General features: G+C 42.7%; 40 protein-coding genes and 1 tRNA gene. 26 read left to right on the forward strand and 15 right to left on the reverse strand.

Annotated elements, in window-relative coordinates:
- Positions 1 to 394: 394 nt before the first annotated feature.
- Positions 395 to 796: a hypothetical protein gene (locus BHV72_RS03850; protein WP_286854808.1), complete on the forward strand. Its 402-nt coding sequence runs from the start codon at positions 395 to 397 to the stop codon at positions 794 to 796.
- Between the two features lie 275 nt (positions 797 to 1,071).
- Here BHV72_RS03850 and BHV72_RS03855 read toward each other — a convergent pair whose 3' ends face one another.
- The 7 genes from BHV72_RS03855 to dut form a co-directional block, all read right to left on the reverse strand.
- A complete protein-coding gene (locus BHV72_RS03855) occupies positions 1,072 to 1,872 on the reverse strand; it encodes a hypothetical protein (protein ID WP_022041595.1) in 801 nt (266 codons plus the stop codon).
- Positions 1,873 to 2,047: 175 nt separating this feature from the next.
- Positions 2,048 to 2,623, reverse strand: coding sequence for a DNA-3-methyladenine glycosylase I (locus BHV72_RS03860; protein ID WP_022041596.1), 576 nt, complete (start codon positions 2,621 to 2,623; stop codon positions 2,048 to 2,050).
- 124 nt (positions 2,624 to 2,747) lie between these two features.
- The gene (locus BHV72_RS03865; protein ID WP_005679297.1) at positions 2,748 to 3,878 is read right to left on the reverse strand and encodes an aldose epimerase family protein; all 1,131 of its coding nucleotides are present in this window, start codon (positions 3,876 to 3,878) and stop codon (positions 2,748 to 2,750) included.
- 255 nt (positions 3,879 to 4,133) lie between these two features.
- Positions 4,134 to 5,441, reverse strand: a complete 1,308-nt coding sequence (locus tag BHV72_RS03870) for a murein hydrolase activator EnvC family protein (protein WP_122134432.1) — start codon at positions 5,439 to 5,441, stop codon at positions 4,134 to 4,136.
- Entirely contained in the window at positions 5,438 to 6,004 is a 567-nt protein-coding gene (gene lolB1 / locus BHV72_RS03875; RefSeq protein WP_005679295.1) for a lipoprotein insertase outer membrane protein LolB1, read from the reverse strand. Before lolB1 ends, BHV72_RS03870 begins: the two co-directional genes overlap by 4 nt.
- On the reverse strand, positions 6,001 to 7,845 hold the full coding sequence (locus BHV72_RS03880; protein WP_055170093.1) for a tetratricopeptide repeat protein: 1,845 nt from the start codon (positions 7,843 to 7,845) through the stop codon (positions 6,001 to 6,003). Before BHV72_RS03880 ends, lolB1 begins: the two co-directional genes overlap by 4 nt.
- Positions 7,842 to 8,276, reverse strand: a complete 435-nt coding sequence (gene dut / locus BHV72_RS03885) for a dUTP diphosphatase (protein ID WP_005679292.1) — start codon at positions 8,274 to 8,276, stop codon at positions 7,842 to 7,844. The genes BHV72_RS03880 and dut overlap by 4 nt, the downstream gene beginning before the upstream one ends.
- Positions 8,277 to 8,401: 125 nt before the next feature.
- Between dut and BHV72_RS03890 the strand changes: the two genes are divergently transcribed.
- Positions 8,402 to 9,748: a deoxyguanosinetriphosphate triphosphohydrolase gene (locus BHV72_RS03890; RefSeq protein ID WP_032838457.1), complete on the forward strand. Its 1,347-nt coding sequence runs from the start codon at positions 8,402 to 8,404 to the stop codon at positions 9,746 to 9,748.
- Here the strand turns inward: BHV72_RS03890 and glsB are convergent.
- Positions 9,720 to 10,733 (reverse strand): glycine N(alpha)-acyltransferase GlsB, encoded by a 1,014-nt coding sequence (gene glsB / locus BHV72_RS03895; RefSeq protein ID WP_022041598.1) that lies wholly within the window; start codon positions 10,731 to 10,733, stop codon positions 9,720 to 9,722. The two genes, BHV72_RS03890 and glsB, sit on opposite strands and share 29 nt — an antisense overlap.
- A 26-nt stretch (positions 10,734 to 10,759) precedes the next feature.
- The gene (gene glsA, locus BHV72_RS03900) at positions 10,760 to 11,578 is read right to left on the reverse strand and encodes a lyso-glycine lipid O-acyltransferase GlsA (protein ID WP_286854818.1); all 819 of its coding nucleotides are present in this window, start codon (positions 11,576 to 11,578) and stop codon (positions 10,760 to 10,762) included.
- 260 nt (positions 11,579 to 11,838) lie between these two features.
- On the opposite strand from glsA, the gene BHV72_RS03905 reads away from it, so the two are divergent.
- The 23 genes from BHV72_RS03905 (at position 11,839) to BHV72_RS04015 (ending at position 37,540) form a co-directional block, all read left to right on the forward strand.
- Positions 11,839 to 12,330 (forward strand): RNA polymerase sigma factor, encoded by a 492-nt coding sequence (locus tag BHV72_RS03905; RefSeq protein ID WP_286854820.1) that lies wholly within the window; start codon positions 11,839 to 11,841, stop codon positions 12,328 to 12,330.
- A 351-nt stretch (positions 12,331 to 12,681) separates the two neighbouring features.
- Positions 12,682 to 13,152, forward strand: coding sequence for a division/cell wall cluster transcriptional repressor MraZ (gene mraZ / locus BHV72_RS03910; RefSeq protein WP_286854822.1), 471 nt, complete (start codon positions 12,682 to 12,684; stop codon positions 13,150 to 13,152).
- Positions 13,139 to 14,053, forward strand: a complete 915-nt coding sequence (gene rsmH, locus BHV72_RS03915; protein ID WP_005682296.1) for a 16S rRNA (cytosine(1402)-N(4))-methyltransferase RsmH — start codon at positions 13,139 to 13,141, stop codon at positions 14,051 to 14,053. Before mraZ ends, rsmH begins: the two co-directional genes overlap by 14 nt.
- 11 nt (positions 14,054 to 14,064) lie before the next feature.
- Entirely contained in the window at positions 14,065 to 14,418 is a 354-nt protein-coding gene (locus tag BHV72_RS03920) for an FtsL-like putative cell division protein (RefSeq protein ID WP_005679284.1), read from the forward strand.
- 72 nt (positions 14,419 to 14,490) lie between these two features.
- Positions 14,491 to 16,620, forward strand: a complete 2,130-nt coding sequence (locus tag BHV72_RS03925) for a PASTA domain-containing penicillin-binding protein (protein WP_005682297.1) — start codon at positions 14,491 to 14,493, stop codon at positions 16,618 to 16,620.
- A gap of 30 nt (positions 16,621 to 16,650) precedes the next feature.
- Complete coding sequence (locus tag BHV72_RS03930) at positions 16,651 to 18,099, forward strand: UDP-N-acetylmuramoyl-L-alanyl-D-glutamate--2,6-diaminopimelate ligase (protein ID WP_005679282.1); 1,449 nt, start codon at positions 16,651 to 16,653, stop codon at positions 18,097 to 18,099.
- Positions 18,100 to 18,201: 102 nt separating this feature from the next.
- The gene (gene mraY, locus BHV72_RS03935; RefSeq protein WP_005679280.1) at positions 18,202 to 19,470 is read left to right on the forward strand and encodes a phospho-N-acetylmuramoyl-pentapeptide-transferase; all 1,269 of its coding nucleotides are present in this window, start codon (positions 18,202 to 18,204) and stop codon (positions 19,468 to 19,470) included.
- A gap of 148 nt (positions 19,471 to 19,618) precedes the next feature.
- Positions 19,619 to 20,953 carry a UDP-N-acetylmuramoyl-L-alanine--D-glutamate ligase gene (gene murD, locus BHV72_RS03940; protein ID WP_005679278.1) on the forward strand — a complete coding sequence of 445 codons (1,335 nt, stop codon included), beginning with the start codon at positions 19,619 to 19,621 and terminating at the stop codon, positions 20,951 to 20,953.
- A gap of 47 nt (positions 20,954 to 21,000) precedes the next feature.
- Positions 21,001 to 22,320 carry an FtsW/RodA/SpoVE family cell cycle protein gene (locus tag BHV72_RS03945; protein ID WP_005682298.1) on the forward strand — a complete coding sequence of 440 codons (1,320 nt, stop codon included), beginning with the start codon at positions 21,001 to 21,003 and terminating at the stop codon, positions 22,318 to 22,320.
- Between the two features lie 73 nt (positions 22,321 to 22,393).
- Complete coding sequence (gene murG, locus BHV72_RS03950; RefSeq protein WP_022041986.1) at positions 22,394 to 23,509, forward strand: undecaprenyldiphospho-muramoylpentapeptide beta-N-acetylglucosaminyltransferase; 1,116 nt, start codon at positions 22,394 to 22,396, stop codon at positions 23,507 to 23,509.
- Between the two features lie 11 nt (positions 23,510 to 23,520).
- Positions 23,521 to 24,897, forward strand: a complete 1,377-nt coding sequence (gene murC / locus BHV72_RS03955) for a UDP-N-acetylmuramate--L-alanine ligase (protein WP_005679275.1) — start codon at positions 23,521 to 23,523, stop codon at positions 24,895 to 24,897.
- 5 nt (positions 24,898 to 24,902) lie between these two features.
- Positions 24,903 to 25,649: a cell division protein FtsQ/DivIB gene (locus BHV72_RS03960; RefSeq protein ID WP_286854828.1), complete on the forward strand. Its 747-nt coding sequence runs from the start codon at positions 24,903 to 24,905 to the stop codon at positions 25,647 to 25,649.
- 6 nt (positions 25,650 to 25,655) lie between these two features.
- A complete protein-coding gene (gene ftsA / locus BHV72_RS03965; RefSeq protein ID WP_005679273.1) occupies positions 25,656 to 27,101 on the forward strand; it encodes a cell division protein FtsA in 1,446 nt (481 codons plus the stop codon).
- A gap of 58 nt (positions 27,102 to 27,159) precedes the next feature.
- Positions 27,160 to 28,470 carry a cell division protein FtsZ gene (ftsZ, locus tag BHV72_RS03970; RefSeq protein ID WP_005679272.1) on the forward strand — a complete coding sequence of 437 codons (1,311 nt, stop codon included), beginning with the start codon at positions 27,160 to 27,162 and terminating at the stop codon, positions 28,468 to 28,470.
- Between the two features lie 21 nt (positions 28,471 to 28,491).
- Positions 28,492 to 28,941: a GatB/YqeY domain-containing protein gene (locus BHV72_RS03975; RefSeq protein WP_005679271.1), complete on the forward strand. Its 450-nt coding sequence runs from the start codon at positions 28,492 to 28,494 to the stop codon at positions 28,939 to 28,941.
- A 768-nt stretch (positions 28,942 to 29,709) separates the two neighbouring features.
- A complete protein-coding gene (locus BHV72_RS03980) occupies positions 29,710 to 30,669 on the forward strand; it encodes a tyrosine-type DNA invertase cluster 3b (RefSeq protein WP_286854832.1) in 960 nt (319 codons plus the stop codon).
- A gap of 350 nt (positions 30,670 to 31,019) precedes the next feature.
- Positions 31,020 to 31,691, forward strand: a complete 672-nt coding sequence (locus BHV72_RS03985; RefSeq protein WP_022041982.1) for a DUF3575 domain-containing protein — start codon at positions 31,020 to 31,022, stop codon at positions 31,689 to 31,691.
- Between the two features lie 22 nt (positions 31,692 to 31,713).
- Complete coding sequence (locus BHV72_RS03990) at positions 31,714 to 32,772, forward strand: DUF3868 domain-containing protein (protein ID WP_005682365.1); 1,059 nt, start codon at positions 31,714 to 31,716, stop codon at positions 32,770 to 32,772.
- 12 nt (positions 32,773 to 32,784) lie between these two features.
- The gene (locus BHV72_RS03995; protein WP_005682367.1) at positions 32,785 to 33,348 is read left to right on the forward strand and encodes a DUF3575 domain-containing protein; all 564 of its coding nucleotides are present in this window, start codon (positions 32,785 to 32,787) and stop codon (positions 33,346 to 33,348) included.
- Between the two features lie 13 nt (positions 33,349 to 33,361).
- The gene (locus BHV72_RS04000) at positions 33,362 to 33,553 is read left to right on the forward strand and encodes a hypothetical protein (protein ID WP_005682368.1); all 192 of its coding nucleotides are present in this window, start codon (positions 33,362 to 33,364) and stop codon (positions 33,551 to 33,553) included.
- 41 nt (positions 33,554 to 33,594) lie between these two features.
- The gene (locus BHV72_RS04005; RefSeq protein ID WP_286854837.1) at positions 33,595 to 35,010 is read left to right on the forward strand and encodes a DUF3868 domain-containing protein; all 1,416 of its coding nucleotides are present in this window, start codon (positions 33,595 to 33,597) and stop codon (positions 35,008 to 35,010) included.
- A 24-nt stretch (positions 35,011 to 35,034) separates the two neighbouring features.
- Positions 35,035 to 36,531, forward strand: coding sequence for an Mfa1 family fimbria major subunit (locus BHV72_RS04010; RefSeq protein WP_005682370.1), 1,497 nt, complete (start codon positions 35,035 to 35,037; stop codon positions 36,529 to 36,531).
- A 34-nt stretch (positions 36,532 to 36,565) separates the two neighbouring features.
- Entirely contained in the window at positions 36,566 to 37,540 is a 975-nt protein-coding gene (locus tag BHV72_RS04015) for a FimB/Mfa2 family fimbrial subunit (protein ID WP_005679261.1), read from the forward strand.
- A gap of 294 nt (positions 37,541 to 37,834) precedes the next feature.
- Here BHV72_RS04015 and BHV72_RS04020 read toward each other — a convergent pair whose 3' ends face one another.
- The 6 genes from BHV72_RS04020 to BHV72_RS04045 all read right to left on the reverse strand — a co-directional run bounded on the left by BHV72_RS04020 (position 37,835) and on the right by BHV72_RS04045 (position 42,584).
- Positions 37,835 to 39,028 (reverse strand): acyloxyacyl hydrolase, encoded by a 1,194-nt coding sequence (locus tag BHV72_RS04020; protein ID WP_005679260.1) that lies wholly within the window; start codon positions 39,026 to 39,028, stop codon positions 37,835 to 37,837.
- Entirely contained in the window at positions 39,025 to 39,969 is a 945-nt protein-coding gene (locus tag BHV72_RS04025; protein ID WP_274666228.1) for a hypothetical protein, read from the reverse strand. The genes BHV72_RS04020 and BHV72_RS04025 overlap by 4 nt, the downstream gene beginning before the upstream one ends.
- A 117-nt stretch (positions 39,970 to 40,086) precedes the next feature.
- Positions 40,087 to 40,815 carry a DNA repair protein RecO gene (recO, locus tag BHV72_RS04030; RefSeq protein WP_005679258.1) on the reverse strand — a complete coding sequence of 243 codons (729 nt, stop codon included), beginning with the start codon at positions 40,813 to 40,815 and terminating at the stop codon, positions 40,087 to 40,089.
- A 60-nt stretch (positions 40,816 to 40,875) separates the two neighbouring features.
- A complete protein-coding gene (locus BHV72_RS04035) occupies positions 40,876 to 41,454 on the reverse strand; it encodes a preprotein translocase subunit SecD family protein (RefSeq protein WP_055170079.1) in 579 nt (192 codons plus the stop codon).
- Between the two features lie 62 nt (positions 41,455 to 41,516).
- On the reverse strand, positions 41,517 to 42,098 hold the full coding sequence (locus BHV72_RS04040; RefSeq protein ID WP_005682376.1) for a hypothetical protein: 582 nt from the start codon (positions 42,096 to 42,098) through the stop codon (positions 41,517 to 41,519).
- 12 nt (positions 42,099 to 42,110) lie between these two features.
- Complete coding sequence (locus tag BHV72_RS04045; RefSeq protein WP_005679255.1) at positions 42,111 to 42,584, reverse strand: RNA polymerase sigma factor; 474 nt, start codon at positions 42,582 to 42,584, stop codon at positions 42,111 to 42,113.
- Between the two features lie 418 nt (positions 42,585 to 43,002).
- Here BHV72_RS04045 and BHV72_RS04050 point away from each other — a divergent pair.
- Positions 43,003 to 43,074 (forward strand) — tRNA-Glu (locus tag BHV72_RS04050).
- Positions 43,075 to 43,127: the final 53 nt, after the last annotated feature.

Raw genomic sequence — 43,127 nt, forward strand, 5'->3', positions numbered from 1 at the left:
ATCACAGAAAAGATTAGATAACCCTATATTGTAACATTACAAATATGCATTAAATCAAGACCTAACTAGATAAACTATTTTTTATGCAAATATTATCTTTAAAACAAAACTATTTTTCGTTACTTTGTACCCACAACAAACTAAATCGAACGGATATGATTAACCCAAAGAAAAAAATTAGCCTCCATGTAACAGCCATTGTCTGTGTTGTACTTGCAACAACTTTTTTCAATAGTTGTAATTCGAATGATTATAATGATGAGCAAATGTATGATACAAAACTCCCATAGCAACTTCTGATGAATTTTGGGAATTTGAAAGGAACAGTGAACTTCTATCAGATAAGTTTCAAGCTTACACTTCAACCTTGAGCGCAGAAGAGTATAACAAACTCATGGAAAATTTAAACGATGATGATTATATGGAAGAGTTTATCGGAAAAGCAAATTTAGAAAAAGAACTCCAACAGATGAATGAAGCCAAGGAAAACTTACTTTTGCACACTGGGTTCTCCAAACTAAGCGAGGATGAACGTATGTTACTATTCATGCAGTATGCTGAAAGTCGTGAATTTACAGGAAAAACACTTATAAAGACACGAACAGAAGGTAATGCTAATAGTTGCGAAACAAATAAACAGATAGCGTATGCACAAGCAAAAGCAGATTATGATAATGCTATCATAAAATGTAGACAAGAGTCTTCTACAAATTATTGTTATACACAAGCATTAGCTAAGTATGAAAGGAGTAAAAGAACATCTGACAGAGTATACGAAGAATGTATAAAAAAATAATTATATATATAGTCTTGAATAATGTAATGTGGCTTACCAGCATTGCAATGTGTTATTTAGATTGCTTTATTGACAACTTAAACTACACATTTCAAGATTTCCTAATTATCTTCTTTGAACTTCTCGCACGTATAACACTTGTAATAGGAGCAATCAGTATATTTCCACAAGAACCATACTCTAATAAAAGAATGTGGTTCTATTACATCATCATGGGTGGGAGTTTGACTATTATTGACACATTTATACGATTGGCAGGTACTTTACAAAAGTTATTATTTTAATTCCTTTTGAAGAAAAATGTCCAAATCCTTGTCGTCAAGCCCTAAACGCTTTCGAGCACGAGACCTCATCGTACGATAAGTCCCATCAGTAATACAAAATATGGATAATATTTCCTCTTTCTTCTTATACATCCGAATCAACACACATAATACAATATCTCGCGGTGGAAGTTGGAAATCCTGCTTCTTAAGCCAATTAAAAAACTCAGGATCAACAATTTGGCATCCTTCCACCAGCAAAAGATAGTCTTTGGCCGAGAATTGAGCAATAGATTGATTCTCTACGAGCTTACGCAAGAAAGAAATTCCTTTCTGTTCTGGTGGAGGAGAATCTAGCAATTGCTGTATTTTTTGAGCTTGAAGAATAGCCTGCCGACGTTCGTCCGCCAATTTATGATACAGTGTAATAGAGACTTTTATTGTAGCGGCTACCATTATACCAATAACGGCTAACACAGGAATAGTATACTCAGATAATACCGGTGCTATTTCCATATGGATTTCTCTCGGCATAATCATATAAATTTCATCTGCTGTAATCAAAATAAAAGCTGCAATGAACTGCCAATCTATCACCTCAGAAATGCCAAAGGTTTCTCCCTTCTCATGAAATGTCCACAGTAATGCCCCCACAAAGAGAGTCAACCACATCAATAGATGCATAGAAGATGAGAATGCATCAACATACATTCCAGGAAAAAATGCCTGAAATATATAAGCTGCCAACAGAATCAAACAACAAAGCAAACCTCCTGACAGTAACTGTTTAAAAGAATAAGTCGAAAATTTCATTACTTACTTTATCTTGTGCTCTTGAATTACAAATATAGCGAAAAGAATATTCACATAGTCAATCATCATCAATATTCTTTTTCACAAGATAAAAAAGATGTATTATCAAACGAGATAATTGCACCTTCATCGCTTTTAAAGCATGTTACACATTAGGTTATCCCCTCGCTTTTTTTTATCGAACAGCTTTACAGAAACAATCTTCCAAATGATCATTCACAAAACCGGCAGCCTGCAAAAAAGCATAACAAATAGTTGATCCAAAAAACTTGAAGCCTCGCTTTCTCATGTCTTTGCTCATAGCGTCCGATTCGGGAGATGTAGCCGGAACCTGACTTAAAGTTTTAAAATTATTGACGATAGCCCGTTGTTTGGGGAAGAATGATAAGGTGTATTTGTAGAAACTACCGTACTCTTTCTGAATAGCTATAAATAGTTTTGCATTATTGATTGTACTATTGATCTTCAACCGATTTTTGACGATTCCATCATATTGCATTAACCGTTCGATATCTTCCTGTGTCATTTGTGCTACTTTCTCCACATCAAAATGATGAAAGGCTTCCCGGTATCCTTCACGCTTTCGAAGGATAGTAATCCAGGATAGTCCTGCCTGAGCACTTTCGAGTACCAAGAACTCAAATAGAGTTCTGTCATCAGTAACGGGTTGGCCCCATTCTTCGTCATGGTATTTTAGGTATAATTCATCTGTTCCGGCCCAGCCGCAACGTGCATTTATCAGATCTTCCATACTCTTTTATATTATTATTAAGCAGTCAATATCTAAAACATCAGATATTGACTGCTCACATTTAACGGGATTATTTCTGTTATTACAAATACCCCTATAACGAAACGCTCGGAACTAATCTGTATTACTTGTCCACCGAGAATTTAAAAATGCACTGGCTCATGTATTTCTCGCCCGGACGCAGAACAGCCGAAGGCCATTCAGGCTTGTTCGGAGTATCCGGATATTTCTGTGTTTCAAGACATACGGAAGCACGTTGATTATAGGTAATACCTTTCTTTCCGGTCAGCGAACCATCAAGGAAGTTTCCGGCATATACCTGAACTCCCGGTTCATTGGTATATACATCCAATACAATACCTGTTTTCTGAGATTTCAATGAAGCAGCCCTACGGTTAATATCGCCTTTGGCATTCAATACCCAGTTGTGATCATAACCATTACCGTTCTTCAGTTGCACAAAGTCGAAATCGTTGATACGTTCTCCCACCGGCATTGGTGTACGGAAATCCATTGGAGTATCTTCTACCGGAACTATTTCACCGGTAGTCATAAAGGTGCTGTCCACCGGAGTATAATAATCTGCATCAATAGTCAGCAGATGCTCTGCGTTGCTGCCCGCATCGCCATCCAGATTAAAATAAGAGTGGTTGGTCATATTGACAATAGTCGGTTTATCCGTCTCCGCTTCATACTGAATATCGATTGCATTGTCGTCAGTCAGTTTCATCAGCACTTTACAAGTAATGTTTCCCGGAAAACCTTCTTCACCATCTTTTGCCACATAAGTCAGTTGCAATTCCTGCGGATTCAATTGTACGGCGTCATACACCCGATACTGGAACCCTTGCGGACCTCCGTGCAGGCAATGGCCGTAGTTATTACGGGGAAGCTGATATTCTACACCGTCCAACGTAAACTTACCCTGATTGATACGGTTAGCATAACGTCCGATGCTTGCACCGAAGTCGGAAGGTTTGCTGATATAATCCTGAATGGAATCGAAACCAAGAACTACATCACGCATCTGTCCGTCCTTATCGGGAACCATGACAGAAACAATGCGTCCGCCAAAGTTCGTGATGCAAACTTCCATATTGTTCTTGTTGCGCAGAATGTAGAGATCGGTTTTCTTTCCGTCCACTTCCGTACGGAAATTACTCTGTAATAGACCGGAATCCGTAGCTTTCTCGGCTTTCGGTGTACAAGCTGCCATTAAAAGGGCGGCAACTGCCCATACACATAACTTTTTCATGGTGTTTTATTAATTAATTACTATTAAACAGACTTACCAAAAGAAATCTAAAATTCATTCTACAAAGATGAGAAAAAACTAATTGTTTTTTTAAAACAAATTGTTCAATAAAGGATAAAAATTAATCATTAATTCAACTTTTAGGATAATACATTAGAAAAAAGATGCCAAATACGCCCTTCATTTGCAATAACTTACCTAGAAAAGATTTAGTTTTGACATATTTCTTGTATACGTATGCCTTACATTGTTTGACTATCGGTTCAGCCAAGGTTCCGGATTCAGTTTCTCTTTCTCCCGGCGTAACTGGAAGTGCAATACCGTTCTTCCATTATCAGTGCCGTCAGAGAAAACTTGTCCGATAGATTGCTTGGTCTTCACCATGTCGCCGGACTTTACAGAAGCCGATGATAAGTTACAGTAAACGGAAATATAGTTGCCATGGCGGATTAGTACATTAAATAATCCATTCAACTGGAATACTGCTGCGACTTTTCCGTCAAAGATAGCACGTGCCTGTGCTCCCGGCTTTCCTTGGATATCAATACCTTTATTATCCAGTTTCACATTACGAAGACCTTCCACAGCATATTGTCCATAATGGCTGGTGATAATATAAGCACCGGATATAGGCATAGGAAGTTTTCCCCGATTGGCTGCAAAATTGCCGGACAATTCCCGGTCGGCTTTACTCATTGTATAAGCTTCCAGAGGCTTCGAGTTCGTTTTAACGGTTGTTCCGGTTCCGGCAGTTTGACTTTCTTTACCCTCCGCTTTCTTACGGGCGGCAGCCTCGCGTCGGGCTTCTTCCTCGGCACGCTTGCGGGCACGTTCTATTTCTTCTGCAATCAACTTGTCAATGCGGGCATTCAATTGGTTAGCTTCTCTCCGTTTCTTATTGATCTCACCTTGCAACCCTCTCTGTTTCTTTTGCAGATTGGCCACAAGCGTACGTTTTTCCTTCTCCTGCGCTTCCAGTTTGGTCTTCTCGCCTTCACGCTCTTTCAACAGACTCTCTTTAGCGGCTTTCACCTGTTCCCGTTCCACCTTTTTCTTCCGTATCTGTTCCTGTTTCTTCAGGATTTCCTCACCTTGCAACCGTTGATAAGTAGCATATTCACGAACATAGCGCATACGGCGGTAAGTCTGCCCGAGATTCTTGGCAGAGAAAATAAACATCAGTTTTTCTTCAATCGACTTGTTCTTATACAAGTATTGGACAGAAGCCTCATACTTTTTCTTCTTATCCTTCAAATCCTTTTGCAAACCGTTCAACTGACGTTGCAAGGAAGTCAGTTCACGTTCTATCGCTTCCACGTCATTATTGATAGCAATGATATAACGTTTCCGCTCCTCGATCTGGCCGGTCAATACCGCCAGACTATTCAACTGACTACCCACATCTTTCTTTGTATCCTTCAAGATTGATTCCGTCTCGGAGATCTGCTTTTGCAGCGCACCACGTTTGCTTTCCAACTCACGAATCAGCTTGTTCGACTGAGCGAAAAGAGGAATTGCCAACCATAGACAACCAATCAGAATTACAAAGAAATGTTTCATCATAAGAAAGCTACCAGCATTTTTACTAATTCTTCCAAGGGAACTTGCCGATATTTAGAAGTAAGTTCCGTAGGAGTCATTGAAAATTCTTTTGTCGAGAACTCATAAAGTTGGACTTTAGCCTTTTCCAACGAGGGAATGCCTATATCTTTTCCTGACAATTCCGTCTTCCCACCGGGCAAAGAGGCATCCAACAATATCTTCTCCAGACGGGAAAATTCTGCATTCTTCGGCAGCATGCCCTTCAATTCATCTTTGGTGGCACGGACAAAACGTTTGTTCATCCGGTCTACCAATAGCACACCGTCAGGAGTAACTTCCACACGCGCTACTTCCGTACGCAAGATAGGCATTAATAAGGATATTTGTACCCGCTCATGGGTTTTCATCTTCATAGTTCCCCCAACAGACATACTTCCCCCCTTTTTACCGGGAATAGTCAATTGAAGTTTGGAAGTCAGATAGCTGGACACCTGAACATTCTTCTCCGAAGTCGCCAAATGCTTCGAGCTCTTACACCCGGCCAGCACAACTACAACCAACAATAGAAAAACTATTCTTTTCATTCTGCAATATATTTCTTCTTTTCTATTTTCTCTTTCAGTGTTTTCGATTCACTACCCATTTCCAATGCTTTCTTCCAGTATTTCAGTGCACCTTCCACATCACCGGTCATAAAATAGATATCACCGCAGTGTTCCACAACCACATCACTCTTTTCTTCGTCACTCTTCATTGCATTATCAATGTAGATGCGAGCTTCTGCATAGTTACCCTTCTCAAAAAGAATCCAAGCGTATGTGTCGAGATAAGTGGCATTGTTAGGTTCGGCCTTCACCGTCTTGTAACTCATTTCTTCCGCCTTATCCAGATCGCGGCGTTCCACGGACAAATAATAAGCATAATTATTCAATGTACCAATATTGGACGGATTATACACTAAAGCCGAATCATAGGCTGCGTATGCTTCCTTCATTTGTTTCTTGGTATGATAGATATCCCCCATAATTGAGTAGAAATTCGAGACTATTTCTTTCCGCGTGTCAGTCGTCACACGTTCCAGCGCCTTGGTACAAACGCTCAACACACTGTCCGGCTGTTCTGCCTGATGATAGGCAATGGCTAGATAATAATAGAAATCCAATGCATCCGGAGTAGCCTCAATACCCGGTTCGCAGACTTTTATAATCTGTTTATAGTCTTCCTTCTTTATCGCCGCACTTATCAGCATAAGACGGGCAGCTTTATTAGTCGGATCCAAATCAACAACCTGTTCCAGTACCGGTACCGCCTCCGCTTCCATACTTTTCGACAACAGATATTGTGCATAAAGCATCGGAATCTGCGGATCATCCAAATCTTGTTCCATCATCCGGTCAAACAAGGCGATCACTTCCGTACTATCTTTTACCGATGATTGTTCATTCTCCACAATCACCTGACGCATGACACTGATTTTTGTATCCGGAGTAACTTTCTTATTCAGCAATAACGTATCGAGTTGTTGCTGGTATAGTTCCTTCTGACCCGTCTGTTCATAATAAGATGCCATTGAAAAGAGAGCCATTGGATTATCCGGTTCTACTGACAATACCTTCTGATAAGCCTCATATGCTTCCTCTTTTTTTCCGTTCTGAAGATATACATCCCCCAGTATCACTTGATAACGCATATCTGCCGGATATTCATTGACAAGACTCTCTATTTCCTGAAAAGCCTTCTTGTCATCCTTCATCTGAAGATAAATACGGAATTTCTCCATCGACAACTGTTCATTCTTACCTAAGCGTTTTTCCAGCCGGTTCAGTGTAGAAATTACATCACTGTACTTCTCCTGTCGTCCATAGATGTCGAGAAGATTGAACAGAGGATCTTGCTTGGTCGGGAAACGGGTTACCATTTCTTCAAGCAACGTAACAGCTTTATCCAACTCATTCTGTTGTTGATACAGACTCACCAGCCCTTGACTATACCAGTAATTATCAGGTGCATAAGTCACAGCCTTTTCCAAGGCTGCCTGCCCTTGCGGCACTTGACGGAGAAACATATAATACTGGGATATTTCGTAAAGCGCAGAAGAAGCATTCGGGTGAATGTCCAGACAATGTTCCAACAACCCGAAAGCCGCGTCATACTCTTTCTTTTCTTTCATCCGCATGGCTTCCAGAAAAAAATAGTCATACTTACGCTGTTGCTCCTCTGTTAATTGAGAAGCCAAAACTTCTTCCTTCTGAACTTTTTTCTTTTTATCCTTCTTTTTCTTAACCTTCTTTGTAACTGCATTCGCGCCAAGAGCATACCCCGACACCATAACCGCACCTCCTGCTACACTCCCCACCACTTGCACAGCCATGCAGGAAGTAAGCAGCAAAGTACTTAACAACGAGAATAATAGTATCCTTTTCATTTTTTTCCTGTGTGACCGAAGCCGCCGGCTCCCCGTTCCGTTTCATCCAATACTTCCACTTCCTGCCATACGGCCTGTTCATGTTTTGCTATCACCATTTGTGCAATACGTTCACCGTCTTCAATCACAAAAGTTTCCGATGACAGATTAACTAAAATAATACAAATCTCTCCCCGATAATCTGCATCAATGGTTCCCGGAGAATTGAGAACGGTAATCCCTTTCTTGATAGCCAAACCACTACGCGGACGAATTTGTGCTTCAAATCCCTGTGGGAGAGCAATATATAGTCCGGTAGGCACCAGGCAGCGTTGTAGCGGTTCCAATGTGATAGGTTCGGAAAGATTAGCACGGATATCCATTCCTGCAGACAATTCAGTGGCATAAGCCGGAAGCGAGTGCTTCGATTTATTGATAACTTGAATATTCATAAATACACGTTTACTATATTAACGGGCGAAAATACACATTTTGAACTGAAAAATAGTTAAGTTTGCAGTTAAATAATGTACCGGCAACTAATTTGTGAATGGTAAATAACGAAATAATGATTAAAATGATGAATTGGAACCAATTAATATCTGCAAAACGCTTCGGAATGGAAGAGTTCCATGAAGAACGCCAGGAAAACCGTTCGGAATTTCAACGGGACTATGACCGCCTCATTTTCTCCGCCCCTTTCCGCCGACTGCAAAACAAAACCCAAGTATTCCCTTTACCGGGCAGTATCTTCGTACACAACCGGCTCACACACAGCCTTGAAGTATCCTGTGTCGGACGTTCGTTAGGAAATGACGTCGCAAAAGCGATTCTTGAGCGCCAGCCCGAACTGCAGGAGTCTTTCCTACCGGAAATAGGTTCTATCGTTTCCGCCGCCTGCCTGGCGCACGACTTGGGCAACCCGCCTTTCGGACATTCCGGCGAACGGGCCATATCTACTTTTTTTTCTGAAGGTAAAGGACAATTCTTAAAGGACAAGCAACCGGATGGAGAACAACTTTCTTCGATGGAATGGGAAGATTTGACACATTTTGAAGGAAATGCGAACGCATTCCGACTGCTCACACACCAATTTGAAGGACGCCGGAAAGGAGGATTTGCCATGACTTACACGACATTAGCTTCCATTGTGAAATACCCTTTTTCATCCAGTCTTGCAGGTACGAAATCAAAATTCGGCTTCTTTGTCAGCGAAGAAGAGAGTTTTCACAGAATTGCTACGGAACTGGGGCTTACTTTGCTCAACGAACACCCGCTGAAATATGCACGCCACCCACTGGTATACCTGGTAGAAGCTGCCGATGATATCTGTTATCAGATGATGGACATTGAAGACGCCCATAAATTGAAAATTCTCACAACCGAGGAAACTAAAGAACTGCTAATGGCATACTTCAACGAAGAACGGCAGGCACATATCCAAAAAACATTCCATATCGTAAATGACACCAATGAACAAATCGCTTATCTGCGTTCTTCTGTGATCGGATTATTAATCCGGGAATGTACACGTGTATTTTTGGAACACGAGCAAGAAATACTTTCCGGCACATTTGAAGAAGCACTTATCAAACATATCTCCGAACGTCCGGCAAAGGCTTACAAGCATTGTGCCGAAGTTTCGATCAAGAAGATTTACCGCTCACGAGATGTACTGGACATCGAGTTAGCCGGCTTCCGGGTTATCAGTACCCTACTTGAGTTAATGGTAGATGCGGTGACCTCACCCGGAAAGGCTTACTCCGAACTTCTAATTAACCGGGTCTCCAGCCAGTACAATATAAAAGCACCTGCACTCTATGAAAGAATACAGGCGGTACTTGATTATATATCAGGAATGACCGATGTCTTTGCTCTTGACCTCTACCGCAAGATTAACGGTAACAGTCTGCCTGCGGTGTAACGACTTTAGGAGTAAACGCCTCATCCTCCTCACAAGGCATTTTCAACGCATCCGGATGACTTTCAATAAACGTCTGGATGTGGCGCATGCGCTTGTCCTCCAATATTTCATCTACAGCAATCAGGATTCCGGTTTCTTCTACATCCCCAAACTCATAGTTGATAGCTGTGCCAAACATACGCATAGTGGGACTCAAGCTCATATAAGCATTTACCAACGGTGGAATATTATATCCTAATTTGCGAATCTCACAATTCAGGATCTTATAATCTTCTTTAAACGTATTCTTGCAGAACAACGCTTTCAGTTCTTCTTCGGAAGTTTCCGATTTTAACGGGTCCATTGGAGTCACCAGATGTTCTTTATCACAGAAATGCTTCTTGAGGAAATAAAGAATCATATCGCGACCGCGACGGTGATAACTGGGATACATGGTCACTTTACCAAAGAAGTATTTCACATTCGGCATGACAACAGTCAACGCCCCCAATCCGTCCCAAAGATTATCCAAAGCAAACAGACCTTTGCTTCCGGCACGGGTAGACTGGTATTCAAGCGTCACAAACGAGCGTCCCAATTCGATTGTTTGAGGCAGATATTCTTTAATAAAAGTATCCGAAAAATGGAACATGTGGGAAGTAGCCAGAATCGGCGCCCCTTTTTCATCAAAGCGCACATCTGTCCCGAGCAGATACCGATATCCCCCCAGAATTTCTTCCGCTTCCGGGTTCCATACAATTAACTGCTTGTAAGGATGCTCCATTGTGTCGTATTCATCAATATCCATTGACAAACCTGTCCCTCCACCGGCAGCACGGAAAGCTATCTCACGCAAACGACCGATTTCCCTCATCACATTAGGAGCGTTCAGGTGAGTAATAATATAAATCTGATTATTACTCTTATTCGTCATTCGTAAGCGTTTGTCCTCCGTCAACTCTGCCTTCAGCAGTTCCTTGCTTATCGGTTTAATAATATCTTCCATATTCCTTGTTATAGTTGTTCTATCAGTTACAGTTTATATACAATATCCTTTACGTATTCAGCCCACTGTGCAGGTGTTTTCGACTTATCGAAAGTCTGCCAGGGAATAGGTTTACCAAAGGTGACAGTAAAAGTTTTATGGCGGTTTTTAAACATTTCATCCGCAAGATACAACATAGCGATGTTAAACTTAATCCCCAATGCCTTACAAATATTGGCCAGATTGTAGAAGAAATCAGAATTCCTGCCACCAAAGTGCACAGGTATCACATCACGTTTTGTTTGTACGCTCTTTACCACAAATGTTTTTTTCCATTCCAGATCACGAATCACTCCGTTATAACGACGCGAGCACAGCCCGGCGGGAAACATGATCAGTTGATTATCGGACTGGAATCCGGCTTCCACCATTTTCGGGAAGTCCTTCGCCTGCTTCCCTGTTTTATTAATCGGAATACAAAGCGGAGCAAGTCCGCGCAAGTTCATCAGCAGGTCATTTACCAGATATTTCACTTTTCCGTCATAGTGACGCCCCAGCACATAGCCCAGCGCAACTCCGTCTTGTCCGCCCAGCGGATGATTGGAAACGAAAGTACACAGCCCGTCTTTGGGAAGATTCTCAATGCCTTTCACATCTACTTTTGCGTCCAGAAAGTCCATACACGCTTCTAGAAAGTCCACTCCCACCTTGTCTTTCGATTCATCCAGGAATATGTTTATCTCATCCTGATGAACGATTCTTTTTAAATAAGAAGTCACAAACTTAGGGATGTACTTATAGTGCTTCGAAGCCTTCGTCCGAAGTATCTTATCGACATCAATCAAAAATAAAGAGTCATCAGTCATTCTTTTCAAATAAAAATGATGCCACAAAATTAGCGGTTCTTTTTTATTAATCGCAATAATTTGGTAGAAAATGCAGGAATTAAGTTCACATCGCAAAAAAACAACACCTAAAAACTATCAAATATGACCTAAAATCTATCCGCAGATAGTTTTTCCCCTAAAGAAAGTTGAATCCCCCCCTACCGGACTTCGGGAAATGTTGTAAACTTGCATCATCGAAATTATTACAACGAATACTCACAATTTAAAAAGCAACGTATATGAAAAGTTTAAGCTTCAGAAAAGATTTAGTAGGAGTACAAGATGAACTACTCCGGTTCGCTTATAAACTGACAACCGACCGCGAAGAAGCAAACGATTTGTTGCAGGAAACATCATTGAAAGCATTAGATAACGAAGACAAATATAATTTCAAGGGCTGGATGTACACCATCATGCGTAACATCTTTATCAACAACTACCGCAAAGTAGTTCGTGACCAAACATTTGTAGACCAGACCGATAACCTCTATCATTTGAACCTGCCGCAAGACGGTAGTTTTGAAAGTACGGAAAGAGCTTATGACCTGAAAGAGATGCACCGTGTAGTCAATGCTCTTCCTAAAGAATACAGAGTTCCGTTTGCCATGCACGTTTCCGGTTTCAAATACCGCGAAATTGCAGAGAAACTGAACCTACCGTTAGGCACCGTTAAAAGCCGTATCTTCTTCACCCGACAGAAATTGCAGGAAGAATTGAAAGATTTCCGCTAAACCTTAACTATATAACTTTCAAACTTCAAATTAAATAATTTATTAAATGTAGATTTTTAGTTGTGTCAATGGTTAAAGGCAGAAGTGATTAAAGCACTTCTGCCTTTTTTTTCTTTACTGCTATGAAAAAAAAGATTTGCCGCCTGACAATTCCTTTTTCCCTATACAGACAAAATCTGCTGTTTGACAAAGCATATTTCCCCACTGATAAAGACTTATCAAAGCTACATCATTTTCAAGCAAATAGACATTTAACAATCTGTTGAAAACTTCTCTGAAAGTTTTTTATGGAAAATTGTGGGGAATTGTGGGGAATTTCATACTTTTACGGTCGCTTATTATAATAAGGTAATGATACGTTTTTTAGGGAATATTGAAGCCAAGGCGGACGCCAAAGGAAGGGTATTTATCCCCGCCACCTTCAGGAAGCAGTTGCAAATTGCTTCTGAAGAGAAGCTTATTATGCGTAAAGACGTATTTCAGGACTGTCTGATTCTGTACCCCGAGAGCGTGTGGAACGAGGAATTAAACGAGCTTCGGAGCAGGCTCAATAAATGGAACAGCAAACATCAACTCATTTTCAGGCAGTTTGTGAGCGACGTTGAGGTGGTGACTCCCGACAACAACGGGCGCATACTAATCCCCAAACGGTATTTACAGATATGCAATATCCACGGGGATATACGCTTTATCGGTATCGACAACAAGATAGAGATCTGGGCGAAGGAACGGGCCGAACAACCGTTTATGTCGCCTGAGGAGTTCGGTGCAGCATTAGAAGAAATTATGAACGACGAAAATAGACAAGATGGAGAAAGATGAATTGACATACCACGTGCCTGTATTGCTAAAAGAGAGCGTTGACGGGATGAATATTCGTCCGGACGGAACGTATGTAGACGTTACGTTTGGAGGAGCAGGTCATTCGCGCGAGATTCTTTCGCGACTCGGAGAAGGCGGACGGTTGCTGGGATTTGATCAGGACGAAGATGCCGAACGGAACATTGTCAACGATACTCATTTCACCTTTGTACGCAGTAATTTCCGTTACTTGCACAATTTTCTGCGTTATCACAACATTGAACAGGTAGACGCAATTCTTGCCGACCTCGGCGTCTCCTCTCACCACTTCGATGACAGCGAACGTGGTTTCTCCTTCCGTTTCGACGGAGACTTGGACATGCGCATGAATAAACGGGCGGGACTCACAGCGGCTGATATACTTAATACATATGAGGAAGAACGCCTGGCGGATATTTTTTATCTGTATGGCGAACTGAAAAATAGCCGCAAGCTGGCATCAGTAATCGTAAAGGCCAGAAACGGACAGCAGATTCGGACGATCGGTGAATTTCTGGAAATTATCAAACCGCTCTTCGGCCGTGAACGCGAAAAGAAAGAGCTTGCTAAAGTATTTCAGGCATTGCGGATTGAAGTAAATCAGGAAATGGAAGCGTTGAAAGAAATGTTGCTAGCCGCAACCGAAGCATTGAAACCGGGCGGAAGGCTGGTAGTAATCACCTATCATTCACTGGAAGACCGTATGGTAAAGAATATCATGAAGACGGGTAATGTGGAAGGTAAAGCGGAAAGTGATTTCTTCGGAAACCTGCAAACGCCGTTCCGTCTTGTCAACAACAAAGTTATTGTACCCGACCAGGCGGAGATCGAAAGAAATCCACGGTCGAGAAGTGCCAAATTACGAATTGCAGAGAAAAAATAATAAAAGGAAGTATGGAAGAAGCAGTAAACAAGAAGGCAGACGAAAGCAAGAAGAAGAAACGCACTTCACTGAAAAGTATCTTGGGCGGCGACATTCTGGCTACCGACTTTTTCCGTCGCCAGACGAAGTTGCTGGTACTGATTATGGTATTTATTATCTTCTACATCCACAACCGCTACGCCAGTCAGCAGCAGCAGATCGAGATAGACCGGTTAAAAAAAGAATTGACAGATATTAAATACGATGCGCTGACACGTAGTTCGGAACTAATGGAGAAGAGCCGCCAGTCTCGTATCGAAGAGTATATTTCAAGTAAGGAAAGCGATTTGCAGACTTCTACGAATCCTCCTTACCTTATTAAATAAGTGGAGAGTTGAAAATTGAGAGTTGAGAGTTTTTAAAAGACGAGCACTGTGGCAGTTAATAAAAAAAATATAATGACCCGTTACTTCTTCGTCATCCTTTTGATGGCGTTGATAGGCGTGGCAATTGTCGTAAAGGCTGGTATCACCATGTTTGCCGAACGACAATACTGGCAGGACGTAGCCGATCGTTTCGTTAAAGAGAACGTAACTGTGAAACCCAACCGTGGAAACATTATTTCTTCCGACGGAAAACTTATGGCAAGTTCTCTTCCCGAATACAGAATATACATGGACTTTATGTCCGGTGAAAAGGATGAAAAACGCAGAAAAAAGGATCAGGCACGGCGTGATTCTATTCTTACTGCCAATATGGATTCTATCTGCATCGGACTTCATAAGATATTCCCCGACAAAAGCGCGGCCCAATTCAAGGCGCACCTCAAGAAAGGGCGTCAGGCAAAGAGCCGTAATTACCTAATTTATCCGAAACGTATTTCTTATATACAATATAAAGAGGTAAAGAGATTACCCGTTTTCTGTTTGAACCGATACAAAGGCGGATTCAAAGAGTTGGCTTACAACCAGCGCAAAAAGCCTTTCGGTTCACTGGCTGCCCGCACGTTGGGAGATGTATATGCCGACACGGCAAAAGGAGCAAGAAATGGTATTGAGCTTGCCTTTGATACAATACTGAAAGGACGGGATGGATTGACGCACCGACAGAAGGTGATGAACAAATACCTGAATATCGTGGACGTGCCGCCGGTTGACGGCTGCGACCTGATAAGTACGATTGACGTAGGTATGCAGGATATTTGCGAGAAGGCATTGGTGGACAAGTTGAAAGAGTTGAATGCTTTTGTCGGAGTAGTTGTCTTAATGGAGGTTGCTACCGGAGAAGTGAAAGCAATCGTTAATATGACAAAAGGCAAGGACGGTAATTATTATGAAATGCGTAATAATGCGATCAGCGATATGCTTGAACCGGGTTCAACTTTCAAAACAGCCTCTATTATGGTAGCTCTTGAAGACGGGAAAATCACACCTGATTATGTGGTAGATACCGGCAACGGGCAGATGCCGATGCACGGTCGTGTAATGAAAGACTGGAATTGGCGCCGGGGAGGATATGGCAAGCTTACAGTGACCGAAATCCTGGAGGTTTCTTCTAATGTTGGCACATCTTACATCATCGATCATTTCTACGGTAGCAATCCGCAAAAATATATAGATGGACTGAGGCGAATGAGTATTGACCAACCTCTCCATTTACAGATTGCGGGAGAAGGTAAACCAAACATACGCGGGCCGAAAGAAAGAAGTTATTTCTCAAAAACAGCTCTTCCTTGGATGAGTATCGGCTACGAGACACAGGTTCCGCCCCTCAATATCCTCACATTCTATAATGCAATAGCAAACAATGGAGTAAGTATACGTCCGAAATTTGTGAAAGCAGCCGTAAAAGACGGAGAGATAGTAAAAGAATACCCAACAGAGGTTATTAACCCAAAGATTTGTTCGGACAAGACTTTGGCACAGATACGCGAAATCCTGCAAAAAGTGGTAGGAGAAGGACTCGCCAAACCCGCAGGAAGCAAGCAATTCCATGTATCCGGAAAGACTGGTACGGCACAAATATCACAGGGAGCAGCCGGATATAAAGCAGGAGTTACAAATTACCTTGTCAGTTTCTGCGGATATTTTCCTTCGGAAGCTCCCAAATACAGCATGATTGTCTCTATTCAGAAGCCCGGTCCTACCGCTTCGGGCGGTTTAATGGCCGGTAGCGTATTCAGCAAGATTGCAGAAAGAGTCTATGCAAAAGACCTCCGATTACCGCTTACCAGCGCGATTGACACAAACACCGTTGTCATCCCGCACGTGAAGGCTGGAGAGATGAGACAAACGCAACGGGTCTTGGAAGAACTGAATATCAATATACAAGGCAAGATTGCCGATTCCGGGAAAGAAGTTTGGGGAAGTACACACGCTGCTCCGCAAGCTGTTGTTTTGGAAAGTCGGGGAATCATGCAGAATTTTGTGCCGAGCGTAATCGGTATGGGAGCGAAAGATGCAGTTTATCTGTTGGAAAGCAAAGGATTGAAAGTCAATCTGGTCGGAGTGGGGAAAGTGAAAAGCCAGTCGATAGCCAACGGAACGATTATAAGGAAGGGACAGACAATTACCCTTACCATGAATTAAAAGTAAAAATAAGTATTATATAAAAAGAGTATGTTACTAAACAAGTTACTGAAAGCAATCCAACCGGTACAAGTGACCGGAGAGTCAGACATAGAAATCACCGGAATTAACATTGATTCCCGTTTAGTAGAAGCCGGACAACTGTTCATGGCTATGCGCGGTACGCAAGCTGACGGTCATGCTTATATACCTACCGCTATTGAGAAAGGAGCTGTTGCTGTTCTTTGCGAAGATATGCCGGAGGAACCGGTAGCGGGAATCACTTATATACAGGTGAAAGACAGCGAAGACGCCACAGGAAAGATTGCCACAACTTTCTATGGCGACCCGACTTCCAAAATGGAACTGGTCGGCGTCACGGGAACAAATGGAAAAACGACAATTGCCACCTTATTATATAATACATTCCGCTACTTCGGATATAAAGTGGGACTGATTTCTACCGTTTGCAATTATATCGACGATGAAGCAATTCCAACAGAACATACCACCCCCGACCCTATCACACTGAACCGGTTATTGGGAAAAATGGCGGATGAAGGATGCAAGTATGCCTTTATGGAGGTCAGTTCGCACTCTATCGCACAAAAGCGTATCAGCGGATTGAAGTTCGCAGGAGGTATCTTTACCAATCTGACCCGCGATCACCTCGACTATCACAAAACGGTGGAGAACTATCTGAAAGCCAAGAAGAAGTTCTTTGATGATATGCCGAAGAATGCATTCAGTCTGACCAATCTTGACGATAAGAACGGACTGGTAATGACACAAAATACACGTTCCAAGGTTTACACTTATTCATTAAGAAGCCTCAGCAATTTCAAAGGACGGGTACTGGAATCTCATTTCGAAGGAATGCTGCTCGATTTCAACAATCACGAGCTGGCTGTTCAATTTATCGGCAAGTTCAATGCATCCAATCTGTTGGCTGTATTCGGAGCTGCCGTATTGCTTGGCAAGAAAGAGGAAGACGTACTCGTTGCCCTTAGCACACTTCATCCGGTAGCCGGACGCTTCGATGCTGTCCGTTCACCGAAAGGAGTGACAGCAATCGTAGACTATGCACATACACCGGATGCGCTTATCAATGTATTGAATGCGATACACGGAGTGCTCGAAGGCAAAGGAAAAGTAATCACTGTGGTAGGTGCCGGTGGCAACCGCGACAAGGGCAAACGTCCTATCATGGCAAAAGAAGCAGCCAAAGCCAGTGACCGTGTGATTATCACCTCGGATAATCCCCGTTTTGAAGAGCCGCAGGACATCATCAACGATATGCTGGCAGGACTGGACGCGGAAGATATGAGAAAGACATTAAGCATTGCCGACCGTAAGGAAGCGATTCGTACTGCTTGTATGTTGGCAGAAAAGGGAGATGTAATTCTTGTTGCCGGAAAAGGGCACGAAAATTATCAGGAGATAAAAGGAGTGAAACATCATTTTGATGATAAGGAGATATTAAAGGAGATTTTTAAATAATGAAAACAATGTGCTCATACGCCAATATGCGGTTCGGCTTCGCAAACCGTCCGTAAGGAAACCGGCATATCGACACATTAATAAATTGACAATTTATTTATCATGTTATACTATCTGTTTGAATGGCTGCATAAGCTCAATTTTCCCGGGGCGGGAATGTTCGGTTACACCTCATTCCGTGCCTTAATGGCGGTCCTCATCGCATTGCTTATTTCAAGTATATGGGGTGACAAATTCATCAACCTTCTGAAGAAGAAGCAAATCACGGAGACACAACGTGATGCGAAGATTGACCCGTTCGGTGTCAACAAGGTAGGTGTGCCGAGTATGGGAGGAGTGATTATTATCGTAGCTATTCTCATTCCTTGCCTGTTGCTGGGTAAGTTGCACAATATATATATGATATTAATGTTGATTACAACTGTATGGTTGGGATCACTCGGATTTGCCGACGACTACATCAAGATCTTCCGCAAGAACAAGGAAGGTTTGCATGGTAAGTTTAAAATTATCGGGCAAGTAGGTTTGGGATTAATTGTCGGACTTACCTTGTATTTAAGTCCGGATGTGGTAATCCGTGAAAATATCGAAGTACATACTCCGGGACAGGAGATGGAAGTGATACACGGAACGAATGACTTGAAATCGACTCAAACAACGATTCCTTTCTTCAAGAGCAATAACCTCGACTATGCCGATCTGGTCTCTTTCATGGGTGAACACGCGCAGACAGCCGGGTGGATATTGTTCGTTATCATCACAATCTTCGTGGTGACCGCCGTATCAAACGGTGCCAACCTGAATGACGGAATGGATGGAATGGCCGCAGGTAATTCCGCCATAATCGGCGCCACCCTCGGTATCCTGGCATACGTATCGTCGCACATCGAGTTTGCAAGTTATCTGAACATTATGTATATTCCGGGGTCGGAAGAACTCGTAATTTATATCTGCGCCTTCATCGGTGCATTGATCGGCTTCCTGTGGTATAACGCTTATCCGGCACAAGTATTTATGGGAGATACGGGTAGCCTCACTATCGGTGGTATCATTGCCGTTTTCGCTATCATCATCCACAAAGAATTACTCATACCGATTCTTTGCGGTGTATTCCTGGTAGAGAATTTATCGGCTATCCTGCAACGGGTTTACTACAAGCTGGGAAAACGGAAAGGAGTGAAGCAGCGGTTATTCAAACGGGCACCGATCCACGACCATTTCCGTACTTCCATGAGCCTGATAGAACCGGGATGTACAGTGAAATTTACCAAGCCCGACCAATTGTTTCACGAATCAAAGATTACCGTCCGTTTCTGGATTGTAACGATTGTGCTGGCAGCAATAACAATAATAACGCTTAAGATAAGATAACCTCCGGCCCTTGTCGGTTGTCGGAAGCGGGTTTCCGTTCGGAAATCCAACGATATATAGAGAGTATTAACCCGATTATTAACTTTTAAAAGATGTGCCCAACGAGTAAGCAACTCAGCATATTGGAAACAAGAGCACATTATTGTAGATGAAAAGAATTGTAATATTAGGAGCTGGCGAAAGCGGCGCAGGTGCAGCCGTGCTTGCCAAAGTTAAAGGATTTGAGACATTTGTTTCGGACATGTCCGCTATCAAGGACAAGTATAAGGAACTTCTGGACAGCCACGCTATTGCCTGGGAAGAAGGACACCACACCGAAGAACTCATTCTGAATGCCGATGAGGTTGTCAAAAGCCCCGGTATCCCGAATGACGCTCCACTCATCCTGAAACTGAAAGCTCAAGGAACGCCGGTTATCTCAGAAATTGAGTTTGCCGGACGCTATACTGATGCCAAAATGATTTGCATCACCGGTTCTAACGGAAAAACAACCACCACTTCCCTGATTTACCATATTTTCAAGAGTGCAGGTCTGAATGTAGGTTTGGCAGGCAACATTGGCAAGAGCCTTGCTTTGCAGGTAGCCGAAGATCATCATGACTATTATATCATCGAATTGAGTTCTTTCCAGTTGGACAATATGTATAACTTCCGTGCGAATATCGCCGTATTGATGAATATCACACCGGATCATCTGGACCGCTACGACCACTGTATGCAGAATTACATTGATGCCAAATTCCGCATTACACAAAACCAGACACCGGACGACGCCTTCATCTTCTGGAATGACGACCCTATCATCAGACACGAGCTTGCCAAGCACGGTCTGAAAGCTCATTTGTATCCTTTTGCTGCCGTCAAAGAGGACGGAGCTATTGCCTATGTAGAAGACCATGAGGTAAAAATCACCGAACCGATTGCCTTTAACATGGAACAGGAAGAACTGGCATTGACAGGACAGCATAATTTATATAACTCATTAGCTGCCGGTATCTCGGCAAACCTGGCCGGCATTGCCAAAGAGAACATCCGCAAAGCTCTCTCCGACTTCAGGGGAGTGGAACATCGGTTGGAAAAAGTGGCGCGTGTCCGCGGCATTGATTTTATCAATGACTCAAAAGCGACGAATGTCAACTCCTGCTGGTATGCCCTGCAAAGCATGACTACCAAAACGGTATTGATTCTCGGCGGCAAAGACAAAGGCAACGACTATACTGAGATCGAGGATTTGGTACGTGAAAAGTGCTCTGCCCTGGTATACCTGGGACTCCACAACGAGAAACTCCATGACTTCTTCGACCGCTTCGGTTTGCCCGTAGCTGATGTACAAACCGGAATGAAGGATGCCGTAGAAGCAGCCTACAAACTGGCAAAGAAAGGTGAAACCGTATTATTAAGCCCTTGCTGCGCTTCTTTCGACCTCTTCAACAGTTATGAAGACCGTGGCGACCAGTTCAAGAAATACGTAAGGGAGTTGTAATACGAAGAAAGCCGTAATGTTGTAATCAATAATTCGTAATAGACAAAGTGGATTTATTAAAGAACATATTCAAAGGCGACAAGGTAATCTGGATTATTTTCCTCTGTCTCTGCCTCATCTCAATCATTGAGGTGTTTTCGGCAGCTTCGACACTGACCTACAAAAGTGGTGACCACTGGGGACCGATTACACAGCATTCCATCATCCTAATGGTAGGTGCCGTAGTAGTGGTGTTTCTGCACAATGTCCCCTACAAATGGTTTCAGGTATTTCCGGTATTTCTATATCCGGTTTCCCTTGTTCTATTGGCATTCGTCACGTTAATGGGTATCATTACGGGCGACCGTGTCAACGGAGCAGCCCGCTGGATGACTTTCATGGGATTACAGTTCCAACCGTCGGAACTAGCCAAAATGGCTGTCATCATTGCAGTTTCGTTTATCCTGTCGAAGAAACAGGATGAATATGGCGCCAATCCCAAAGCCTTTAAATACATCATGATTCTTACCGGACTGGTCTTCATACTTATTGCACCGGAAAACCTGTCAACGGCTATGCTGTTATTCGGTGTAGTGTGCATGATGATGTTCATCGGACGGGTATCTGCAAAAAAACTGTTCGGAATGCTGGGATTGCTGGCACTTGTAGGTGGGGTCGCCGTAGGAATACTAATGGCTATCCCTGCCAAGACACTGCACAACACTCCGGGACTCCACCGTTTCGAAACCTGGCAGAACCGTGTTTCCGGCTTCTTCGATAAGGAAGAGGTTCCCGCCGCCAAGTTCGATATTGATAAAGACGCACAGATTGCACATGCACGTATTGCCATTGCCACCAGCCACGTAGTAGGCAAAGGTCCGGGAAACTCCATACAACGCGACTTCCTCAGCCAGGCTTTTTCTGACTTTATCTTCGCTATTGTAGTCGAAGAAATGGGACTGATAGGAGGCATATTCGTGGTCTTCCTTTATCTATGGCTATTGATGCGCGCCGGACGAATCGCACAGAAATGCGAACGGACTTTCCCCGCCTTCCTCGTCATGGGTATTGCCTTACTGCTAGTATCACAGGCCATATTGAACATGATGGTTGCCGTCGGACTATTCCCCGTCACGGGACAGCCGTTGCCTCTGGTCAGCAAGGGAGGAACAAGTACGTTGATTAACTGCGCTTATATCGGAATGATATTAAGCGTGAGCCGATATACCGCTCATCTGGAAGAACAGAAAGAGCATGATGCACAACTTCAACTGCAAATTGAAACAAATGCCGCAGATTCCGAAGCACAGGCGGCTGCCGAACCGACAGCACAGATTCTGAACAGCGACGCCAAGTTTGAAGATGAAAATGATATCAATAAAGGGTGAACAAGATCTGTAAACGATGAATGGTGAATGATGAACGGTAAACGGAGAACAACGGATAGAAGAAAGGATTATTATGGAAAAAGAACTTAGAATCATCATTAGCGGTGGAGGTACAGGAGGACATATTTTCCCGGCTGTTTCCATTGCGAACGCTATAACGGAACTGCGTCCTGACGCAAAGATACTCTTTGTAGGAGCCGAAGGGCGTATGGAGATGCAGCGGGTTCCCGATGCAGGCTACGAAATCATCGGTCTGCCGATAGCGGGATTTGACCGCAAACGCTTATGGAAGAATGTAGCTGTACTCGTGAAGTTGGCACGCAGCCAATGGAAAGCACGAAGCATTATCAAAAACTTCCGCCCGCAAGTGGCAGTCGGTGTAGGCGGATACGCCAGTGGTCCTACATTAAAGACAGCCGGCATGATGGGAGTTCCTACTTTAATCCAAGAACAGAACTCGTATGCAGGAGTTACCAATAAGTTGCTTGCACAGAAAGCGAGAAAGATTTGCGTTGCTTATGACGGAATGGAGAAGTTCTTCCCTGCCGACAAGATTATCATGACGGGAAATCCGGTCCGCCAGAATCTGACGAAGGACATACCTTCTAAAGAGGATGCACTACACTCTTTCCACTTACAGCCGGATAAAAAAACAATCCTGATTGTAGGCGGCAGCTTAGGAGCAGGTACTATCAACAAAACGCTGACCACCGGACTGTCTGCTATCAAAGAGAACAGTGATGTCCAGTTTATCTGGCAAACCGGGAAATACTATTATCCGCAAGTAACGGAAGCCGTAAAAGCGGCGGGAGAAAACCCGAATTTATATGTGACGGATTTCATCAAGGATATGGCAGCAGCGTATGCAGCGGCCGATCTTGTAATCTCCCGTGCCGGAGCCGGTTCTATTTCCGAATTCTGCCTTTTGCACAAGCCGGTTATCCTGGTACCTTCGCCCAACGTAGCAGAAGACCACCAGACCAAAAACGCACTGGCATTGGTAAACAAGCAAGCGGCCATTTATGTAAAAGACAGTGAAGCGGAAACCAATTTATTGGATGTAGCCCTGTCTACAGTCAAAGATGAACAGAAACTGAAAGAACTAAGTGAAAATATTGCCAGATTAGCTTTACCCGATTCTGCAAAAATCATTGCACAGGAGGTTATCAAACTGGCGGAAAAAGAATAATAAAAAAAGCAATGAATATAGAAACGATAAAATCAGTCTATTTCGTAGGTGCCGGCGGCATCGGAATGAGTGCACTTGTACGTTACTTCCTTTTCAAAGGCAAAGTAGTGGCAGGCTACGACCGTACCCCTACTCCACTGACTGAAACCCTGATCGCCGAAGGCGCACAAATACATTACGAAGAAAACATCGACCTGATTCCGGAAGCCTGTAAGGACAAGGAAAGTACGCTCGTCGTATTCACTCCCGCCGTTCCGCAGGAACACGAAGAACTGGTTTATTTCCGTAACAACGGATTCGAAATACAGAAACGCGCCCAAGTGCTGGGAACAATCACTCATTCGAGCAAAGGCTTATGCGTAGCAGGAACTCATGGCAAGACCACCACGTCGACCATGACTGCCCACCTGCTCCACCAGTCGCACGTGGAATGTACCGCCTTCCTCGGAGGAATCTCAAAGAACTACGGCACCAACTTGCTGCTTTCTCAAAAAAGCCCTTACACGGTCATTGAAGCAGACGAGTTCGACCGTTCTTTCCATTGGCTATCCCCTTATATGTCCGTTATCACGGCCACAGATCCCGACCATTTGGATATTTACGGTACAGAACAGGCCTATCTGGAAAGTTTCGAGCATTACACAACTCTCATTCAACCGGGCGGCGCATTGATTATCCGTAAAGGCATCTCCCTACAACCGAAAGTGCAACCCGGCGTCCGTGTCTATAACTATTCACGTGACGAAGGAGACTTCCATGCCGAAAACATCCGCATCGGAAACGGAGAAATATTCATCGACTTCGTAGCCCCGGATACCCGGATCAACGACATCCAGTTAGGAATCCCGGTAAGTATCAACATTGAGAACGGAGTAGCTGCCATGGCATTGGCACACCTGAACGGAGTGACCGATGAAGAAATCAAAAAAGGCATGGCCAGCTTCCGCGGAGTAGACCGCCGGTTCGACTTCAAGATAAAGAACGACCGGGTAGTCTTCCTGAGCGACTATGCACATCATCCCTCTGAAATCAAACAGAGCGTGTTGTCCATGCGCGAACTCTATAAGGACAAGAAGATCACAGCTATCTTCCAGCCACATCTATATACCCGCACACGCGACTTTTATCAAGACTTTGCCGACAGCCTCTCGCTGCTCGACGAAGTAATTCTGGTAGATATCTATCCGGCACGCGAAGCACCGATTCCGGGCATCACCAGCAAACTGATTTATGATAACCTCCGCCCGGGTATCGAAAAAAGTATGTGTAAAAAAGAAGATATACTGAACATTCTGAAAGATAAAAACATTGAAGTATTAATTACTCTGGGAGCAGGAGACATCGACAACTATGTCCCCGAAATATGTAAAATCCTCGAAAACCGATAAAGCTTATGGTAAAGAGAGTCCTTCTATCCATTGTCATGCTGGCGCTCATAGCCTACCTTATCGTAGCTATCACCGCCTTCAACCGCAAGCCTGCCGACCAGACCTGCCGTGACATGGAACTTGTCATCAAGGATACCGCTTACGCCGGCTTCATCACTAAAGACGAGCTGAAAGGGATCCTTCAGCAAAAAGGGATCTACCCTATCGGAAAGAAAATGGAACGTATCTCTACCAAATCATTGGAACGGGAACTGAGCAAGCACCCGCTCATCGACCAGGCAGAGTGTTACAAAACTCCCAGCGGCAAAGTTTGCGTAGAAGTAACCCAACGCATCCCTATCCTCCGGGTGATGAGTTCCAACGGCGAGAATTACTATCTCGACAACAAAGGAACTGTGATGCCGCCGGAGGCAAAATGCGTCGCCCACCGGGTAATTGTCACCGGAAACGTAGAAAAGTCGTTTGCAATGAAGGATTTATATAAGTTTGGTGTATTTTTGCATAACAATAAGTTCTGGGATGCTCTGATAGAACAAATCCACGTGTTGCCCGACCGCAACATCGAACTGGTTCCCCGTGTGGGAGACCACCTCGTCTATCTCGGCAAACTGGACAACTTTGAAGACAAGCTGGCACGTCTGAAAGAGTTTTATAAGAAAGGACTCAATCAGGTAGGCTGGAATAAATATTCACGCATCAACCTCGAGTTCAGCAACCAGATAATTTGTACGAAACGAGAAAATAAAAAATAAAGAGATATGGCAACAACAGAATTTATCGCCGCTATTGAACTTGGTTCATCGAAGATAACCGGTGTGGCCGGAAAAAAGAACAGTGACGGAAGTATGCAGGTATTAGCGTATGCCCAGGAAGACTCTTCTACGTTTATCCGTAAAGGGGTGATCTTCAACCTGGACAAGACGGCGCAAAGCCTGACTTCTATCATTAACCGACTGGAAGGTGAGTTGAAGAACTCAATTGCCAAAGTATATGTAGGCATCGGCGGACAGTCACTCCGCACAGTCCGTAATGTAGTAAGTCGCGATCTGGAAGAAGAAGCTATCATATCGGAAGAACTCGTAAGCGCTATCGGCGACGAGAACATTGCCGTTCCGGTGGTCGACATGGATATATTGGACGTAGCCCCGCAGGAATACAAGGTCGGCAACAACCTGCAAGCCAATCCGGTGGGCCTGGTAGGTAGCCACATCGAGGGACGCTTCCTCAATATCGTAGCCCGCACCTCTGTCCGAAAGAATCTGGAGCACTGCTTCCAACAGGCGAAAATCGACATTGCCGACCAATTGATCGCTCCGTTGGTAACTGCCAATGCCGTACTGACCGAAAGCGAACGTCGTTCAGGTTGTGCGCTCGTTGACTTCGGAGCAGATACAACCACTATCTCTGTATATAAAAACAATATACTCCGCTTCCTGACAGTACTACCGTTGGGAGGAAACAGTATCACCCGTGACATCACTTCCCTGCAAATGGAGGAAGAAGAAGCGGAACGTCTGAAAAAAGCATACGGAGACGCCTTCTACGAGGAGGAGGAAGATCAGGAAGAAGCTACCTGCAAACTGGATGACGACAGCCGCACGATCAAAGTAAGCGACCTCAACAATATCGTCGAAGCCCGTGCAGAAGAAATCATTGCCAATGTTTGGAATCAGGTTCAGCTATCCGGCTACGAAGACAAGCTGCTGGCAGGAATCATCATGACAGGAGGAGCCGCCAACCTGAAGAATCTGGACGAAATGTTGCGCAAACGCAGCAAGATAGAAAAGATCAGAATGGCGAAACTTCCACGTAATACAGTCCATGCTCCAAGCAACGTACTGAAAAAGGATGGTTCGCAGAACACACTGTTCGGCCTCCTGTTCGAAGGAAACCAGAACTGTTGTCTGACGGAAACTGCTGCTCCGCAGTCTCCCGTAACTCCGAAACCGGAACCGGAAGTACACAAAACTGTCGATATGTTTGAGGACGACCAGGAACTGAAAGAACAAGCCCGCATCGCCCGGCTCAAGAAAGAGGAAGAAGAAAGAGAGGCCAAGATAGCAGCTAAGGAAGCAGAAAAACTTCGCAAGCAGAAGGAAAAAGAAGAGAAAGAAAGAAGGAAAAGAGAAGCCGGTCCGAGCTGGATTCAGCGCAAGATCGACTCGTTGACGAAAGAGATATTCTCTGACGACGACATGAAATAACTCTCCGAAACGAAGCTTGTAATTTATAATTAGTAATCAGCAATAACCTATAAGAATTATGGACGAGATAGTACAATTCGATTTCCCGACAGACTCACCGAAGATCATTAAAGTAATTGGTGTAGGTGGTGGTGGCGGTAACGCCGTAAACCACATGTACCGGGAAGGCATACATGACGTGACGTTCGTTCTTTGCAATACGGACAATCAGGCACTGGCGGAATCACCCGTTCCGGTGAAACTGCAACTGGGCCGTAGCATCACCCAAGGGCTTGGAGCCGGCAACCGTCCCGAACGGGCACGCGACGCCGCCGAAGAAAGTATAGAAGACATCCGCAACCAATTGAACGACGGCACCAAAATGGTATTTATCACCGCCGGAATGGGAGGAGGAACCGGAACCGGAGCCGCCCCCGTCATTGCCCGCATCGCGAAGGAAATGGATATTCTAACGGTCGGCATTGTCACCATTCCATTCATCTTCGAAGGAGAAAAGAAAATCATTCAGGCACTGGACGGCGTAGAACGCATTGCCCAACATGTTGATGCCTTACTGGTTATCAACAATGAACGCCTGCGCGAAATATATGCCGACCTTACTTTTATGAATGCTTTCGGCAAAGCTGATGACACACTTTCCATTGCTGCCAAGAGTATCGCCGAGATTATTACGATGCGTGGTACAGTCAACTTGGACTTTGCCGATGTGAAGACTATTTTGAAAGATGGTGGTGTGGCAATTATGAGTACCGGATTCGGCGAAGGTGAGAATCGTGTCACCAAAGCTATCGACGACGCCCTGCACTCTCCGCTGCTCAACAATAACGATATTTTCAATGCCAAGAAGGTAATGCTGAACGTTTCTTTCTGCCCGTCGTCCGAGTTGATGATGGAGGAGATGAACGAAATACACGAGTTCATGAGCAAATTCCGCGAAGGTGTGGAAGTCATCTGGGGGGTTGCTATTGACAATTCATTGGAAACGAAGGTTAAGATTACCGTACTTGCCACCGGATTCGGCGTAGAAGACGTTCCCGGCATGGATAGCTTGCACGCTGCACGCAGCCAGGAAGAGGAAGAACGCCAATTACAACTTGAAGAGGAAAAGGAGAAAAACAAAGAACGTATCCGCAAAGCATACGGAGAAAGCGCCAGCGGCATCGGCAGCAAGAGCTTACGCAAACGCCGCCACATCTACCTCTTTAATACAGAGGACTTGGATAACGATGATATCATCGCCATGGTAGAAGATTCTCCTACTTATCAGCGCGACAAGACGACTCTAACCAAAATCAGGACAAAAGCCGCCCTTGAAGAGGAAGTAGCTACGGAAGAAGCTATGGACGACAACGGAGTTATCACTTTCTAAATTAACTTATAACATAAAGATATGGATTTATTTGATCAGGTCAGCGAAGACATTAAAAACGCAATGAAGGCGAAAGACAAAGTAGCCCTCGAAACTTTGAGAAATATAAAGAAGTTCTTTTTGGAAGCAAAAACCGCTCCGGGTGCCAACGATACATTGACGGACGATGCAGCTCTGAAAATCATCCAGAAACTAGTGAAACAAGGAAAAGACTCTGCCGAAATTTATATAGGACAAGGACGTCAAGACCTTGCAGATACAGAATTGGCACAAGTCGCTGTAATGGAAAAGTTCCTTCCGAAACAAATGACCGCTGAAGAGCTGGAAGCTGCACTGAAGGAAATTATTGCCGAGACAGGTGCTACCAGTGGAAAAGACATGGGCAAAGTTATGGGAGTTGCCTCCAAAAAATTGGCAGGACTTGCGGAAGGACGTGCTATTTCTGCCAAAGTAAAAGAGCTTTTGGGATAAATTCCCACTCTTTACAAGAGATTTTATTGGTTCTTCGTCAAATTTGGTGGTAATTTAACCAGTCGGTGGTATCTCCATTCCCCTCCTTCGGGAAGGAGAATGTTGAATACTATCGATTATCAAATTATTATTTTCCTAATTAATTTTACCACCAAATTTGAAGCAGAACTATTTTATTTCAGTTTTATCTTGCACCTTACACTAATCATGGGTTATCTATTTGATTAATAGCAGCATAATCCAGTGCAAGATACCGTTGCAGATGTGTGCAAGATGTTTTTACCTTACACACATCTGCAACTTTTTTTTATAGTGGGAAAACTACTCCCACACTTACCTTCCCAATAAAGACATACGGATAAAGCATTAGTTCAGAGTGTTGAAACACTTTGTTTCAGCAGCTTGAAACAAAATGTTTAGTGCCTTGAAACAATATATTTATCGGTGTGAAACAAAGTGTTTCTCTACGGGAAACAAATCTTGGCATGGCTGATTAAACAGCCCCAACCGACATTCGCCGTTTCAAAACCCGACAGTAGCAATTATGATCCCTCAAATTAAAACAATCACCAATATAAGGAATCCATTCCTTTTAGTTATGGAGATAATGATAAAAATAATCGAACAAACTTATTTTCCTCATTATCAATCCGGAACAAAATTTCAGAAAAAATGTATGGTATCCGAAGATATTTCATAGGTGTTAACAACAAAAAAGATAACTACTTTGGTTATAGTCTCTGACTAATATGTAAAATAAACAAGCTTATGAAACAAAAAGGTAATAAAAAAGGGTTTACCGGATGTGCCCAAGCCTATATCCGGAAGTTACAAGAAGAAGGTCGCTTTTCGACAGCGCACGTATATAAAAATGCGGTTCTTTCATTCACCAAATTTTGCACTACTCCCAACATTGCATTCGGACAGATCACCCGCGATAATCTGAGACGATACGGACAGTATCTCTATGAACACGGGCTAAAGCCGAACACCGTATCGACATATATGCGTATGTTACGCAGTATATATAATCGTGGCGTAGAAGCAGGTATTGCCCGCTTCATTCCCCGGCTGTTCCGGGATGTGTACACAGGTGTAGATGTACGCCAAAAGAAAGCACTACCTGCCGGCGAATTGCATACGCTTCTCTATAAGCCTCCTCACTCCGAGCACCTGAAGCAGACACAAGCCATCGCACGGCTGATGTTTCAATTTTGCAGCATGCCATTCGCAGACTTCGCACATTTAGAGAAATCGGCATTAGAACATGGGATCCTCAGGTACAACCGCATAAAAACGGGTACGCCCATGAGCCTCGAAATTCTGGATGTATCAAAGCAAGAAATGAATAAGTTACGCAATAACAACTCACCGAAAGAAAATTATCCGGACTATCTATTTAATATAATGAAAGGTGACAAACAACGGAAAGATGAAGCTATTTATAAGGAATACCAGTCTGCACTCCGCCGGTTCAATAATCAACTGAAAAGCCTGTCAAGAGAATTACGCCTAAAATCAACCGTCACTTCATATACTCTACGACATTCCTGGGCAACAAACGCAAAATATCAAGGAATCTCCATTGAGATGATTAGCGAATCACTAGGACACAAATCCATAAGGACCACGCAGACTTATTTGAAGGGGTTCGGATTAAAAGAAAGGACAGAGGCCAACAAATTGAATTGTTCTTACATCGAATCTTATAAAGCAAGTAATTATTAACTCATAACACTCTAGATACAAACACTTTACCTTATCTGTTACTTCTTAGGTAACGGAATTCTGATATTAGGACATGAACGTGCAAAGTAAAAATAGGATAAAGACAGCGGTCTTTTATAAATAAAATATACTTAGCTGCTTTCGGATGGAAAATTGTTCGGTGGTCAGCAATAGAAAGTTGGAACATGAAAAGAAGAATGCTTCATGTTCTTGCCTGTTATTTTATTTTTTCAAAGAAAAAACTAAAATAAAGTATGATTCATTTGGATTGTGAGATTCTTTTTATATATCTTTGTGCCATATTTATATCCGTTACCTAAGAAGTAACAGATACACATAAACAAAAAATTATGACACACAAGCCTAAAATCAATAAATATCTGTGGCTATCTGCCGGCAAAAGTTGGAGATTTACGACAAGCACAAGACATAAGCTGGTCGTCCTTTTTGTCTTTGCTTTATGCATCCTGCCCGCAAACCTCTGCGGACAAAGTTTGGCCATCAAAAGCAATCTGCTTTATGACCTTACTACCTCACTCAATTTAGGAGGAGAAATCCGTTGTGACGATACACACACTTTCAGCCTTTCTGTCAATTACAACCCATGGAATTTCAGTGGAAACAAAAAGATGAAGCATTTCCTCGTGCAACCGGAATACCGCAAATGGCTGAACGAGGCATTTACAGGAAGTTTTATCGGCTTACAAGTTCACTACGCCTTATACAATTTTGGGGGAATGCTCCCTTGGGGATTCGGAAACGGGAAAATGCTGGGCATAGAAAACCGACAAATTGCCAACAACCGTTATCAAGGCAATCTGGCAGGATTCGGGATTTCCTACGGCTATCAATGGATGATTAGCCCGCAATGGAATATGGAAGCAGGAATATCGCTGGGATATGCCCATCTCAACTATAAACGATACGGACAACCCGCAGGTGCTCCCCTGATAGAAAAATCAAACTGTAACTATTGGGGGCCTACACAAATAGGGATATCAGTCGTGTATTTCATCCAATAATTCAACCTAATAAACGCATAAAATGAAAACGAAAACATTCATCCTACTCAGCTTATTGATATGCAATCTGCTTCCGGCCCAAAACGTCAAGCTGGATATCAAACCCCACTTCCTCGGAGTACGGGCAGACTCATTATTCGTATCAATGGACATATCAGTAGAAATAGAGGACATGAACCCGAAAAACGCCGTCATACTGACCCCCATTCTAACCGGGCAAGACCGGAAAATATTATTACCGGCCATACAACTGAACGGTAAACAGAAACAAAAATTATATGTACGCAACCAGATACTACGTAAAAAGAAAAACAGTAAGGAAAGCAATACAGCATACCTTGTGACAGGCATTGATGATGAACATTCGCGTACCATAGCCTATCAAACCTCACTACCGGCAGAGCAGTGGATGAATGATGCCGCGCTCTATCTGAGAAGAACGATTGTCAGACCGGAAAGCGAACAGACTCTAAAAGATACATTAATTCTCGCACCACAATATGCAGTGCTTCCACCCAATGTAACGGCAACCGATATACCGGCTCAGGAAATATCTGCCACGACGATGTCCACCAATAGTATGCCCTCCATTTCGCCTACTCCGGTTAATAAAAAACTGAAGTATAAAGGTTCATATATTTCTCCGGCTTCGGACGACGTAGATATCCGCAATCAAAAAGAACTGAACTTCAATCTTGAAGAGGCCAAAATTATGGCTGATATCAATCCGCAGATGTTATCGCTCCGTGAATTATATACGGTAGCATTGTCATACGCGGACAATAAAACGAAATTCTATCAGATTATCAATATCAGTGTCAAGCTGTATCCCGTACATCCCGTTGCCAACCTTAATGCCGCTGCCGCCGCCATTGAACAGGGAGATACGAAATCGGCAAGCAAATTCCTTTCAATGGCACTACACGAGGGACTGGCCTATAAAAGTTGCCGGGGAGTATATGAATTGATGACCGGAAACACGTATGAAGGTATCCGTATATTGAAAGCAGCCAAAGCTGAAGGTTCTGAAGAAGCCGCATATAATCTGAATGTTTTTTTTGAGAACAATAAACGTCCTTAACCGGCAGACACAATGAGATATTTCATAACCCTACTCATATTATTTGGTTGTCTTGACGGCTATTCACAGAAAGTAGCCGTCAGGCTCAATGCGCTTCCGGCAACAGACGGAGCCTTCGGAGCCGGAGTCTCTTATGGGATAGGGAATAAAAGCACTGTCGAGTTGGCCGGAAGCTTACGGCCATGGAAGCGAAGCGAAATGTACGTGAACCGTTACTGGTTGATACAACCTGAATATAAATACTGGACTTGTCAAAAGTTCAACGGATTTTTCTGGGGAGGGTATCTCAATGGAGCGCAATTCAACGTCGGAGGGAAAAAACTACCTTTCGGCATATTCGCTGACCTCAAGAAATATCGGTACGAGGGCTGGCTCATCGGGGGTGGCATCAGTTGCGGATACCACTGGATGCTAAATGACCACTGGAACGTAGAAACGAGTCTCGGAGTAGGATATGATTTCATCCGTTACAAGCAGTATAATTGTGTCAGGAAATGTGCAGGACTACGCAATAAAGGACAGTATCATTATATAGGGCCCAGCAAAGCCTCTGTAAGCTTAGTTTATCTATTTTAAAGAGAAGAACAGTATGAGAAGTATATGGAAAGTTTGGTTTTCAAAACGAAGAAAGATTTATTTTCGGATAGCACGCAAATTCCATACTACCCCATGGAAAGTCTATCGGTTGGGACATGGTGGAATGAGCAAGAATAAGAAAGATATAAAAATATTGGAAGAGTTACAACGATATGGAGTAATCTCCTATATCTACCCTTGGTGATATTATCACATAAAAATGAAAAAATATAGTTTACTACAAGTATGAAAACAGGAGGTTTTTTTATTATTACGATTATTCTATCCCTTTCGATACAGGCTCAAACGGTTGTAACGAAAGAGACAGGAACTATTCGTCCAACTTCCTCCAGTTTGTATAAGGCGGGGAAAGAACTGGTGGTTTCTATTTCAATAGATATCACACGGGATCTCTCGTCCAATGAATCAATGGTACTGGTTCCTATTGTCTGCGATACTCTGGAACATCGGTTGAAACTGCCTCCGATTTATATCAACAGCCGGAAACAACATATTGTTTTCCTACGGGAGACAAGTAAAAAAGAAAAGTCTGCTCAAGCATTACAAAGGAAAAACGGGAATAAGCAGACGATGCATTATTTGCAATCCGTTCCATTCGAGCAATGGATGAATCAGGCTACCCTCTCGCTAATAGAGAAGAGTTGCGGCTGTGGCATTCCCGACGCGGAAGATTTCATCTGCATTGCCCGTTTACATCCACGGCCTACATTCGTTCCGCAACTTGCCTTCCTGACCCCGCAAGTTGAAACATCAAAGATCAGAACGGAAAAAGGTTCCGCATTCATTGATTTTCCTGTCAATGTAACTGCTATTCATAAAGAATTCAGCAATAACGTAATAGAACTGAATAAGATCATTGAAACAATCAACACTGTAAAAAACGACAGCAATGTAAGCATCACACGCATCAGCATTCATGGATATGCATCACCTGACGGTCCGCTTCAACTAAACGAGCGACTGGCTCGCGAACGTACCCGGACCTTGAAGGAATATGTATCCCAACTATATCCATTCGACGGCAAATACATACATACGACCTACACACCTGAAGACTGGGAGGGTTTTGAGGCACTTCTTAGCGACACAACTTTTCAAGACAAAGAAGCTATCATGAAAATTGTGACAAGCAATATGCATCCCGACCGTAAAGAAGAAATAATAAGAATGAGGTTTCCGGCATTCTACCGTTTTGTATTGAAACACTGGTTTGTCATACTGAGACATTCCGACTATACCGTCGAGTACCACGTACGTCCGTTTACAATAGAAGAATCACAAAAAGTATTCGATACAAATCCTAAAAATCTCAGTTTGGAAGAGATGTTTCGTCTCGCACTCACATATACACCGGGAAGTGCAACTTACAACAAGATTTTTATGACTGCCGTACAATTGTTTCCGGACAATCCTACGGCCAATCTGAATGCTGCCTGTATAGCATTGATACAAAAAGACACAAAAACCGCAGCCGTCTTTCTCGAAAAAGCTCCGCCATTACCGGAAACGACGCTGGCCAAAGGTGTCTTATGTTTCCTGCAAGGCAACTATAAAGAAGCAGAGGCACTATTCCGGCAGTCGAAAGACGCAGGACTGTTACAAGCCGACGATAACTTAAAACAGATTTTAGAAGTAAAATAATTATTCAATTAAACTCAAAACAAAATGAAAAGATTCACACAACTAATGTCACTGTTGTTTATGGCAGCAGTCACACAGTACAGTTGCATCAATGATGCAGATGTAGCTTTTTCCGATGAGAGCCACACGGATTCAAACGGCAATCTTGCCCTATTCTTTGAAATCCCCAATGAGAACCACACCCGCAGCGCCGAATCATCAGGCGTGACAGAGACTGGCTCAAAGGATGAATATGCAGTAAAAAGTCTGACAGTCTATCTGTTCGATTCGACCACTAAAAGTCTGAAAGACCAACAAGAACTGAAGAACATCAGACAGGTCAAAGGAGAAGGGGAAAATATACAGTATACCGCTGACAGAATTACCGTAAATCCGGGTACATACAATATCTTTGCCATTGCCAACGGGAAAGCAATCACCAAAGAAATCACCATGCAAGACGATTTCTTAAATGCTGTCGATGAAGTAACGTACAGTACAGGAAAGATTCCAAATGTACCCACAGAGGGCTTTGTTATGACAAACCGTGGTGCAGCCAACCTGAACATAGAGATAAGCAAGCCTACTGACTCGGACAAGATAACCAATGTATCTATCGGTCTTGAGCGTGCCGTTGCCAAAATCGAACTGACCCAAAAACAAGAGACTTTTCCCCTGAAAGATCCCAACGGAGAGGTGTATTGTACCATAAAACTCAACACATTCAGAATGTTGAACCTGGCAACTAAATTCTACACATTCCGCCACACAGCCACATTGAATAGCTTTCAGGAGCCGGCTTCGTATACGGAAGAAAACTTTGGTGACATTCCCGATGTCAACGGTTATCTAATCGATCCTTATTTCTTCAAGAAAACAGTGGAAGGTGCCAAAGATTTCACAAATGCCGACGGTTTCTTCGCACAAGCATTAGTAGATACTGACATCAACGACAATAACTGGGCAGGTATGGCACCAGCCAATAGCTGGTCATACATTTACTGTCTGGAGAACTGTATGTTCGTTGATGCACAATTGAATGCATACAGTACCGGAGTAATGTTCAAAGCCAACATGGACATCGCCACTAACCGCGTTTTCGACGAAAATGGTACCAATATAAACAATCCGTCCAACTGGCCTACCAAGATGTTCTATTTCAATTATAACTTCTACATCAGTGTAGATGCAATACGTAAACAGGTTCTGAATAACTTACCGTCAGATGTCACAGACGATTCGGACACAGAGACTCTTGCCAAATACAGTATCAAACGTTTCCAGAAAACAGAAAACTACTCATGTTACTACAACTACTGGATCAAGCACGAGGATAATTATGAATCTACAGAAATGGGTGTAATGGAATTCGGTATTGTCCGTAATAATATATATCGTCTGTCTGTCAGCAAAGTGGCAGGACTCGGTAGTGGAGATCCTTACATTGAGCCGGAACAACCGGACGAATATAAGGCCGAACTGGACATCAATATCAATGTTTTTCCATGGGCCGTACGTAATCAAGATGTAGAACTTGAATAAGTAGTACCGGCCAACTGAATTAAAATCATCATAAATGCGTTCATTTCTACTACATATTATCTGCATTGTCGCGTTGTTCTCGTCCTGTGATTGGGTGAATGACGATTTATCAGACTGTCCTACAGGAACTTGGTTAAAGATATCATATACCTATAATATCCTGAACGTGGACGCTGCATCTACGCAGGTAGGCGACATTACCATTCTTGCCTTCGACAAGAATGACAAGTATGTGGATCGATTGGACGTAGACAGTATAACATTACATCAAGGCTACTGCATGGTAAGACTACCGTTTCCCGAAGAAACTTATCACCTGCTTATATGGGGAGGGATATCCGGCTACCAGTATCAGCTCCCGAATCTCAAGGCTGGACAAACTGAACGGAAATCTCTGAATATATCGCTGGCATGTGACAATAAGAATCAGTTTAACAGGAAACTGAATGCACTCTTTCACAGTAGCCTTGAAAATATTACTATCAGTGAAGAATATCAGGTCATCACTGCCGGACTGGTGAAAAATACGAATTACTTCTCGTGTATCCTACAGGATGAGAACAATCTTCCTCTACGACAAGAGGACTTCGCTTTCACCCTAGAATCCACCAACGGTGTAATAGACTATACAAATACTCCTGTCGGCACAACTCCGACTTGTTATCTTCCATATCGACAGGAACTGTCTCTGACTTCCGAACAAATCCCCATCATTCACGCCAGATTAAATACACTGCGCATCATGAAGGGAGACGACACAACATTATCAATAAAACATACACCAAGCGGGAAAACTATTCTGCACCTACCACTCACCCAATATTTATTGTTATCAAAAAATTATCCTAATAACATAGGTGACATAAGTGATCAAGAATATCTTGACCGAGAAGATTCTTACACACTCATGTTCTTTATACAATCATCGGACACGGGGATTCCGAGGATTCCAACAATGAAAGTAAACGACTGGATTATACGTCTGAATGATTCTGAACTAGGATCATAGAAAATTAAGAAATAAGTATTTATACAACATAATATAGGTGAGATGTAAAAAAGGCTACTGTGAAGTACCCAAGCGGGCTTTTGCCCTCATAGCATATAAATATTCCCACTCAAATAAAACGGCATAATCTTTGAGAAACCGTTTTATTCATTGTTTGTTTTGTTTGTATTAAGTGCATCCATTCCAAGAGAGGAACGGATGCACTGTTTGTTTTATAGATGACTAGAATATCAAAGCCTTATCAACTTCTGAAATAATAGAATTAAAGAAGCTATATGAAAACAATACAGCCTTTCATCTTTTGTCATGGAACCGATATCCAAGCCCCAGCATCAGATTGTTGGGATCCTTAAACTTGCTCAACTGGTATCCAACGTGCAGGAACAAGTGGCGTGTGACATAAGTTTTGAGAGCTAGAATCTGGTAGAATCCCTGCGTATCATCTCCATGGCATACCAGATTCCGTCCTAGCCCGGCATTGATTGAGAAAATGGGCATTACCAGTTCTGCACGGAGGGACAACCCCACTGCAAATTGCTCACGAAAAGGAGGACGATGAAACTTTAAATCGCCCGAATAACTTCCTTCCAATTTATAATCTTTGATATTGGCACTCTCGTCATACTGCGCATCCACAGAAAGGCCCGCCCGAAAATAGTTGTTGAAGTTATACATTGGAGCAAAGTTGAGACCTGCAATACCAAACGAACCGGGAACCAGACTCGGTATATTGTCCTTTACGAATCCCCTCTTACGAGTGGCACCGTATATTACCAGATCATAACTGACATGCGGCTTTATAAATACCCGCTTGGGGGATACTGTTCCGAGTGTCTCATCCGCATCTCCAAAGGTGCGTACAATGCCGACTCTCCCACCGATCACATTGAGTCCACCATTAGGATAATGCGTGTTTCCGTTAGAAAAATGTGTGAAGTCCACACCTGCGGCCAATTTCCATTGCGGATGAAGCTGCCAGTTCAAGATAAACCCCAGATTGATGTATGCATTGATTTTAGAACCGATAACCTCATTCTGCGGATTATATAGCCCGTCATATTTCTTCCAACCGAAAGAAGCACCGAAATTCCACTCGTAATCAAATGACAAGAGAGGCGAAAGTTGTACAATAGGTGCCCCCTGAAAAGCATATACCACCACCGGATTTCCAAGTTCAGCGGGAGAGTGGAAGGTATTATAAGATACACCTATCCCCTGATAGGCATGGGGGTACAGCCGGCCTAATCGGGAATCTTTATTGAACCGGAAAGCATACTTCAGATGTAGGGAAAGTGACTGGTCAATGGTCTTCTGCCGTGCATTATCTCCTTCCAGAAAGCTGTTTGTCGGAGCTACATACCCCGGACGAATATCAAAACCAATCTGATGCTTCACAATTGTCTGAGCCTTCAGATTCCCGCCAACTACAGAAATCGTCAACAGACAAATAATGTATAGTAACCGTCCGGTATTCATATCTTTAGTCATTTGATATTTTCTCGTGTTATGTAATATGCAGCAGGCATTTTACTTTGCAACGTGCCGTTTATGGTCCGCCGTTTCCCGGTCTTTGGGTGAACAGCATAGAGGGCGTATCTAGTTTCAAACCAGTAATACTCTATCAGCACAGTGATACGCTGGGTCGTATAAGGTGGAATAGAGACTTCTATCTGTTCCGTATTGGAAAAAGGTAATGTTTGCTGCTTGGAAGTATATCGCACCTGTTTACCGTTCATCTGCAAATGACCGTTTTCTACGCTTGGTATCTCTACTGTCAGGTTACTTTCTCCCAATAGTTGAAAAAGTTCCGGCATGTCGCTTCTGAACATCACTTCATGATAAACATTCTCGTAAGGAGACAGTAAACACGGATAGTCAATACCCCAGCCATTAGGTTGCACAAAACTCCTTTTTGCTTCGATTCTTTTCTCATAAGAATCCTCGTCTAAAGAATAATAAGTGATATGATCAATCACATACCTGTCCGATGGTGAAATATCAACGTATATCTCCTGAGACTCATATTCGTTGCTCACCGTGAGTTTGAATTGAAAGTGAGTAGAACGGGCATTCTCTTCTACTGCAATCTTCAGTTCCCGGGGATTACTACGTTCGATAGTGAAACCGATCAATTCCTCATTGCACACAATCTTACCCTGTCCTTTAAGGTATGGAAATTGGTCCGTTGTTATCAGATCACCATCCGCATCATACACTGCATACGAATAGGTAAAACCTTCATCATACGTATACACTCCCAATACGTCCCAATTGGAAGAAGCAAACCGAATGATTTTGGTATCGCCATTGCCATCCAAAGTCAGTTCGGAATCGGCAGACCGGAAATCGTCAACAAATACATCACCGTTACAACCATAAAACACCAATAGAATAAGAATATATTCCGTTAAGTTTATGAATATCTTCATGTTGTTTAGCTCTAGTCATTACATTGAGGACAAAAGTAATATATATTTTTAGAACTCAATGGCTTTAACCGATGTAAAAATATAACTAAAGTTACATACAACAAGCGAATAACAAATCTAATCAAACAATTCTTTCAGTACTTCCAGTGATTTCAAAGCCGGGAAATCCGGCAGATGCAAGCGATAATAGTCATTCATAATGGTCAGGCAACGAGCACGTTCCGCACGACTCATGCCGAAAAGATGCATTGTTTCATAATTCATGCGCATCAACTGGCGGAGTCGCCCTGCCTCCTCAGGATTAATATAGGAAGAATGCAGTTGGGGACGAATGGAAGTGAAACAGGCATTCAGCAAATCAAAATAATCGCCTGTATGGTAGTCTTCCAAATTAGGGTAAAGCCCCAAAAAGCGGGAAAGTCTCATCAAAAACACCAGATGAAAATTGGCAAAACCTCCCCCACACTCATCCAGCCAAATAATTGAATGTTGCAAATAAGCGAACAAAGGACGATTCTCTGCCTCCTCCCGAACTGCCCGATAGAGGAACTCTGACAAGAAAAGTGCCATTGAAGATTTATACGGGTCATAGGGAATAGAAGAAAAGGGATAAAAAGATTTCGCCTCCTTGATGCGATAAAGTGTCGCATTCGGACGATAATCGGCCTCAAACTCAATGAAAGACAACGGTTGGAACAGAACAGACTTCACTGCCGCCTTTCGCGAACGAGGTACTGCGACAAGAAACGAAGCCCTTCCGGACAACTCCGTATACATATCTACAATGATAGAAGTATCATTATATTTGAGCGTATGAAGAACTATTCCTTTTGTCTTTTGCAGCATATACTTGCATATTTCAATCCGGTAGCAAAACTACAAAAAAAATGCGACCAATGCCCTATTTCATCCTGAAACAGTCTTTTTAATCTTCCGTACTTTTAAGAATCCAAAACACATAATAACCAGAAGTAAACCAATGAGCCCCCCTCTTATGAGCCAGAAAGTGAATGTAGATTCTCCTTGGCCTACTTCATCTGTAAAGCCGAACTCACTTTTACATCCGGCTTCCTGAAGAATCTGTTGATAAAGCAGTTTCATATCGTAGGCCTTATCCGTAGCAATAAAGAATTTGCCACTCTCTATCTTACAATTCACATAAGGAGCTGTAAGAATGACACCATTGAATAAGAATCCGATATGCTTGCCTATTGACTTTTCCGTCGCTTCAGCCCAAGTCGTTTTATGAGAGTCGTCCAATACTCCGAGAATACGGTAAGCCATATTGTCCTCGTTCGAGTCCGACACTGAATCCAGTTTTATCCTTGCGAAATCTTTCACTGTCACAATCGGGTCTGCCGACAAACTGTCATGCTCCATATCAATCACATAATACCAGCCGTTAGGACGGACAGAAGTACTCTCAAATGAAGAAAAGCCGCACCAAAGAAGCAACAAAAAAAAGATAAATAAAATAGTTCTCATAATATATTTAATTTAGAGTGATTATCGGAAATAGTTAGTAAATAGGAACATAAGCTATTCAATCAGTTATTTTGTATCATATCTTCCAGCCTTCTCAATTCTTTATTCGCTTCAAGGAGTTGTCCCACTTTCCGATATAAATGCCGGAATACAAAGATATCAAGAATGACCAGCAACAACACAATACCTACAATAATACATCCCCGTACAAGAGTAGCATAAATGATGAACCAGGCAAGGAACGGAACAAAAGCAACATAAGTACTGATGTATCCCCAATAAAGCGATGATTTATACTGCAAAACATGAAGAATCTGGCGTTCCAAATCATATTTCATGCATCCTGCTTGTTTGAGTTTATAATACTGAAACAGATTTATCCCGAAGGGTACCGAGATGGCAATAAAGAATACTATATCCGACATGGCCAGGAAAAAGGGGTCAATCAGAATGTAAACTAAAACATTCAAAAACAAAAAAAACAGAATCCCCAGAGAGATCCGTTCATACCATAATAACCGGTTATAGCTGGTCATTCTCTTCTTTGCGAGCATTTCTTCAACTTGCTGCCTTTCGACAACTTCCTGACAGTTGATCTTATCATTAAATTGTCCCCATGCCTTTTTTAGTTCATCAAATTCCATATTATATTCTATTTATCGGTTCGACATCTTTTTCAGTTTCTCTTTAATACGATGAATACGGATGGCCACATTATTGCGACCCACTCCTACTATTTCCGCTATTTCATCATAACTTTTTTCATCCAACCAAAGCATAATATACATCTTATCTACATTATCTAATTGATGTATAAGCTGATACAGATGTTTCATGCATTCGTCATGTTCGCAATCATCCAGTATATCTATGTCTTGTTTCAATGGTACATAATCATAATTCTTCTTTTTCCGCAGGTTTGTGATGCAAGTGTTGAGTGTAATCCGATATATCCATGTGCTCACGCTACTATGACCTTTAAAGTTCCGAAAGCTCTTCCACAAACTAAGAACGACATCCTGATACAAATCATTAATATCATCATTGTCCCTCGCATACATAAAACATATCTTATAAATGATACGTTTGTTCTGCAATAGCATATCTATAAATTCTTTATTGTCATTCATCGTTCTTAGCATTTGTCCCGTTAGTCGTCAAAATAATCATTTAGTTACAAAGAGAAACATAAAAAACTGCATTTTTATGACTTTGCAGATTTCTTTTTTAAACCGGATTACATTCTTACAAAGAAAAAACAAGTTCGCGATTTAAATCGGAAATAAACTTTCCTATATATTAAGGTATACAAGTATATATACTTCCCGGTATTTTTAAGAGAGCGTACATTTTCTCACAAAAAAATCTGCCATTTATTCCACTGATTTTCAATATAAAACAAAACATCAAGAGAAAAAAACGACTATTTTATCGAAAAAAATTTAATGAATAGTTTGTCAGTTTCAAAAAAGTTCCTACCTTTGCATCCGCAATCGAGAAACAAACACTGATTCGAGAAAGCAAAATGCAGAAATGCAACAACAGGATGGCCCGTTCGTCTATCGGTTAGGACGCAAGATTTTCATTCTTGAAAGGGGGGTTCGATTCCCCCACGGGCTACAAGTAAAAAGAATAAAGAACTAAAAAAATAGATTAGTCGAAATGGCAAATCA

It is taken from the genome of Bacteroides sp. 43_46, assembly GCF_001915455.1.
Classification (GTDB): domain Bacteria; phylum Bacteroidota; class Bacteroidia; order Bacteroidales; family Bacteroidaceae; genus Bacteroides; species Bacteroides caccae.

Bases quoted from the DNA above. Each gene is read 5' to 3' on its own strand.
- BHV72_RS03850 (WP_286854808.1), top strand. From the start codon at position 395: ATGGAAAATTTAAACGATGATGATTATATGGAAGAGTTTATCGGAAAA.
- BHV72_RS03855 (WP_022041595.1), bottom strand. From the start codon at position 1,872: ATGAAATTTTCGACTTATTCTTTTAAACAGTTACTGTCAGGAGGTTTG.
- BHV72_RS03860 (WP_022041596.1), bottom strand. From the start codon at position 2,623: ATGGAAGATCTGATAAATGCACGTTGCGGCTGGGCCGGAACAGATGAA.
- BHV72_RS03865 (WP_005679297.1), bottom strand. From the start codon at position 3,878: ATGAAAAAGTTATGTGTATGGGCAGTTGCCGCCCTTTTAATGGCAGCT.
- BHV72_RS03870 (WP_122134432.1), bottom strand. From the start codon at position 5,441: ATGATGAAACATTTCTTTGTAATTCTGATTGGTTGTCTATGGTTGGCA.
- lolB1 (WP_005679295.1), bottom strand. From the start codon at position 6,004: ATGAAAAGAATAGTTTTTCTATTGTTGGTTGTAGTTGTGCTGGCCGGG.
- BHV72_RS03880 (WP_055170093.1), bottom strand. From the start codon at position 7,845: ATGAAAAGGATACTATTATTCTCGTTGTTAAGTACTTTGCTGCTTACT.
- dut (WP_005679292.1), bottom strand. From the start codon at position 8,276: ATGAATATTCAAGTTATCAATAAATCGAAGCACTCGCTTCCGGCTTAT.
- BHV72_RS03890 (WP_032838457.1), top strand. From the start codon at position 8,402: ATGATGAATTGGAACCAATTAATATCTGCAAAACGCTTCGGAATGGAA.
- glsB (WP_022041598.1), bottom strand. From the start codon at position 10,733: ATGGAAGATATTATTAAACCGATAAGCAAGGAACTGCTGAAGGCAGAG.
- glsA (WP_286854818.1), bottom strand. From the start codon at position 11,578: ATGACTGATGACTCTTTATTTTTGATTGATGTCGATAAGATACTTCGG.
- BHV72_RS03905 (WP_286854820.1), top strand. From the start codon at position 11,839: ATGAAAAGTTTAAGCTTCAGAAAAGATTTAGTAGGAGTACAAGATGAA.
- mraZ (WP_286854822.1), top strand. From the start codon at position 12,682: ATGATACGTTTTTTAGGGAATATTGAAGCCAAGGCGGACGCCAAAGGA.
- rsmH (WP_005682296.1), top strand. From the start codon at position 13,139: ATGGAGAAAGATGAATTGACATACCACGTGCCTGTATTGCTAAAAGAG.
- BHV72_RS03920 (WP_005679284.1), top strand. From the start codon at position 14,065: ATGGAAGAAGCAGTAAACAAGAAGGCAGACGAAAGCAAGAAGAAGAAA.
- BHV72_RS03925 (WP_005682297.1), top strand. From the start codon at position 14,491: ATGACCCGTTACTTCTTCGTCATCCTTTTGATGGCGTTGATAGGCGTG.
- BHV72_RS03930 (WP_005679282.1), top strand. From the start codon at position 16,651: ATGTTACTAAACAAGTTACTGAAAGCAATCCAACCGGTACAAGTGACC.
- mraY (WP_005679280.1), top strand. From the start codon at position 18,202: ATGTTATACTATCTGTTTGAATGGCTGCATAAGCTCAATTTTCCCGGG.
- murD (WP_005679278.1), top strand. From the start codon at position 19,619: ATGAAAAGAATTGTAATATTAGGAGCTGGCGAAAGCGGCGCAGGTGCA.
- murG (WP_022041986.1), top strand. From the start codon at position 22,394: ATGGAAAAAGAACTTAGAATCATCATTAGCGGTGGAGGTACAGGAGGA.
- murC (WP_005679275.1), top strand. From the start codon at position 23,521: ATGAATATAGAAACGATAAAATCAGTCTATTTCGTAGGTGCCGGCGGC.
- BHV72_RS03960 (WP_286854828.1), top strand. From the start codon at position 24,903: ATGGTAAAGAGAGTCCTTCTATCCATTGTCATGCTGGCGCTCATAGCC.
- ftsA (WP_005679273.1), top strand. From the start codon at position 25,656: ATGGCAACAACAGAATTTATCGCCGCTATTGAACTTGGTTCATCGAAG.
- ftsZ (WP_005679272.1), top strand. From the start codon at position 27,160: ATGGACGAGATAGTACAATTCGATTTCCCGACAGACTCACCGAAGATC.
- BHV72_RS03975 (WP_005679271.1), top strand. From the start codon at position 28,492: ATGGATTTATTTGATCAGGTCAGCGAAGACATTAAAAACGCAATGAAG.
- BHV72_RS03980 (WP_286854832.1), top strand. From the start codon at position 29,710: ATGAAACAAAAAGGTAATAAAAAAGGGTTTACCGGATGTGCCCAAGCC.
- BHV72_RS03985 (WP_022041982.1), top strand. From the start codon at position 31,020: ATGACACACAAGCCTAAAATCAATAAATATCTGTGGCTATCTGCCGGC.
- BHV72_RS03990 (WP_005682365.1), top strand. From the start codon at position 31,714: ATGAAAACGAAAACATTCATCCTACTCAGCTTATTGATATGCAATCTG.
- BHV72_RS03995 (WP_005682367.1), top strand. From the start codon at position 32,785: ATGAGATATTTCATAACCCTACTCATATTATTTGGTTGTCTTGACGGC.
- BHV72_RS04000 (WP_005682368.1), top strand. From the start codon at position 33,362: ATGAGAAGTATATGGAAAGTTTGGTTTTCAAAACGAAGAAAGATTTAT.
- BHV72_RS04005 (WP_286854837.1), top strand. From the start codon at position 33,595: ATGAAAACAGGAGGTTTTTTTATTATTACGATTATTCTATCCCTTTCG.
- BHV72_RS04010 (WP_005682370.1), top strand. From the start codon at position 35,035: ATGAAAAGATTCACACAACTAATGTCACTGTTGTTTATGGCAGCAGTC.
- BHV72_RS04015 (WP_005679261.1), top strand. From the start codon at position 36,566: ATGCGTTCATTTCTACTACATATTATCTGCATTGTCGCGTTGTTCTCG.
- BHV72_RS04020 (WP_005679260.1), bottom strand. From the start codon at position 39,028: ATGACTAAAGATATGAATACCGGACGGTTACTATACATTATTTGTCTG.
- BHV72_RS04025 (WP_274666228.1), bottom strand. From the start codon at position 39,969: ATGAAGATATTCATAAACTTAACGGAATATATTCTTATTCTATTGGTG.
- recO (WP_005679258.1), bottom strand. From the start codon at position 40,815: ATGCTGCAAAAGACAAAAGGAATAGTTCTTCATACGCTCAAATATAAT.
- BHV72_RS04035 (WP_055170079.1), bottom strand. From the start codon at position 41,454: ATGAGAACTATTTTATTTATCTTTTTTTTGTTGCTTCTTTGGTGCGGC.
- BHV72_RS04040 (WP_005682376.1), bottom strand. From the start codon at position 42,098: ATGGAATTTGATGAACTAAAAAAGGCATGGGGACAATTTAATGATAAG.
- BHV72_RS04045 (WP_005679255.1), bottom strand. From the start codon at position 42,584: ATGAATGACAATAAAGAATTTATAGATATGCTATTGCAGAACAAACGT.